The following is a 57,671-nucleotide window of genomic DNA, read 5'->3' as shown; positions in this document are numbered from 1 at the left end:
TTGCTGGGGGTGCAGGACGGCGCGCAATTGCCCATCCGCGCCGGGGCTCAAGCGCGCGCGCAGGTACTGGCGGCGCTTGTTGGGGGTAGGCCATTCAAAACCGGCCGGCACCTGGACCGGCACCGGCAACACGCGCTCGACGCCCTGGGCGCGCAACAGGAACGGGCGCACCACCACCAACGCAGTGATCAGCGCGGCAGACGGGTTGCCGGGCAGGCCGATCCACGGTTTGCCCGCCACTTCGCCAAACGCCAGGGGCTTGCCGGGCTGGATCGCCAGGCGCCAGAAATCCACGCGACCGAGTTCCTGGATGGCTTGTTTGAGATGATCCTCCTCGCCCACCGACACGCCGCCGGTGGTCAGCAGCAGGTCGCATTCGGACGACGCGAGGATCAACGCGTCGCGGCTGGCGGCCAACGCGTCGGCCATCACCCCGTAGTCGAGCACCTCCACGCCCCAACCGCGCAATAACGCGGTCACCAGGTGGCGGTTGCTGTTGTAGATCTGCCCCGGCGCCAGCGACTCGCCCGGCTCGCGCAGTTCATCGCCGCTGCTCAGCAGGCACACGCGCAGGGGGCGATAAACCTTGACCCACGGAATGCCGGCCGACGCCAGCAGGCCGACTTCCTGGGCGCGCAGGCGCTGGCCGACACGCAACAGGCGTTGCCCGCGCTGCATTTCTTCACCGCGCTTGCGCACGTGTTCGCCCAGGCGCAGCGGCGGGCACCAGATACGCTGGCCGTAGACGCGGCAACGCTCCTGGGGCACCACGCTGTCGGCGCCGGGCGGCAGCGGCGCACCGGTGAAAATCCGTACTGTCTGCCCGGCCTGTAAAAGCTCATCGCTGCTGTGCCCGGCAGCAATCCGCCCGGCCAGCACCAAGTAGCCGCCCTGCTCCGGCACATCGGCGGCGCGCAGGGCGTAGCCGTCCATGGCGCTGTTGTCCCAGCACGGCAGGTCGAGAGGTGAAAACAATTCTTCGGCGATCACCCGACCCGCGGCCTGGCCGAGGGGGATGACTTCGGTGGGCGGCGCAGGTGGCGCCTGCGCCAGCAGTTGCTCGATCGCCTCGTCCACCGGCATCAATTGCCCGCTGTCGCACACGCGGGTGTTCATGACCGCGCCTCGCAGGCGCTGAGCGCTTGTTCGAACTGAGGCTTGAGGTGCGCAACGAAGTTGCACGGGCCGGTGCGGCTGTCCAATTGACTGAGCAGAATCTGGTCCCAGGCGGTACGGCACGCGCCGGGCGAACCGGGCATGCAGCACACCAGCACGCCATTGCTCATGCCCGCCAGGGCGCGGGACTGCAAGGTGGACATGCCGATTTCCGCCAGGGACACCTGGCGGAACAGCTCGCCGAACCCGTCCACTTGTTTATCCAGCAGCGGCAACACCGCTTGCGGCGTGTTGTCGCGAGCGGTGAAGCCGGTGCCGCCGGTCATCAGGATCACTTGCACCTGAGGGTCGGCGATCCACTGCGAAACACGGGCGCGGATCTGGTAGATATCGTCCATCACCAGGCCACGGTCGATCAGCACATGGCCGGCACCTTCTAGGCGCTCTACCAGGGTCTGCCCGGAGGTATCGGTGTCAAAGGTGCGGGTGTCGCTGATGGTCAGTACGGCAATGTTCAGGGAGACAAAACTGCGTTGAGTCAAATGGGCCATGATCAAGGCTCCAGGCAGGTAAAAAGATGCGCTCAGCCTGCGCCGCAACGGGCGCAGGGCCTATTCCTCGAAGGAGGTACCTCGTCAGGGCGCCAGCCGTGTGCGCTGCCAGGCGCCGTCTCGCAGGCGGTAGTCGAGGCGGTCATGCAGGCGGTCGGGGCGGCCTTGCCAGAACTCGATACGGCGCGGTTGCAGGCAGTACCCGCCCCAGTGCTCGGGCCGTGGCGGTTGCTGGCCGGCGAACCGCTCGGTGACCTCACGCAGCAAACCTTCCAGCTCGCTGCGGTGGGTCAGCGGCTGACTCTGCGGCGAGGCCCAGGCACCGAGTTGGCTGGCGGCCGGGCGGTCGAGGAAATAGGCGTCCGACAGCGCCGGATCGAGGCGCTCGACCGCACCTTCAATACGCACCTGGCGCTCCAGGCCGGGCCAGAAAAACGTCATCGCGGCATGGGGGTTGCTCGCCAGTTCCTCGCCCTTGGCGCTCTGGTAATTGCCAAAAAACACAAAACCTTCGGCGCTGAAGCCCTTGAGCAGCAGGATGCGGCAATGGGCGTACCCTTCGCTGTCGACCGTGGCCAGGGCCATGCTGTTGGCCTCGGCGGGAGGCGCTTCGGTCTTGCGCGCCTGGCTCAGCCACTGGCCGAACAACACCAGCGGATCGTCTTGCTCGCCGTCGTCCCGCAGGCCGTAGAGGGTGTAGTTGCGGCGCAGTTGCGCGAGGGACAGGGGCATGGGACGAACCTCCAGAGAATTCGCCACAGTGTGGGAACTGCGCAGGTTTTAGCCCTTGACCGCGATCAACAATCCGCCGCGTCATGGCGCCGCAGGCGGCTCACCACAATGACTTCGCCAGCACCACGATCACCACCATGTGCGCGAGAATGCTGCGCCGTATCCACAGCGCACGCTTGGGGCTCAGGCGCTCGCGGGTCAGCCAGTAGGCCAGCAGCAGGTAGTGCCCGATGATGCTCAGGGCGAGGAAGATTTTCAGGCTCAGGAACAGTCCGAAATGACTGTTCCATGGCAGACCGCGGTAATGCCAGGCCAGGCCGATACCCGCACCATACAGCAGCACCACCACGCCATGCAGCACCCGCCGCGAACGCCGGGCGATCGCGTGTTCTGCGGTGAAACGCGCCGACCACGCCAGCTCCTCGCGGGCGCTGTGCCAGATCACCACTTCAAAGAACAGCGTGCCGATAAAGGCGATCGCCGCCAGCAGATGCACGATCAACAACCACGAATACAGCATGCAATGCTCCTAACCGGGGTGCCCGTCGACCCGCGCCCGCCACAACATCGGGCCATACCGCCACAGGTACAAGCCCAGGCCGACCGACCAGCACAGCCCCGCCAGCCACAAGGCCGCCACGGGCCAGATCAACACCAGTGCCACCCGGCACACAGCCGCCAGGTTCAACAGGGCGAACGCCAGGGTCATCCCGCCCGGCGGCTGCAACGGCCGACCGGTATGGCCCAGGCTGACCCGCGCCACCATCGCCAGGATCAGCCCGGCCATGGCGCCGATCGTCAGCGCATGCACGGCCAGGCTCGGGTTGAGCGGCGCACCGAAATGCCACAGCGCCATGCCCAGGCAGGCCACGGCCAACCATGCGTAGGCCAGGTGCAGCGACCACAGCAGCGGCACGCGCCACAGGCCACGGTCATGCCAGCGCGCCAGGCGCAGCAAGTGGCCCAGGCCGAGCACAGCGAACAGTGCGCCGCTCCACCGGCTGGGGAACACCGCCAGCCCGCTGGCGTAAAGCAACGCCACCAGGATCGAACCGCCCAGCAACACACGGTCCAGCCACGGCCACGGCTTGACCGCATCGACCCGGCCCAGGCCACGTTGGGTGAAAAATGGAATCACCCGACCGCCGATCAGCCCCATCATCGCCGCCACCAGCCATAACCCCGTGAGCACCGCCTGGCGCTCCACGCCCTCGTCATGGCGCAGCAACCCATACAACGCCAACGCGTCTGCCACGGCGAGCAAGCCCAGCACCAGTACAATCGGGTAGTTACGGGTTTGCCTGACCTTCCACAGCGTCCAGCCCATCACCCCGGCCACCGCCAGCGGAAAACTCAGTTCCAGCACCGCCAGCAGCGGCCACGGCAGGTTCAGCAACCAACCCAGGCGCGCCGCCAGCCATAACCCGGCGAGCAACGCCAGGGGCGCGCCGCTGAGGCCGGGGCGGCCGGTCCAGGTCTGCACCGCGGTCAGCAAAAAGCCGGCGATGATCGCCACGCCAAAGCCGAACAGCAGCTCATGCCGGTGCCAGGCCAGCCAGCCGCCGGCCGGTTGCCAAGTACCGGTGGCGCCGCCCAGGGCGAACAACCACAGAGGAATGACCAGCACCGCCAACAGGCAGGCACCGAGGAAAAACGGGCGGAATGCCAGGCGAAACAATGGGGGAATGGCCATGGCCTTGCGTCGATCGAGCACTTGCATAGCACGGCTCCTAAACAGATGAATGCGACAATCTTGCGCTGCAGCCTGCGCTTTGCCCTTGTCGTAGATCAAGCACGCCCGCCACGGACAGGGGAACTTTGCCAGGAAATAACCGCCCGAATCCGGTACGCTCAGCGTTTTTACTCAAGGAGTTAATTCCCATGGCCAAAGCCACCGCCCGTCACATCCTCGTTGCCACCGAAGACAAGTGCAACGAACTCAAGGCCCAGATCGAAGGCGGCGCCGATTTCGCAGAAGTCGCCAAAGCCAATTCCAGCTGCCCATCCAGCCGTCAAGGCGGCGACCTGGGCTCGTTCGGTCCAGGCCAGATGGTTAAAGAATTCGACACCGTCGTGTTCAGCGCCCCGGTCAACACCGTGCAAGGCCCGGTGAAAACCCAGTTCGGTTATCACCTGCTGGAAGTCACCAGCCGTCAGGACTGACTCAGTCCACGCTGATGCTTGAAACAACGGCCCGCCTTTTGGTGGGCCGTTGTGCATGGGATGACTGGCGATGCTCAGGCCGTTAGCGTACAAATCCCTATTCTCCTTCACCCGGCGCTCAAGGCAGATAATGCGACTGGCTTTTTCGACTCTATTCAGCTCCACCCTGGCCCTGCTGCTGGCCAGCACCGCTGTGATCGCGGCCCCGCAAACCTACCTGACCGTGTATGGCGAACCGGCCAAATATGGCGCCGGCTTCAGCCATTTCGACTATGCCAACCCCAACGCGCCCAAGGGCGGCAGCCTGCGGCGTTCGGCCATCGAGATCGGGCGCTTCGACCATGTGCTGCCCTATATCGACAAAGGCATCGGCGTGTCCCAGATCGACGGCTGGCTCTACTCGCCCCTGGCCCTGCGCTCCCTGGACGAGCCGTACACGGTCTACGGCCTGGTCGCCGAGAAGATGGAACGCGCGGACGACGGCCTGTCGCTGCGCTTCTACCTCAACCCCAAGGCCCGTTTTGCCGATGGCACACCGATCACCGCCGAAGACGTGCGCTACAGCTTCGATTTGCTGATGACCCAAGGCAGCCTGCGCTTTCGCACGCTGTTCGCCGACGTCAAACACGTCGAAGTCGAAGGCGAACGCCAGGTGCGCTTCGATTTTTCCAGCGATGAAAACCGCACCCTGGCGCTGGATATCGCCACCCTGCCGGTGTTCCCCGAGCACTGGTGGAAAACCCGCGACTTCGCCAACGGCGGCGGCTACGAAGCGCCGCTGGGCAGCGGCCCGTACAAAATCAGCAAGATCGACGCGGGCAGCACCATCACCTTTACCCGCAACCCTGATTGGTGGGGCAAGGACTTGCCGGTCAGCCGCGGTCTGTACAACTTCAATCACCTGAGCCTGGAATATTTCGGCGACACCGAAGTGGCGCGCCAGGTGCTGCGTGGCGGCGCGTATGACTTCAACCGCGAGTTCTCCGCCACCGGTTACTCCATCGGCTACAACGGCCCGGCACTGGACGACGGGCGCCTGCAACGCGCGCACCTGGCCAAAGAGATGCCGCAACCGGCCCAAGGCTATGTGTTCAACGTGCAGAAACCGATGTTCCAGGACCGCCGCGTGCGCCAGGCCCTGGCGATGCTGTGGGATTTCGAATGGGCCAACCGGCAGATGATGCGCAACCTGTACATCCGCCAGCAGAGCTACTTCTCCAATAGCCCGCTGGCCGCGAGCGAATTGCCGACCCCGGAAGAGCTGGCGATCCTCGAACCTCTGCGCGGCCAGGTGCCCGACGAGGTGTTCAGCCAGGTCTTCAAAGCCCCGGTCACCGACGGCAGCGGCATGATCCGCGACAAGCAGCTGCAAGCCTTGGCCCTGCTGGAAGAAGCCGGCTGGAACCCCAACGGCGACAAGCTGGTCAACGCCGAGGGCGAGCCGCTGGAGTTCACCTTCCTCTATGCGCAGCCCGGCCTCGAGCGTCTGTTGCTGCCGTACAAGCGCAACCTGGCGCAGATCGGCATCACCCTGATCATCCGCCGCATCGACTCCTCGCAGTACGTCAACCGGCTGATGACGCGGGACTACGACATGATCGTCACCGGCTTCCCGGTCACCACCTCGCCGGGGATGGAGTTGTACAACTACTTCGGCTCCAGCGCCGCGTTCGACCCGGGCGCCAACAACTACATGGTGCTCAAGGACCCGGCCGTCGACAGCCTGATCAAGGGCCTGGTGAAAGCCAACACCCAGGCGCAGATGCTCACCTACGCCCACGCCCTGGACCGGGTGCTGCAATGGAACTACCTGTGGATCCCCAATTACTACCCGCCCGGCACGTCCGCCGCGTGGTGGAACCGCTTCGGCCGCCCGGCGATCGAGGCGAAGAATGACGAAGCCCTGGAAACCTGGTGGGAAATCAGCCCCACGCCACTGACGAACGCACAAATGAGCGCGGAGCTTAAAAAACGCGGAGGGATGCGCTGATGTTTGCCTATATCGTGCGGCGCCTGCTGTTGATCATCCCGACGCTGGTGATCATCCTGCTGGTCAATTTCGTGATCGTGCAGGCCGCGCCCGGCGGGCCGGTGGAACAGGCGATCGCCCACCTGCAAGGGATCGGCGGCGGCAGCATCGGCGGTTCCGCCGGCGAAGGCCTCGGCAGCGGCTCGCGGGCCAGCCGTGGCCTGGACCCGAAACTGATCAAGGACATCGAAAAACAATACGGCTTCGACAAGCCGGCGCCGGAGCGCCTGTGGCTGATGCTCAAGAGCTACGCCCGGCTGGACTTCGGCAACAGCTTCTTTCGCGGCGCGACCGTCACCGACCTGATCCTGGAAAAGATGCCGGTGACCATCTCCCTCGGCCTGTGGGCCACGCTGATCACCTACCTGGTGTCGATTCCCCTGGGGATCCGCAAGGCGGTGCGCCATGGCAGCAACTTCGATGTGTGGAGCAGCACCGCCATCGTGATCGGCTATGCGATGCCGGCGTTCCTGTTTGCGATGTTCCTGATCGTGGTGTTCGCCGGCGGAACCTCGCTGAACTGGTTCCCGGTGCGCGGCCTGGTCTCGGAAAACTTCGACGAACTGAGCACGGTGGGCAAGGTCGCCGACTATTTCTGGCACCTGGTCTTGCCGGTCACGGCGCTGGTGATCGGCGGGTTCGCCACCCTGACCATCCTGACGAAAAACTCGTTCCTCAATGAGATCACGCGCCAATACGTGGTCACCGCCCGCGCCAAAGGCTTGAGCGAACGGCAGGTGCTGTACGGGCATGTGTTCCGCAATGCGATGCTGCTGGTGATCTCGGGGATTCCCCAGGCGTTTATCAGCGTGTTCTTTGCCGGCTCGCTGCTGATCGAGGTGATCTTTTCCCTCGACGGTCTCGGGCGCATGAGCTACGAAGCCGCGGTGTCCCGCGACTACCCGGTGGTGTTCGGTTCGCTGTTTATCTTCACCCTGTTCGGCCTCTTGATAAAACTGATCGGCGACCTCTGCTACACCCTGGTGGACCCGCGTATCGACTTCGCCGCGAGGAACGCCTGATGTTCAATCTATCTCCCGTGGCCCGTCGGCGTTTCGAGCGGTTCAAGAAGAACCGCCGCGGCTGGTGGTCACTGTGGCTGTTTATCGGCCTGTTCATCCTGACCCTCGGCGGCGAGTTGATCGCCAATGACAAGCCCTTGGTGTTGAGCTTCAAGAACGAGCTGTATTTTCCGGTGTTCAAGCGCTACACCGAGCAGCAGTTTGGCGGGCAATTACCGTTCCAGGCCGACTATCGCAGCGACTACGTACAGAAGCTGATCAAGCAGGACGGCGGCTGGATGCTGTTCCCGCCAGTGCCGTTCAACGACGACACGCCCAACTACGAACTGACCCGCCCTGCCCCCAGCCCGCCCTCGGCGGTGAACTGGCTGGGCACCGACGACCAGTCGCGCGACGTGGTGGCGCGGGTGATCTTCGGCGCGCGGGTGTCGATCCTGTTTGCCCTGGCGCTCACCGCGATCAGTGCGAGCATCGGCATCGCCGCGGGCGCGTTGCAGGGTTACTACGGCGGCTGGGTCGACCTGATCGGTCAGCGGGTGCTGGAAGTGTGGTCCGGGTTGCCGGTGCTGTACCTGCTGATCATCCTGTCCGGCTTTGTCGAACCGAACTTCTGGTGGCTGCTGGGGATCATGGCGCTGTTTTCCTGGCTGGCCCTGGTGGACGTGGTGCGCGCCGAGTTCCTGCGCGGGCGCAACCTGGAGTACGTCAAGGCGGCGCGGGCCCTGGGTTTGAGCGACGCCAAGATCATGCGCCGACACATCCTGCCCAATGCCATGACGGCCACCCTGAGCTACCTGCCGTTTATTTTGACCGGGGCGATTTCCACCTTGAGCGCCCTGGATTTCCTCGGCTTCGGCATGCCGGCGGGCAGCGCGTCGCTGGGTGAGTTGATCGCCCAGGGCAAGCAAAACCTGCAAGCGCCATGGCTGGGCCTGACGGCGTTTTTCACCTTGGCGCTGATTCTGTCGCTGCTGGTATTTATCGGCGAGGCGTTGCGCGATGCCTTCGACCCCCGTGCATGAGTGAGTCTGTATGAGCGACAACCTGATCGAGATCCGCGACCTCTGCGTCGCCTTCAGCGGCCAGACCGTGGTGCGCAACCTTAGCCTGGATGTGCGCCCCGGCGAGTGCCTGGCGCTGGTCGGCGAGTCGGGCTCGGGCAAGTCGGTGACGGCCCTTTCGATTCTGCAACTGCTGCCCGAAGCCGGCACGCAAACCAGCGGCTCCGTGCGCTATCGCGGCCAAGAGCTGATCGGCGCATCGGCGGCCACCCTGCAAAAGCTGCGTGGCGACCGCATCGCCATGATCTTCCAGGAGCCGATGACCTCCCTCAACCCGCTGCACAGCATCGAAAAGCAGATCGGCGAAACCCTGCTGTTGCACAAAGGTATGGGCGGCAAAGCAGCACAGGCGCGCATCATTGAACTGCTCGAACTGGTCGGCCTCCAGAACCCCCAGGAACGGCTCAAGGCCTATCCGCACCAACTCTCCGGCGGCCAGCGCCAACGCGTGATGATCGCCATGGCCCTGGCCTGCGAGCCGGAACTGCTGATCGCCGACGAGCCCACCACCGCGTTGGATGTGACCGTGCAGCGCAAGATCCTGTTGCTGCTCAAATCCTTGCAGCAACGCCTGGGCATGTCGCTGCTGCTGATCAGCCACGACCTCAACCTGGTACGCAGCATGGCGCAGCGCGTGTGTGTGATGCATACCGGCGAGATCGTCGAACAGGCCGACTGCGAAACCTTGTTCAACGCGCCACAACACCCCTACAGCCGCTTGCTGCTCGACGCTGAACCGGCGGGCGAGGTGCTGTGCGGCGAAACGCGCGAAACGGTGTTGCAGGTCGACGACCTGAGCGTGCAATTCCCCCTCGGCGGCGGCCTGTTTCAGCGCAAGACCTACCTGCGCGCGGTGGACGGCATCAGCCTCAGCGTGCAGCGCGGCAAGACGCTGGGCATCGTCGGCGAGTCGGGCTCGGGTAAATCCACCCTGGGCCAGGCGATCCTGCGCCTGCTGGACTCCACCGGCAGCATCCGCTTCCAGGGCGTCGCCCTCGACGCGCTCAACCACAAACAGATGCGCCCGTGGCGCAAGCAGATGCAGGTGGTGTTCCAGGACCCCTACGGCAGCCTCAGCCCGCGCATGTCGGTGCAGCAGATCATCAGCGAAGGCCTGGAAGTCCACGCACCGTGCAGCCTCGCCGAGTGTGACGCGCAGGTGATCCAGGTGCTCAAGGACGTCGGCCTCGACCCGGCCAGCCGGTATCGTTACCCCCACGAGTTTTCCGGTGGCCAGCGCCAGCGCATCGCCATCGCCCGCGCGCTGGTGCTCAAGCCGGCGCTGATGCTGCTCGACGAACCCACCTCGGCCCTCGACCGCACAGTGCAGAAGCAAGTGGTGGCGTTGCTGCGCGAGCTGCAGGACAAGTACGGCCTGACCTACCTGTTCATCAGCCATGACCTTGCCGTGGTGCGCGCCATGGCCCACGACATGATCGTGATCAAGGACGGCAAGGTGGTGGAGCGCGGCGCCAGCCATGATGTATTTGAATCGCCGCAACACCCGTACACCCAGGAACTGCTGGCCGCCGCACACATCCCCTTGTAGGAGCGAGCTTGCTCGCGAAAAGCGCAAGGACACCGCGTTCAACCAGCAGGCCGCGTCATCGTTAACGTTTTTCGCGAGCAAGCTCGCTCCTACAGGATTCTGCACGCATGAGTACCAGCCTCAAGGACTACCAACAGGTTCGCGGCCTGGCCATCCAGTCGCTGTTCGAGATCATCGAGCAGTCCAGCGAAGGCACGGTGATTGTCGACCGCGACGCGAACATCGTGTGGATGAACGAGCGCTACGCCAAGCGCTTCGGCCTCAAGAGCGCCGACGAAGCCATCGGCCAACCCTGCGAACAGGTCATCGCCAACAGCCTGTTGCGCCAGGTGGTGCGCAACGACCAGCCGATCCTGCTGGATATCCAGGACACGCCCAAAGGCCCGCTGGTGGTGATGCGCCTGCCGATCCACAACGACGCCGGCGCGGTGATCGGCGCCATCGGCTTTGCGCTGTTCGATGAGCTGCGCAACCTGTCGCCGCTGATCGAGCGTTACCTGAGCATGCAGCAAGAACTGGCGTCCACCCGCTCGCTGCTGCGTTCACGCCAGAGCAAGTACACCTTTGCGCACTTTATCGGCACCAGCGCCACCAGTCTCGAAGTCAAACGCCGCGCACGGCGCAGTGCGAGTGCCGAGTCGCCGGTGTTGCTGCTCGGCGAAACCGGCACCGGCAAGGAGTTGCTGGCCCAGGCGATCCACGGCGCCTCGACGCGGGCGCACAAGGCATTTGTCAGCATCAACAGCGCGGCCATTCCCCATGACCTGCTCGAAGCCGAGTTCTTCGGCACCGCGCCCGGCGCGTTTACCGGCGCCGACCGCAAAGGCCGCCCCGGCAAGTTGCAGATCGCCCAGGGCGGCACGCTGTTTCTCGATGAAATCGGCGACATGCCCCTGCCGCTGCAAAGCAAGCTGTTGCGGGTGTTGCAGGAGAAGGAATACGAACCGGTCGGCTCCAACGAGATGCGGCACAGCGACGTGCGGGTGATCGCCGCCACGTCCATGGACCTGGAAGCGGCGATCAAACGCGGCGAGTTTCGCGCCGACCTGTATTACCGGCTGAATGTGCTGCCGATCCAGGTGCCGCCGTTGCGCGAACGCCTGGAAGATATTCCGGCGCTGAGCGAAGCGATCCTCGAAGACCTGCGCAGCCACCACGAACTGGACCGCGAGGCCCTGGCGTTGTTGGCGCGGCATGCATGGCCGGGGAATATCCGCGAACTGCGCAACGTGCTGGAACGCGCGGCGTTGTTGAGCGATGACCGGGTGTTGGGCGCGGCTGAGATTCGCGCCGCGATCGGCACGTTCAGCCCGGTGGCGCGCGAGGCGATGGAAACGCTCGAAGGCGAGACGTTCGCGGCGGCGCGGGAGCGCTTCGATCGGCAGTTGATCACCGCGGCGCTCAAGGCCTGCGGCGGGAATGTGGTGGACGCGGCCCAGCGCTTGGGGCTGGGCAGGTCGACCTTGTACAAGAAAATGGTCGCGCTGGGCCTGGCAATATCTCAATAAAGAGACAAAATTCTCAAAACAAAGACAATCCTTGTGGGAGAGGGCTTGCCCCCGATGGCAGTGCCTCAGTCAGCCTATTCTTTACAGACCCACCGCTATCGGGGGCAAGCCCCCTCCCACCTTTGATGTGTTTTTGTCTCTGAATTGAGACCAGATCTGAAAAGCTTGTTCGTGGATACAATAATATCTATGTATTTCAATAGGTTATGAACATGGCACGCATCTCGCTATAGCCCTCCTCCAACGCATCACCCCACAAAAATAACAATCTGATGGAGACACACCATGAGTGTGATCATTGCCTTGGCAGCCCTCGCGCTGCTGATGCTGGCTGCCTACCGTGGCTACAGCGTCATCTTGTTTGCCCCCATCGCCGCCCTCGGCGCTGTCCTGCTCACCGACCCGTCCGCGGTCGCCCCGGCGTTTACCGGGGTGTTCATGGAGAAAATGGTCGGTTTCATCAAACTGTATTTTCCGGTGTTCCTGCTCGGTGCCGTGTTCGGCAAGCTGATCGAGCTGTCGGGTTTCTCGCGCTCGATCGTGGCGGCCGCAATCCGCTTGCTCGGCACGCGCCAGGCGATGCTGGTGATCGTGCTGGTCTGCGCCCTGCTCACCTACGGCGGCGTGTCGCTGTTCGTGGTGGTGTTTGCGGTGTACCCGTTCGCGGCGGAGATGTTCCGCCAGAGCGACATCCCCAAGCGCCTGATCCCGGCGACCATCGCCCTCGGCGCGTTCTCGTTCACCATGGACGCGCTGCCCGGCACGCCGCAGATCCAGAACATCATCCCCAGCACGTTCTTCAACACCACCGCCTGGGCTGCGCCGTGGCTGGGGCTGATCGGCACGATCTTCGTGTTCTGCAGCGGCATGCTCTACCTGGCGCGCCAGCGCAACAAGGCGCAACGGGCCGGTGAAGGCTACGGCACCGAACTGCGCAACGAGCCGGAAACCGCCGAGAACCTGAGCCTGCCCAACCCCTGGATCGCGCTGTCGCCGCTGCTCCTGGTGGGCGTGATGAACCTGCTGTTCACCCACTGGATCCCGCAGTGGTACGGCAAGACCCACAGCCTCAGCCTGCCGGGCATGAGCGCGCCGGTGACCACCGAAATCGCCAAGCTCACCGCGATCTGGGCGGTGCAGGCGGCGTTGCTGGTGGGCATCGTCATGGTGCTGGTGTTCGGCTGGTCAGCGATCAAAAGCAAGCTCGCCGAAGGCAGCAAGAGCGCGGTCAGCGGTGCGCTGCTGGCGGCGATGAACACCGCCTCGGAATACGGCTTCGGTGCGGTGATCGCCTCGCTGCCGGGCTTTCTGGTGCTGGCGGACTGGCTCAAGGGCATCCCCAACCCGCTGGTCAACGAAGCGATTACCGTGACGCTGCTGGCCGGTATCACCGGCTCGGCGTCCGGCGGCATGAGCATCGCCCTGGCGGCGATGTCCGAGAGTTTCATTGCGGCGGCCCATGCGGCGAATATTCCCCTTGAAGTGCTGCACCGGGTCGCGGCCATGGCCAGCGGCGGCATGGACACCCTGCCCCACAACGGCGCGGTGATCACCTTGCTGGCGGTCACCGGGCTGACCCACCGCGAAGCCTACAAGGACATCTTCGGCATCACGATCATCAAGACCCTCGCGGTGTTCGTGGTGATCGGTACTTTCTACGCCACCGGCATTGTGTGAGGTTTTCATGACGAATTTGAACGGCAAGACCGCCCTGGTCACCGGCTCCACCAGTGGTATCGGCCTGGGCATAGCGCTGAGCCTGGCCGAGGCCGGCGCCAACCTGATCCTCAACGGCTTCGGCGACGCCAGCGCGGTGATCGCCCAGGTACAGGCGTTCGGCGGCAAGGTCGGGCATCACCCGGCGGACGTCAGCGACCCGGCGCAGATCGCCGACATGCTCGCCTACGCCGAGCGCGAATTCGGCGGTGTGGATATTCTGGTCAACAACGCCGGCATCCAGCATGTGGCGGCGGTGGACGAGTTTCCGGTGGAGCGCTGGGATGCGATCATCGCGATCAACCTGTCGTCGGTGTTCCACAGCACGCGCCTGAGCCTGCCGGGCATGAAGGCCAAGGGCTGGGGGCGCATCGTCAATATCGCCTCGGTGCATGGCCTGGTGGGTTCGGTGGGCAAGGCCGCCTACGTCGCGGCCAAGCACGGCGTGATCGGCCTGACCAAGGTGGTCGGCCTGGAAACCGCCACCAGCAACGTGACCTGCAACGCGATCTGCCCCGGCTGGGTGCTGACACCGCTGGTGCAGAAGCAGATCGATGATCGCGCGGCCAACGGCGTCGACCCGCAGCAGGCGCAACATGATTTACTGGCAGAGAAGCAGCCGTCGCTGGAGTTCGTCACCCCGCCGCAACTGGGTGAGCTGGTATTGTTTTTGTGCAGCGAGGCCGGTGCCCAGGTGCGCGGCGCGGCATGGAACATCGATGGTGGTTGGCTGGCCCAATAGACAAAACACAGAAAATCCAATGTGGGAGGGGGCTTGCCCCCGATGGCAGTGGGTCAGTACCGCATGTGCTAGCTGATACTCCGCCATCGGGGGCAAGTCGAATCGTCGCACCGCCCCTCCCACATTCGAACTCCACTGTTTGGAAGAACTGTACAAGAATAAGAGACGTGCTTATGTCCGAGATCCTCTGGCAACCCTCCCCCGAACGCATCCGTCACACCCGGATGGACCAGTTCCGGCGCTTTATCAATCAGCGCTACAGCGTGCAGCTCGACGACTACCCGGCGTTGCACCAGTGGAGCATCGACCAGCGCCCCGACTTCTGGCAGGCGATCGTGGCGTTTTTCGACGTGCAGTTTCGCAGCCCGCCCAGCGCGGTATTGATCGAAGGCGCCGCGATGCCCAGCGCCGAGTGGTTCCCCGGCGCAACCCTGAACTTTGCCGAGCACCTGCTGCGCCGTCGCGACGCTCACCCTGCCGTGGTCGCCATCAGCGAAGACGGCCAGCGCGAGCAACTGAGCTACGCCGAACTGGCCGCCCACGTCGCCGGCCTGCAACGCAGCCTGCGGGCGGCCGGGGTCGGGCTGGGCGATCGGGTTGCCGCGTGCATGCCCAACACCTGGCAAACCCTGGTCGGCATGCTGGCCACCACCAGCCTGGGCGCGATCTGGTCGTGCTCATCGCCGGACTTCGGCACCCAAGGCGTGATCGACCGTTTCGGCCAGATCGAGCCCAAGGTGCTGATCGCCTGCGCCGGTTACCGCTACGCCGGCAAAACCATCGACCAGAGCGCCAAGCTCAACGAGATCCTCGAACGCCTGCCGTCCCTGCAGCACCTGATCGTCGTGCCGTATGCCCGGCCCCAGGCGCGGGTCGAGGACTATCGGAGCGACGCCAATGTCGCGCTGTGGAGTGACTTCTACCAACCCGGCGGCACGCCTGAGTTCGTCGCGGTGCCGTTCGACCATCCGCTGTATATCCTCTATTCCAGCGGCACCACCGGCGTGCCCAAATGCATCATCCACGGCACCGGCGGCGTGCTGCTCACCCACCTCAAGGAGCACGGCCTGCATGCGGACCTGTCCCGCGAGGATTGCCTGTTCTACTACACCACCTGCGGCTGGATGATGTGGAACTGGCTGGTTTCGGTACTCGCGCTCGGCGCCACCGCCGTGCTGTACGACGGCTCGCCGTTTCACCCAGGCCCCGAGCGCTTGATCGACCTGATCGACGCGGAACGGATCAGCGTGTTCGGCACCAGCCCCAAGTTCCTCGCCACCCTGGAAAAAGCCGGCCTGCAGCCGCGCCTGAGCCATGACCTGAGCAGCCTCAAGGGCCTGATTTCGACTGGCTCGCCGCTGTCGCCGCAGAGCTACGACTACGTGTACCGCGAGATCAAGGCCGAGGTGTGCCTGTCATCGATGTCTGGCGGCACCGATATCGTCTCCTGCTTCGTCATCGGCAACCCGGTGCTGCCGGTACGCCGCGGCGAAATGCAATGCAAGAGCCTGGCGATGGCCATCGAGGTGTGGGACGACCAGGGGCGGCCGTTGCTCGGTGAAAAAGGCGAACTGGTGTGTACCCGGCACTTCCCCGCCATGCCCATCGGCCTGTGGAACGACCCGCAGCAGAAAAAACTGCGCGCCTCCTATTTCAGCCAATTCCCCGGCGTGTGGGCCCAGGGCGACTACGCCGAACAGCGGCCCAACGGCAGCCTGCTGATTCACGGGCGTTCCGACGCGGTGCTCAACCCTGGCGGCGTGCGGATCGGCACCGCCGAGATCTATCGGCAGGTGGAAAAAGTCCCGCAGGTGCTGGAAAGCCTGGCCATTGGCCAACGCTGGCAAGACGATGTGCGAGTCGTGCTGTTCGTGCGACTCGACGATGGCGTCGAGCTGGATGACGCCCTCGAACAGCAGATCCGCCAGGTGATCCGCGCCAATACCACACCACGCCATGTACCGGCGAAGATCCTCGCTGTCAGCGATATCCCGCGCACCATCAGCGGTAAGATCGTCGAACTGGCGGTGCGCAATGTGGTACACGGCGAACCGGTGAAAAACACCGACGCGCTGGCCAACCCGGAGGCCCTGGCACAGTTTCGCGACCGACCTGAGCTGGCGCTTTAAGATGAAAGGTTTCAGCGAAAACGCACTCATTTGCAGAAAAAAGCCCAATGCATGCTATTTTTCGGGGGTAGTCACCCACCGTTATCCCACCGGATAATCGCTGTTGTCATTTTTCAAAGCGTTACGCTCAGGGCTTTTTATGAAGGAAACATCCACCGGTAGCGAAGCCGCCGCATTGATTGCGCGGCTGGACTGGGCCAAAAACCCCCTCGGTGAGGCCAATGATTGGCCGCAAAGCCTGCGTACCGCCGTGGATATCGTCGTCCACTCGCCGATGCCGATGCAGCTGTTGTGGGGCCGCGAACTCATCCAACTCTACAACGACGCCTTCGCCCTGCTGGCGGGCAACAAGCACCCCGACGCGATGGGCCAGCCGGCGCACCAGACCTGGCCGGAATTGCACAGTTTCACCGCGCCGGTCTATGACGCGGTCTTCAGCGGCCAGGTGCGCGCCTTCAGCGAGCAGCGCTTTGTGCTGCAACGCAACCAGCGCGACACCGAGATCTGGCTCGACCTGACCTACAGCCCGATCCGCGATGAACGCGGCAGCGTCGCCGGCATCCTCGTCACCGCCATCGAAACCAACGAGCGCCGCCAGTTCACCCAGGAACTGCAACAGCGCTCCGAAGCCAGCCTCAAAGCCCAGCAAAGCACCGAGCAACGCCTGCGCCACCTCAACGAAAACCTCGAAGAGCGTGTGGCCCAGCGCACCCTGGCACTGGCCGAGGCCAACCAGCGCCTGCAAAACGAGATGGTCGAACGCGAACGCGCCGAAGACGCCCTGCGCCACGCGCAGAAGATGGAAGCGGTGGGCCAACTCACCGGCGGCATCGCCCATGACTTCAACAATATGCTCACCGGCATCATCGGCAGCCTGGACCTGATGCAACGCTACATCGCCGCCGGGCGCAGCGACGACATCGGCCGCTTTGCCGACGCCGCCGTGGCCTCCGCCCATCGCGCCGCCGCCCTCACCCACCGCCTGCTGGCGTTCTCGCGGCGTCAGTCACTGGACCGTCGCCCGCTCGACCCGAACCAGTTGGTGGCCTCGCTGGAAGACTTGTTCCAGCGCACCAAGGGCGCGCACATCACGCTCAAGGTGCAACTGGGCCACGATATCTGGCCGGTGAACAGCGACGCCAGCCAGTTGGAGAACGCCCTGCTCAACCTGGTGATCAACGCGCGGGATGCCATGCCCGATGGCGGCGAACTGCTGATCGAAACCGCCAACAGCTACCTCGACGGCACCGACATCACCACCCCGGAACCGGTCAAGGCCGGTGATTACGTGATGCTCGGCGTGCGCGACAACGGCACCGGCATGGCGCCGAAAATCCTGGCCAAAGCCTTCGATCCGTTTTTCACCACCAAGCCCATCGGCCAGGGCACCGGCCTGGGGCTGTCGATGATCTATGGCTTCGCCCAGCAATCCGGCGGCCATGTGACCCTCCACAGCGAACCGGGCCAGGGCACCTGCGTGCGCTTGTATCTGCCGCGCCTGCACGGCACTTCCCTGGCAAGCAGCTTGCCGGCCAGCCTCAGTGAGGCCGCGCCCGTGGCCCTGGCCGGAGAGGCTGTGGTGGTGGTCGAGGACGACCCGGCGGTCCGCATGCTGGTGGTCAATGTCCTCGATGAACTGGGCTACACCGCGCACCAGGCCGCGGATGCACGCACGGCCTTGCCGCTGCTGGAATCGGACTTGCGCGTGGATTTGCTGGTGACCGACGTCGGTCTGCCGGGCATGAACGGCCGGCAACTGGCGGAAATCGCCCGTCAGCACCGCCCGGGCCTGCGCATCCTGTTCATGACCGGTTATGCGGAAAAAGCCGCCGAACGCCAAGGCTTTCTGGAAGACGGCATGGACATGGTGGCCAAGCCGTTTTCCATCGACGTGCTCGCCACCAAAATCCGCAGCATGATCAGCGTCGACGATCCAGTTCAGGCATAATCGCGCGCCGTCGCACACCCCGGTAGAGAACCATGAAAGCCCAAGCCCGCCATATCCTGGTGAAAACCAGTGAAGAAGCCGAACAGCTCAAGCAGCGCATCGCCAAGGGTGAAGCGTTCGATGTGCTGGCCAAGAAGTACTCCACCTGCCCGTCCGGCAAGCGCGGCGGCGATCTGGGCGAGATCCGGCCGGGGCAGATGGTCGGCGCGATTGATGCGGTGATCTTCAAGAAGCCGCTGCGGGTGGTGCATGGGCCGGTCAAGAGCAAGTTTGGGTATCACTTGGTGCAGGTGTTTTATCGGGATTGAGGGGTTGGCTTTAGGGCGCTATCGGGGGCAAGCCCCCTCCCACAGTGAGCGCAATGCGGTCAACTGTGGGAGGGGGCTTGCCCCCGATCCGCCGCAGGCGGCCATTCACCCCCTATCTAGGAATCAACGCCCCCGGCACCTGGATCACCCGGCTCGCCAACCGATGCCCGGCCAAGGCCGCCTCTTGCGGCGAGCCGCCCTTGAGCCGACTGGCCAGGTACGCCGCGCTGAACGAGTCCCCCGCCGCCGTGGTGTCCACCACCGTCTCGACCGGCAACGCCGGCACCGCAAAACGCTGGCCTGCGCAACGGAGCAAACAGTCCTCGGCGCCGCGCTTGAGCACGACTTCCGCGACTGCCGGATACGCTGCGAACACCTGCTCGCTGTCGGCATGACCAAACAACGCGCGCTCGTCATCCTCGGTCAGCAAGGCCATATCCACCTCGGCCAACACTTTGTGATAGGCCGCACGCGCCGCCTCGACACTCGCCCACAAACGCGGCCGGTAGTTGTTGTCGAACACCACCCGGCCGCCGCGCCGACGGGTTTCGATCAAGGCCTGCAACAAGCGCTCGCGCCCGACTTCACCGAGCACCGCCAGGGTGATGCCGCTGAAATACACCACGTCATAGCCCGGCAACGCTGCCAGGATCGGTGCTGCGGCGGGCGTGGTGAAGCAGTCGCGCACGGCCGCTTCGTTGCGCCAGTAGAGGAATTTGCGCTCGCCGTTGGCGTCGGTCTGGATGCAGTACAACCCCGGCAACCGCCCGGGCAGGCGCTGGACCATGCTCAGGCCCAGGCCTTCGTCGGTCCACTGTTGGCACATGGCGTCGCTGAAGCTGTCATCGCCCAGGGCGGTGACGTAGTCGACGTGGCCGAGCGCCCCCAACTCGCGGCGCAGGTACACCGCGGCGTTCAGGGTGTCGCCGCCGAAGCTCTGGTGCAGGCTGCCGTCGGCGCGGTGTTGCAGTTCGATCATGCATTCGCCGATGAGGGCGATGCGGGGTGTGGTGTTCATGCCTGTTGTCTCCGGTGCGGCTGATGGCCCCTTCGCGGGCGAGCCCGCTCCTACCTTTGAATGTGTTCACACATCCAAAGGGCGCAGCGGGTTTGCCCGCGATGGAGGCGACGCGGTCTAGAAGCAGGTATGCAGTGACTCGATCACCTGCAGTTGCTCATCCACCAGGCAACCGACCTGCCACTTGTCGAACGTCAGGCACGGGTGGGAAGTGCCGAAGGAAATAATGTCGCCGATGCGCAGCTCAACCCCCGGCGCGACGCTCATGAACGCATGCTGGTCCATCACCGCCGTGACCTTGCACGCGCTCACATCATCGCCTTGCGCCGGCACGATCCCAGCCTTGTAGCGCTTGAGCGGCACCGGCAAACCGGCGTCGTAGGCCACATCGCGCTTGCCCAGGGCGACCACCGCGAAGCCAGGCTCAGGCAACGATTGCACGTGGGCCCAGACTTCCAACGCCGGGCGCAGGCCTTCGCTGAGGTCGCTGCGCCGGTCGAGCACGCAGCATTGCGCATCTTTGTAGATGCCATGGTCATGGGCCACGTAGCTGCCGGGACGCAGCACGCTGAGGAAACGCCCGGCGGCGTTTTGCGCCTCGAAGGACTCGGCGATCAGGTCATACCAGGCCGACCCCGACGCGGTGACGATGGGCTTGGCCAGGTCGAACGAGCCGTTGTTCTGCAGGTCCACCGCCAGGCGCACCAGGCTCGCGGCGAAGTCGCGGATGCCAGTGATGGCGTGTTCGCCGTGGATCACGCCTTCGTAGCCTTCGATACCGGTCAGGGCCAGCGCCGGCTGGGCCTTGATCGCCGTGGCCAGGTCGCGCACCTCTTGCTCGCTGCGGCAACCGCAACGGCCGCCGACCACGCCGTACTCGATCATCACGTTCAAACGCAGGCCACGGGCGGCGAAGAACAGGCCCAGGTCGGCGACGTTGTCCGGGTGGTCGACCAGGCAGTGGAAGTCGAAGTCTGCGTCGGCCAGCAAGTCGGCGATCAACGCCATGTTCGGCGCGCCCACCAGTTGGTTGGCCATCAACACACGGCGCACACCGCCGGCATAGGCGGCGCGGGTCTGTACCGCGCTGGCCAGGGTGATGCCCCAGGCACCAGCGGCGATCTGGCGCTGGAACAGGGCCGGCATCATGCTGGTTTTGCCATGGGGCGCAAGCTCGGCGCCGCTGTTGCTGACAAAGGCCTGCATCCAGCGGATGTTGTGTTCGAGGGCGTCGCGGTGCAGCACCAGGGCCGGCAGGCTGACGTCACGGACCAGATGGGCGCCGACAGCGGCGGCGCCCTTTGCAACGGCGTTGATGGCAGGCATGAACTGCTCCTATTCGTTGATGCGACGGGCCAGGTTGTTGGCGCTTTCGATCAACACCCGGCGGTAGTCGTTGTAGTTTTTACTGGCATCGGCGCGGGGCGCGACGATGCACAGGGTCGCAATGCTGACGCCCTGCGCGTCCCGGACCGGGGCGGCAAAGCAATGGGTAAAGGTGTCGGCCACGCTGTCGAAGGAAAAGAAGCCATCGACGCTGGCCTGACGGATCTGTGCGAGGAAGGTCTCCAGCGGCAAGCGCTGGCCGTCCGGCAGGATGAAATCGTCGGGGTCGATCAGGTCGACGATCTGCTGGTCGCTCAAATGCCCCAGCAACAGGCGCCCGGACGCGGTCCACGGGATCGGTGCGTTTTCGCCGATGTCCGAGGAAATCCGGAAATGCCGCTCGCCTTCACGCATCAGCGCCACCGTGTATTTGCGCCCGTTGAGCAGGCACATCTGCGCGGTTTCGTGGGTCTGGCTGACGATTGCCTGCAAGGCGTGGTCGGCCTCGCGGGTCAGGTCGAAATGGCGCAGGTGCGCCTGGCCGAGGAAGTACAGCTGACGGCCGAGGTAGACGTGCCCGTCCTTGCCCACGGTTTCCAGGATGCGGCGTTCCAGTAAGGAGGCGACCAACTCGTAGACCGTGGACTTGGGGCTGCCGATGCCGCTGGCGATATCATTCGGGCGCAGGGGCTGGCCGACTTCCTTGAGGAAATCGAGGATGTCGAATGCACGGTCCAGGCCTTTGGCGCGGCGTTTGATGGTGTCTTCGGTCATGGAAGTTTCGGTCCGCTGAAAGGTATGTGCTGCACAGTGATCCCTTGTGGGAGGGGGCTTGCCCCCGATGGCGGTGTGCCAGTAGATACATCTGTTGCTGATACACCGCTATCGGGGGCAAGCCCCCTCCCACATTGGATTTGATGTGGTCTTGAGAGTGGGGCATTTAGCCCTTTTTCTTGTAGGCCACGCAATCGATCTCGACCTTGCAATCCACCATCATGTTGGCCTGCACGCAGGCACGTGCCGGGGCGTGTTCGGGGCTGAAGTATTCGCCGAAGACCTTGTTGAAGCTCCAGAAATCCCGTGGGTCTTCCAGCCACACGCCGACGCGCACCACGTCGTTCAAGGCGTAGCCAGCCTCTTCGAGAATCGCCACCACGTTGCGCATCGTCTGGCGGGTTTGCTCGACGATACCGCCGCTGATGATTTCACCGTCCACCGCTGGCACCTGGCCCGAGACGTAGAGCCAGCCGTCCGCTTCCACCGCGCGGGCGAAAGGCCGAGGCTGGCCGCCGCCGGCGGTGCTGCCGGTGCCGTAACGAGTAATGCTCATAAATAGTGCTCCTTGACTGACAGTTAAAAACGAATGTTCTTCAGGAATTCCGCCAGGCGCGGCGACTGCGGGCGTTCGAAGATGTCCTTCGCCGAGCCCTGTTCTTCAATGCGCCCCTGATTCATGAAGACGATTTTGTCCGAGACTTCGTAGGCAAAGCGCATCTCATGGGTCACCAGCAACATGGTCATGCCTTCTTCCGCCAGGCCCTTGATCACGCTGAGCACTTCGCCCACCAGTTCCGGGTCGAGGGCCGAGGTGACTTCGTCGAACAGCATCAGGCTGGGGTTCATCGCAATCGCACGGGCGATGGCCACGCGCTGTTGCTGGCCGCCGGACAACTGGCCGGGGAAGTGATTGCGGCGTTCCAGGAGCCCTACACGGTCCAACCATTTTTCCGCCAAGGCCACGGCTTCGTCCTTAGGCATTTTCTTAACTTTCAACAAGCCCAGGGTGACGTTCTGCAGCGCCGTCAGGTGCGGGAACAGGTTGAACTGCTGGAAGGCCATGCCGGTCATGGCGCGGTGCTGGGCGATCACCCGCTCCGGGTGGCGCACGCGCTTGCCGGCGATGTCGCTGTAGCCAATGGACTCGCCATCCAGGCTGATCTGACCGCCCTGGAACTCTTCGAGCAGGTTGACGCAGCGCAGCAGCGTGGTCTTGCCCGAGCCGCTGGAGCCGATCAACGTCACCACGTTGCCGCGCTGCATGGACAGGTCGACGCCCTTGAGCACTTCCACCGTGCCGTATTGTTTGCGCAGGCCGCGAATGTCCAGCAGCGGTTGGGTCGTTTGAGGTTGGTTCATGGCAAGGCCACCCGCTTTTCAATGTAGCGCCCGAATAACTCGATGGCGTAGTTGATGACAAAAAACAGAAAACCCGCGAACAGGTAGAACTCCAGGGTCATGAAAGTGCGCGCGATCACCTGCTGGGTACTGAGCAGCAACTCGGCGACACCGATCACCGACAGCAGGGTCGAGGCCTTGACGATTTCCGTGGAGGAATTGACCCAGGTCGGCAAAATCTGCCGCAGCGCCTGGGGCAACAGCACGTAGCCCAGGGACTGGTGGAACGTCAGGCCAATCGCCTTGCCCGCTTCCATTTGCCCGCGGGGAATGGCTTGCAGCGCGCCGCGCACGATCTCCGCGACGTGGGAGCCGCAGAACAGTGTGAGCCCGACCGCACCGGCCTGGAACGCGCTGATCTGCCAACCGAGCGCCGGCAGCATGTAGAAACATGCCAGCACCAGCACAAACACCGGCGTGCCACGGATCAGGTCGACATACAGGCGAAACGGCAGGCGCATCCAGAATCTGCCGTAGGTCAGGATCAACCCGGCGACGATGCCGATCAGGGTGCCGAAGATAATCGCCAGCGCCGAGACATAGACGCTGGCCTGGAACCCGGCCCAGAGGGTGTCCCGGGCGATCCACAACTCATGCAGCCAGCTGGGGGATTGGTACATGCGAGCCTCTTCTAACGACGGATCGCCAGACGCTGTTCCAAGTAACGGAGCAGCATGGCGATCAGGTAACAGGCGGCCACGTAGAGCGCGGTCGTGACCAGCCAGGTTTCAATCACCCGGTAGCTTTCGACGTTGATCTTGCGGGCGTAATAGGTCAGCTCCGGCACCGCGATCGCGGCGGCCAGCGAGGTGTCCTTGAACAGCGAAATGAAGTTGTTCGACAGCGCCGGCAGTACGTTGCGCAGCATCACCGGCACGGTGATATAGGCGCGAATCCGCCACTCGCCCAGGCCGATGGCCAACCCGGCTTCGCGCAAGCCCTTGGGAATATTCAGCAGCCCGGCGCGGAACACTTCGGTCAGGTAGGCACCGGCGTACAGCGACAGCGTGATGATGAACGACGGGATCTTGTCCAGGCGGATACCCAGGCTGGGCAAGGCGAAGTAGATCAACAGGATCAGCACCAGGATCGGCGTATTGCGCACCACCGTCACATACACCGAGGCCAACAGGCGCAGCGCGCGGTGCTTGGACAGCATGGCAAACGCCATCAGCAGGCCGATCACGCAACCGATGGCGATCGACAGCAGCGCCAGTTCGAGGCCCAGCCACAGCCCCGCCAGCAAGGTGTCGAAGTCGCGCCACACGGCGGCAAAGTTCAACTGATAGTTCATGGTCGATAGTACCTGATGGGGGCGCCGTTCGCGGCGCCCCGGTTTTCACGAATCACTTGAACTCGACGGGGAAACCAATCGCCGGCTCCGGCAGGTCGACGCCGAACCATTGCTTGAACGAGGCCTTGTAGGTGGGGAATTCCACACCGGTCATGGCTTCGTGCAGTGCGGTGTTGACGAAGTTCAGCCAGTCCTGGTCGCCACGCTTGACCGCGCACGCGTAGGTTTGCGGGCTCCAGGCATACGCCGGGCTGCGGTAGCGCCCAGGGTTCTGCACCATCAGGTACTTGACCGAAGACTGGTCAGTGGCGGCGGCATCGGCGCGGCCGGAGTTCACCGCCTGGTACATCAGGTCGACGCTGTCGTACTGGTCGACCTTGGCCTTGGGCAGCGCCTGGTGGACCAGTTCTTCGGCGTAGACGTTTTGCAGCACGGCCACGGTGACGCCGTCGCCAGCAGCCTGCAGGTCTTCGATTTCCTTGTATTTGCTGTTGTTCGGCAGCAGCAGGCCGACGCCTTCGCGGTAGTACGGCAGGGTAAACGCCACCTGCTGCGCACGGCTGGCGGTGACGGTAATGAACTGGCAACTCATATCGACTTTGTCGGTCAGCAGGTTGGGAATCCGCGCGTCGGAGGACTGCACCACAAACTCGACCTTGCTCGGGTCATTGAACAAGCCCTTGGCCACGATGCGACCGATGTCGATATCAAACCCCTGCAACTTGCCATCCGCTCCCTGGAAGTGCCACGGCGCATTGGTACTGCCTGTACCCACGATCAGATGCCCACGCTTGAGCACATCATCGAGCTTGCTACCCGCCGCCTGCACAGTGCTTGCGAGGGAAGCCGATGCGGCGAAGAGAAAAACACACGCTTTGAACACGGAAGGTCGGTGATGCATGACAAGCACTCCAGGAATTGTGTATTCCGCTATACCGGAACTTAGTATGTAACAACGGAATAGACAGCAGAAAGTGTGCCATACGCAGCAACGGAAAAATATGCAGGGAATAAACTCGTTCTAAATCAGACGGATAAGTCTTGAGAAGCGACAAGGCGCAGTGCCAGCAGTGGCAATCACGTTGCTACCCAAGGCCCCACACGGCGGTGACAGGCTCAACCGAGCGCACCACGCCAGCGTTACCCCGCACTGTTACGGGGCATGAAGCAGACCTGTGAAGGTTGACAGTAGACGACGGCGCACGCCGCGCTTAGCGTTGGCAAACAACCGTGTCTGTCCAGGAGGAAAGCCATCATGGGGTATGCCAACGCGATTATTGCCAATGCCGAGGACTATCAACGGGTGCTGAGTACATCCCGTCCAGTATTCCTGTTGTTCGTCTCAAGCCACTGCGCCGCCTGCTCGAACGCGGTGCCGCTGTTCAAGCGCATTGCCGGGGAACACCCTGACACAGTCAGCCTGGTACTCGATTGCGCAGAGACGCCGAAGCACCCGCAAGTCACAGGCACTCCGACCCTGCTGATCTACCTCAACGGCCAGATGGTGGAGAAAGCCAAGGGGTTTGGCCCCCAGACAGAACAGACACAGTTCGTCGAGCACCTCTTCAAGCGCTACGCCCCGCACTAGGGCGCAACGTCACGTGTATCCCCCGCCGTTCCTGACGATGCCCGGCCCTTCGATCTCACTGGCGTCCGGCAGCTCACCGGCGATGGATTCGAGGATATCGGTCATGCTCAACACGCCGATGAAATCACCGTATTCGTTGATCACGAACGCGATGTGGGTCGAGGCTTGGCGCATCTGCTCCAGGGCGTTGAGGATCGAGCAGCTCTCCAGCAAATTGATCGCCCGCCGCTCCAACCGCTCAAGGTCCGGTTCGTTGCCCGCCAGGTAATCCTTGAGCAATTCCTTCTTATGCACAAAACCTAATGGCTCATCGACAGCACCGTTGCGGATCAACGGCAGGCGCGAGTAGGACGAACGCATCAGTTTCAGGCGGATAGTGTCGCGATCGTCTGCCAAATCGATAAAGTCGACCCTGGCCCGCGGCGTCATCAAGCTGCGGATCGGCCGCTCGGCCAGTTGCAGCACGCCGCTGATCATTACGCGCTCACGTCGATCGAACAGCGGGCCCTGAGTCACATCCGGTTCACCCAACAGATCAGCCACCTCTTCGCCCACCTCGTCCTCCGTCAGGTTGCGCCCGCCGAGCAAGCGCATCACCGCATGGGCGGTGCGCTCCCGCACGGGCAACACGCCTTGCGCCGACTTCTTGCGCCGGGCCCGGGCAATCTGGTTGAACACCTCGATCAGGATCGAGAAACCAATCGCCGCGTACAGGTAGCCTTTCGGAATATGAAAGCCCAGGCCTTCGGCGGTCAGGGCAAAACCGATCATCATCAAGAAGCCCAGGCACAGCATGATCACCGTCGGGTGCGCGTTGACGAAGCGGGTCAGCGGTTTGCTCGCAACAATCATCAGGCCGATGGAAATGATCACCGCGATCATCATCACCGCCAGCTCATCGACCATGCCCACGGCGGTAATCACCGCGTCGAGGGAGAACACCGCGTCGAGCACCACGATCTGCGCGACGATCGGCCAGAACATCGCATAGGCCACATTGCCCGAGCGTTGCGCCACATGGCCCTCAAGGCGTTCATGCAATTCCATGGTGGCCTTGAACAACAGGAACACACCACCGAACAGCATGATCAGGTCACGCCCGGAGAAGCTCTTGTCGAACACCTCGAACAACGGCTGGGTGAGGGTCACCAACCAGGAAATACTCGCCAGCAAGCCCAGGCGCATCAGCAAGGCCAGGGACAAGCCGATCAACCGCGCACGGTCGCGCTGCTCCGGCGGCAACTTGTCCGCCAGGATCGCGATAAACACCAGGTTGTCGATGCCCAGCACCAGTTCCAACACAATCAACGTCAACAGGCCAAGCCAGGCCGTAGGGTCCGCTAACCATTCCATTTATAGAGTCTCTTTATCGGTGTTCAGAATGCCGGGCACGGCAAAGCGCGGTCAGGGGACCGGGAAAGGGTTAACCATTGGAATACGAGGTGCTTCAGCGGGAACAGCGACAGCGGTTGTCTTGGAGAAAGACGACTGGGGGGCTCCGAAAGGGCGTTCATGCAAGTCCTGAAATAACAAAAGGACCTCAATCCTACATTCGAAATACAAATTCCCTACAACACAAAACCATTACAAAACCTGTCCCCAAACCCCATGTGGGAGGGGGCTTGCCCCCGATGACGGTGTATCAGCCAGCATATGAGTAACTGAAAAACCACTATCGGAAGCAAGTCAAATCGTCGCACCGCCCTCCCACACCTTGACCTGTGGCGTGTCAGGCTTTACGGGTCGCTTCATCCAGCGCCAATATGGTATGAGCATTCGTGACCGTGGTCGCAAGGGTGTTGATCACCCCCGACCGCAACGCCCCCAACGTGGCCGCCGCCTTGGTGTTCTCGCTGGCAATCGCCACCACATCCGGAATCCGGAACAACTCCTGCACCGTCAGCCCGATCACCCGCCCCTGGATGGCGTTGACCGCCGGCTGCCCGTGGATATCGATAAAGTCATACCCCATCATGTCGCCCACCGTGCCGGACAACCGCGCCTGGGCAATCTCCTGGGGCGAGAACCAGCCCATGCGTACCATGTTGCTGTTCTCGCTCATGTCGCCGATGCCGATCAGCGCAATGTCGGCACGCCGCGCCCGATCGAGGGTCGAGCGCACCGTGTCGTTATTGATCAGCACGCCGCGCAGTTCCGGGTTGGCCACCAGGGCCGGCGCGTACAGGCTTTCACTCTCGCCGCCAAAGCGCAGGGCCAGGCGCCGGCAGATATGGTCGGGGTTCATGTATTCGCCAGCCTTGAGCGAACCGCCGATGGCGCAGACAAATGTGCAATTGCGCGTCACCGGCAGGAACACGTTATCGGCCACCGCGCCAACATTACGCCCCATGCCCACGGCGACGATCATGCCGTCGCTCAAAGTCTTGTTCAGGTAATTAGCCACCAGACTGGCGACGGCCGAGCGCTGGGTGTCGGGGTCGCTGTGGTCGACGGCGATCAGGGCACGGTCGAGCTTGAAGCGCTCCACCAAGGCGCGTTCCAGCTCATTGTTCATCGCCGGGTGCTGCAACACGCGCACTTCGACAATGCCTTCATCGCGCGCACGTTTGAGCAGGCGACTGACTTTTGCCCGCGACAGGTCAAAGCGCTTGGCGATGGCTTCCTGAGTGACGTTTTCGAGGTAATAGAGCATCGCCACTTCGGTCATCTGATCGATATCGCTGGCAATGCGCTGGCTACTGTCACTCATGGGGACGGGCTTCCGTTTCGGCGTCAAAGGCACATTCTCCCGACTCTTGCCCCGCCACGTCCACTACTGATGCCCATCGCGCTCGATCGCATTGATGCGCGCGACCTTGGCCCCGGAACGCGCCGCCTCGAACTCCGAGGCCAGGAACGCGGTGACGATGCTCTTGGCCAGCTCGGCGCCGATCACCCGTGCGCCGATGGACAGGATCTGCGCATCGTTGCTCTTGCGCGCGCGCTCCGCCGAGTAGGTGTCATGGGCCTGCGCCGCGCGAATCCCCAACACCTTGTTCGCCGAGATGGCCATGCCGATCCCGGTGCCGCACACCAGCACGCCCAGGCGCTGCTGCCCGGCATTGATGGCATTGGCCACGGCCAGCGCGATGTCCGGGTAGAGCACTGGCGCGGTGGAATGGGTGCCGAAGTCGGTCACCGGGTAGCCCAGCGTCTCGATATGGCGCTTTAACAGCTCTTTGAGCTCAAAACCCGCTTCATCGCATCCGATAGCCACCGGGAAAGGTGTGTTCATGGCGTCTGGCTCCGCTGCCGAGGTCGTACTTATGACTGATCAGATGATCACTCAGTGAAATATCGTTCAGTCATTTCGCGGGCATCACCCCCTCTCTGTCAAGCATGATTTAACTGACCCGGCAGTCAAAGCGGTCTAGAAAGGCGTTATTGGCGAAAAACATCAGAATCCCAGCTTTTACATGAAAGAGATTGACTGATCAGAATTTCATTTGATACACATATGCTCACAGCGAAACATGACTGTGCGACCTAATAAGAATTCACAGCACGAGGACACGCCGATGGCCACGCCATTACTGCTCCAGGCTGAACACGTCGCCAAGGCTTACGCCGGTATCCCTGCCCTGCGTGACGGGCGTCTCTCTCTGCGTGCCGGCAGCGTCCACGCCCTGTGCGGCGGTAATGGCGCGGGCAAGTCGACGTTCCTGAGCATCCTGATGGGCATCACCCCGCGCGACGCCGGCACCATCCTGCTCAACGGCACAGCGGTGCAGTTCAACCGCCCGAGTGAAGCCCTGGCATCGGGGATCGCAATGATCACCCAAGAGCTGGAACCCATCCCCTACATGACCGTCGCCGAAAATATCTGGCTGGGCCGCGAACCACGCCGCGCCGGCTGCATCGTCGACAACAAGGCCCTGAACCGGCGCACCCGCGAGCTGCTTGAAAGCCTGGAGTTCGACGTCGACGCCAGCAGCCCGATGCACCGCCTCAGCGTGGCGCAGATCCAACTGGTGGAAATCGCCAAGGCGTTCAGCCATGACTGCCAGGTGATGATCATGGACGAACCCACCTCGGCCATCGGCGAGCACGAAGCGCAGACCCTGTTCAAGGCGATCCGCCGCCTCACCGCCCGTGGCGCCGGCATCGTGTATGTGTCGCACCGCTTGAGCGAACTGGCGCAGATTGCCGATGACTACAGCATCTTCCGCGACGGCGCCTTCGTGGAAAGCGGGCGCATGGCAGATATCGACCGCGACCATTTGGTGCGCGGCATCGTCGGCCAGGAACTGACGCGCATCGACCACAAGGTCGGCCGCGAATGCGCCGCCGCCACCTGCCTGCAGGTCGACAATCTGAGCCGTAAAGGCGAGTTCCACGACATCAGCCTGCAACTGCGCCAGGGCGAGATCCTTGGCATCTATGGCCTGATGGGTTCGGGGCGCAGCGAGTTCCTCAATTGCATCTACGGGCTGACGGTGGCCGATTCCGGCAACGTCACCCTGCAAGGCAAACCCATGCCGATCGGGCAGCCCAAGGCAACCATCGACGCCGGCATGTCGCTGGTCACCGAAGACCGCAAAGACAGCGGCCTGGTGCTGACCGGCAGCATTCTGTCGAACATCGCCCTGTCGGCCTACAAACGCCTGTCGAGTTGGTCGCTGATCAACGCGCGCAAGGAAGCCCGCTTGGCCCAGGACATGGTCAAGCGCCTGCAGATCAAGACCGCCTCCCTGGAACTGCCGGTGGCCTCCATGAGCGGCGGCAACCAGCAGAAAGTCGTGCTCGCCAAATGCCTGTCGACCGAACCGGTGTGCCTGCTGTGCGACGAGCCCACTCGCGGCATCGACGAAGGCGCCAAGCAGGAGATCTACCACCTGCTCGACCAGTTCGTGCGTGCTGGCGGCGCCGCCATCGTGGTGTCGTCGGAAGCCCCGGAACTGCTGCACTTGAGCGATCGCATCGCCGTATTCAAAGGCGGCCGGCTGGTGACCATCAGCACCGACACCGCCCTTTCCCAGGAAGCCTTGTTGAGTCTTGCCTCATGAATGCCAAAACCCTGTCCACCCCAGCCACCTCCATCCCCGCCGCGCCGCGCAACCGCCTGCGCCTGTCCCTCGACCGCTTCGGCCTGCCGCTGGTGTTTATCCTGCTGTGCGTGGTGATGGCGTTTTCCAGCGAATACTTCATGACCTGGCGCAACTGGATGGACATCCTGCGCCAGACCTCCATCAACGGCATCCTCGCCGTGGGCATGACCTACGTGATCCTGACCAAGGGCATCGACCTGTCCGTGGGTTCGATCCTCGCGTTTGCCGGGCTGTGCAGCGCGATGGTCGCGACCCAGGGTTACGGCCTGCTGGCGGCGGTGAGCGCCGGGATGTTCGCCGGGGCGATGCTCGGCGTGGTGAATGGCTTCATGGTCGCCAACCTGTCGATCCCGCCGTTCGTGGCCACCCTCGGCATGCTCAGCATTGCGCGCGGCATGACCTTCATCCTCAACGACGGCAGCCCGATCACCGACCTGCCGGATGCCTACCTGGCACTGGGTATCGGCAAGATCGGCCCGATCGGCATCCCCATCATCATCTTTGCCGTGGTCGCGCTGATCTTCTGGATGGTGCTGCGCTACACCACTTACGGCCGCTATGTGTACGCGGTGGGCGGCAATGAAAAGAGCGCGCGCACCTCCGGCATCGGCGTGCGCAAGGTGATGTTTTCGGTGTACGTGGTCTCGGGCCTGCTCGCCGGGCTGGCCGGCGTGGTGTTGTCGGCGCGCACCACTTCCGCCCTGCCCCAGGCTGGGGTGTCCTATGAGCTGGACGCGATTGCCGCCGTGGTGATCGGCGGCACCAGCTTGTCGGGCGGCACCGGCAGCATTGTCGGCACGCTGTTCGGCGCGCTGTTGATCGGCGTGATCAACAACGGGCTGAACCTGCTCGGCGTGTCGTCCTATTACCAGCAGGTCGCCAAGGGCCTGATCATCGTGTTCGCAGTACTGATCGACGTGTGGCGCAAGAAAAAACGCTAGAGAACGACCCAACTACAACAATAACGGAGTTCCCCTCATGAAACTTGGTACCACCCTGGCCGCCGTGGCGGCCCTCTCCCTGCTCGCCAGCAGTATCGCCGTGGCCGCCGACGGCAAGACCTACAAGGTCGGCGCAGCCGTCTACGGCCTCAAGGGCCAGTTCATGCAGAACTGGGTCCGCGAGCTCAAGGAACACCCGGCGGTCAAGGACGGCACCGTGCAATTGACCGTATTCGACGGCAATTACGACGCCCTGACGCAGAACAACCAGATCGAAAACATGGTGACCCAACACTACGACGCGATCCTGTTCGTGCCCATCGACACCAAGGCCGGCGTCGGCAGCGTGAAGCAGGCCATGAGCAACGACGTGGTGGTGATCGCCTCCAACACCAAAGTGGCCGACGCCGCCGTGCCGTATGTGGGCAACGACGACGTCGAAGGCGGCCGCCTGCAGGCCCAGGCCATGGTCGACAAGCTCAACGGCAAGGGTAACGTGGTGATCATCCAGGGCCCGATTGGCCAGTCGGCGCAGATCGACCGGGAAAAAGGCGAGCTGGAAGTGCTGGGCAAACACCCCGGCATCAAGATCATCGAGAAAAAAACCGCCAACTGGGACCGCGCCCAGGCCCTGGCGCTGACTGAAGACTGGCTCAACGCCCACCCCAAAGGCATCAACGGCGTGATCGCGCAGAACGACGACATGGCCCTGGGCGCCGTGCAGGCCCTGAAGTCCCACGGACTGACCTCCAAGGACGTGCCCGTCACCTCGATCGACGGCATGCCGGATGCGATCCAGGCGGCGAAGAAAGACGAAGTCACCACCTTCCTCCAGGACGCCCAGGCCCAGTCCCAAGGCGCATTGGACGTGGCATTGCGCGCCCTCGCCGGCAAGGACTACAAACCGCAATCGGTGATCTGGGAACGTTATGGCAAGGACGTGAAATGGGCTGACGGCACCGCCAAGACCTACATCCTGCCGTGGGTGCCGGTGACCAACGCCAATGCCGACGCGCTGTACCAACAAGTCAGCGGCGGCAAGTAACTACTGGCTTGAAACACACTCAAGTGTGGGAGCAAATGTGGGAGGGGGCTTGCCCCCGATAGCGGTGCACCAGTGATAGATCAGGTGACTGACACACCGCCATCGGGGGCAAGCCCCCTCCCACATTGAATCTCCAGTGCTATTAAAAGAGGAGTCATTCATGTCTGGATTCTGGAACCAAGCCTTCGACCTCACCGGCCGTTGCGCGGTGATCACCGGCGGTGCCGCCGGCATCGGCCTGGCCTGCGCCAGCCTGCTGGTCGAACGCGGCGCGCGGGTGGCGCTGCTGGACCGCGACCCGGCGGTGGTGGCCGTGGCCGCCGGCCTCGGCGCCGAGCATCTGGGCATTGCCGTCGACCTCAGCCAGATCGACCAGGTGCAACACAGCGTCGACCGGGTTTTCGCCCACTTCCAACGCCTCGATTACCTGATCAACAGCGCCGGCGTGGCCTTGCTGGACAAGGCCATCGACGTCAGCGAAAGCGCCTGGGACACCACCCTCGACATCAACCTCAAGGCCAGCTTCTTCGTCGCCCAGGCCTGCGCCCGGCACATGCTCGCCCAGGGCGGCGGGCGCATCGTCAACCTGGCCTCCCAGGCCGCGGTGATCGGCCTGGACCGGCATGTCGCGTATTGCGCGAGCAAAGCGGCCATCGTCGGCATGACCAAGGTATTGGCCATGGAATGGGCGCCACAGATCAACGTCAACGCCATCTCCCCCACCATCGTCGAGACCGCGCTGGGCAAGCAGGCCTGGGCCGGCGAAGTCGGCGAACGGGCCAAATTGCAGATCCCGGCGGGCCGCTTTGCCCAGCCGGAAGAAATCGCCGGGCTGGCGCTGTACCTGCTCAGCGACGCGGCACAAATGATCACCGGCGCCAACATGGTGATCGACGGCGGCTACAGCATTCAATAATTCATCTATTTGTCGTGAGGTTTTGTCATGTCCACCGTTACCGAACGCACGCCCGAGCAACTCACCCCGATCATCCCGAAAACCATGCAGGCCGTGGTCTGCCATGGCCCGGAAGACTACCGCCTGGAAACCGTCGACGTGCCCACCCCCGGCCCCGATGAAATCCTCACCAAGGTCGAGCTGTGCGGCATTTGCATGGGCGACATCAAGACCTATCGCGGCGCCCCGTCGTTCTGGGGCGACGCCGAGCAACCGCGCTACGTCAAGCCGCCGATGATCCCCGGCCACGAATTCGTCTGCCGCGTGGTAGCCCTCGGCCCCGGCGCGGAAAAGCGCGGGGTGAAGGTCGGCGACCGGGTGATCTCGGAACAGATCGTGCCGTGCTGGGGTTGCCGCTTCTGCAACCACGGCCAGTACTGGATGTGCCAGAAACACGACCTGTATGGCTTCCAGAACAATGTGCAGGGCGCCATGGCGCAGTACATGATCTTCACCAAGGAAGGCATCATCCATAAAGTGCCGGACTCGATTGCGCCGGACGAGGCGATCCTGATCGAACCGCTGGCCTGCTCGCTGCACGCGGCGGAGCGCGCCAATGTAGATTTCGACGACGTGGTGGTGGTCGCCGGCGCCGGTACGCTGGGCCTGGGGATCATCGGCGCGGTACGCATGCGCAATCCGAAAAAACTGATCGTGCTCGACATGAAACCCGAACGCGCCGCCCTCGCCCTGCGCATGGGCGCCGACGAAGTGTGGAACCCGGCCGAGGTGGACGTGCTGGCGAAGATCCGCGCAATCACCGACGGCTACGGCTGCGACATCTATATCGAAGCCACCGGTCATCACAAGGCCGTCAACCAGGGCCTGGCGATGCTGCGCAAACTCGGTCGATTCGTTGAGTTCAGCGTGTTCAACGACGAGGCTACGGTGGATTGGTCGATCATCGGCGACCGCAAGGAACTGGACATCCTCGGCTCGCACCTGGGGCCGTACATGTACCCGCGCGCCATCGACTTTATCGGCAACCGCAAGATCGACATGCGTGACGTGGTGACCCACAAGTTCGCCCTGGCGGACTTCAAGGAAGCGTTTGCGGTGATGGAACGAGGCGACAAATCACTCAAGGTCGTCCTCGAACCCTAAACACACCACACTGAACAGCTGTGCCCCCTTAAAACAAGAACACAGGAACCCGCGTTATGAATCGAGTCATCAACGATCCGGACCACGTGGTCGAGGACATGCTGCGCGGCATCCTGGTCGCGCATCCGCAATTGCGCCAGTACGAAACCAATCCACGGGTCATCGTCAAAGCCAAACCGTCGGGCCAAGGCCGCGTCGGCATCGTCACCGGCGGCGGCTCGGGCCATGAGCCGGCCTTCCTCGGCTACGTCGGCCCCGGCCTGGTCGACGCCGTGGCCGTCGGCGAGATCTTTTCCTCGCCCACCGCCAAGAGCTTCTTCGATGCGTTCCGCGCCGCCGACCACGGCGCCGGCGTGGCCTGCCTGTACGGCAACTATGCCGGCGACAACATGAACGTGAAGCTGGCAATGAAAATGGCCGCCAGCAAAGACATGCGTATCCGCACCGTGGTCGCCAACGACGACGTGGCGTCCGCGCCCAAGGCCGAGATCGCCAAGCGGCGCGGCGTGGCCGGGGAAATCTTCATGTGGAAGATCGGCGGTGCCGCCGCTGCCCAGCACTACGACCTGGACGGTGTGATCCGCGTCGCCCAGAAAGCCGTCGACCACTGCCGCTCGATCGGCATCGGCCTCACCCCCTGCACCATTGCCGCCGTGGGCAAGCCGAACTTCGAGATTGCGGACGGCCAGATGGAACTGGGCATCGGCCATCACGGCGAACCGGGCATCGAAGTCATCCCGATCGAACCCGCCGCCGCCATGGCCGAGCGCATGCTCGCGCCGATCCTCGCCGACCGCGACTTCAGCCAGGACGACAGCGTGGTGGTGCTGGTCTCCGGCCTCGGCGCCACGCCGGTGATGGAGCTGTATATTTTCTACGCCGAGGTGGAACGCCAACTCACCGCCAAGGGTTTGAAAATCCACCGTTGCTACGTGGGCAACTACTTCACGTCCCTGGAAATGATGGGCGTGACCCTGACCCTGCTCGGCCTCGACACCGAGCTGAAAACCCTAATCGACCAACCCTGCCGTTCCATCGGCATGACCCAGGCGGAGTGAACCATGAGCGAGCATTTTTCCACCCGCGACGGCAGCGCCATCGTCGCCGACCTGGTCAGCGTGATCGTGGCCAACCGTGAGTACCTCAGCGAAATCGACGGCGCGATTGGCGACGGCGACCACGGCATCAACATGGCCAAGGGCTTCGCCCATTGCGGGCGCGCGATCGAAGGCCGCCAACTGAGCCTGGCCGAAGCCCTGGACGAACTGACCCTGAGCCTGATGGAAGGCATCGGCGGCTCCATGGGGCCGTTGTACGGCAGCCTGTTTATCGGCATGGCCGATGAAGTGCGCGGCTGCGAAGACATCGACGCGGCCACCTTCGCTCACCTGCTGCGCGGCGGCCTGACCTCGTTGCAGGACATCACCGAGGCCGGCGTGGGTGACAAGTGCCTGATGGACACCTTGATCCCGGCGGTCGAAGCGTTCGAGCGGGCCCATGCGCAGGGGGCGTCCTTCGGCGATGCGCTCGACGCGATGAAAACCGCCGCCTCACAGGGGCGCGACTCGACCAAGGACCTGGTGGCCAAGATCGGCCGCGCCAGCCGTCTGGGCGAGCGTTCACTGGGCGTGCTGGATGCCGGCGCGGTGTCGTGCTGCCTGATCCTCACCCGCCTGGCCGACTCCGTGCAGCCGCGGCTGGTGTAACGCTTCAGGCTGGCGCTTGCTTGACCTGCTGGATATACCGCGCCACCGCCGGCGCTTGCTCGAAGCGCCGGTGAATCAACGACAGCCACGACGCCGCCTCACTGCCCTGGATACTGCGATAGACCACGCCCGGCAGACTCACATGCCCGACCACCGACGCCGGCACCACGGCCACGCCCTGCCCCAACGACACCAATGCCACCACCGCGACCAACCCGCCCGGCTGCGGCCCCAGGCGCGGCGCATAACCGCCTTGGGCGGCGACGTGCAACGTGCCGCTGATCTGCTCCGGCAGGATAAACGTCTCGTTTTGCAGATGCTCGCAACCGATGCCCTTCAAGCCCAGTAACCAGGAATCCTGGGGCAGCGCCAGCACGAAACCTTCGCGGTGCAGGCGTACCGCCTCCACGCCGTCGGGCAACGTCATCGGCGAACGGATGTAGCCTATGTCGTAGCGCCCATCCGCCACCGCGCCGGGCAAGGTCGCCATCGCACATTCGCGCACGTTCACGCTGACGTCGGGAAACGCCTGGCTGAACCCGTGCATTTGTCGCTGCAACAGCCCGGAATACACCGCCGAAGCCACGTAGCCCAATTCGATGTGGCCGGTCTCGCCACGCCCGGCACGCTGGGCACTGCGCTGGGCAAATTCGAATTGACGCACGGTGGCTTCGGCCTCGACCAACAGCGCGGCGCCGGCTTCGGTCAGGCTGACTTCGCGCTGCTGACGGATAAACAAGCGCGTGCCCAGGCTGGTTTCCATGTCCTGGATCTGCCGGCTCAAGGTCGGCGGGGCGATGCCCAGTTGCTCGGCGGCGCGGGTGAAGTTGCGCTGTCGGGCCACGGCCAGGAAGTAGCGAAAATGGCGGATGTCCATACGAGGATTAGCTCAAAGGTAATGAAGTGCTTCGCCGTGGCTAACAAAGGCAGCAGCGTGCGGGGATAAGCTCAAGGTACTTCAACAGTAGAGAGCCCTTGCGATGTCCGTCAACTGCCTTTTCCATATTGCCTATAGGGTAATTACAGCATGAGCCGGGTCAGTCCACGCCTGACACTGCTGACCGCTTCCGGCGTCTGCTCGCTGATCGTGCTCGACACCAATATCGTCGCCGTCACCCTGCCGAGTATCGCCCGCGACCTGGGGGCCAATTTCGCGGATATCGAGTGGGTGGTCAGCGCCTATATGCTCGCCTTCGCCGCGTTGTTGTTGCCCGCCGGCAGCGTCGCCGACCGCTTCGGCCGCAAGCAGAGCCTGATCTGGGGCCTGGGTATTTTCATCCTCGCCTCCCTCGGCTGCGGCGCCGCGCCCAGCGCGCTGTGGCTGGATATCGCGCGCGCCGTCAAAGGCGTCGGCGCCGCGCTGCTGCTCACCTCGGCGCTCGCCTCCATTGGCCACACCTTCCACGACGAAGTGGAACGGGCCAAGGCCTGGGCGTTCTGGGGCGCGTGCATGGGCGTGGCAATGACCGCCGCACCGACCCTCGGCGGCTTGATCACCGAGTACCTGGGCTGGCGCTGGATTTTCTACCTCAACCTGCCGGTGGGCCTGGGGTTGATGGCGCTGGTGCTGCACGCCATCCCCGAGTCCCGCGATACCCTGGCTGCGCGGCTCGACCCGTGGGGCAGCCTGGCATTCAGCGCCAGCCTGTTGTGTTTGATCTGGGGGTTGATCGAGGCCAACCGCATCGGCTGGGACAACCCGCTGACCTACGCGCGCCTGCTCGGTGGCGGGTTGCTCCTGGGCGTGTTCGTGCTGGTCGAGCGGCTGCAGCAGCGGCCGATGGTCGACCTGCAACTGTTCCGTCACCCGCGCTTTATCGGCGCCCTGCTGGGCATGTTCGCCTACGCCGGCTGCGCCCAGGTGATGATGACGTTGCTGCCGTTTTACCTGCAGAACGGCCTGGGCTTTTCCGCGATTGCCTCGGGCCTGGGCATGCTGCCGTTCGCGCTGACAATGCTGATTGGCCCACGGATCGGCGCACGCCTGGCGCAACGCTTGGCGCCGGCGACCATGATGGCCAGCGGTTTGACCCTCGTCGGCTGCGGCAACCTGTTGAGCGCCTGGGCGCTGAATGTCGGCGGCTACCTGCCCTTTGCCCTGGCGATTGCAGTCACCGGGGCCGGTGCCGGTTTGCTCAACGGCGATACGCAGAAAAACATCATGGCCTGCGTGCCACGGGAGCGTGCGGGGATGGCCTCGGGCATGAGCACCACCATGCGCTTCAGCGCGATCATGTTGGCCATCGGCGTATATGGGGCACTGCTGAGCAGCCACAGCGAACAGTTGTTGCGCGCAAGTATCGACCCGCAATGGCAGGCGCAGGTGGCGGGAATCGCTTCGCGGGTGGTGGCGGGTGATATGCCGGCGGCGCTGAACCTGGTGCCCGAGGCGGCGCGGGTGAGGCTGCAACCGCTGGCGCGGCAGGCGTTTGTGGACGGGTTCAGCGGGGTGTTGTGGGTGGCAGGGTTATTGGGATTGCTCGGAGCGCTGGTGGTGGGGAGGCTGATGCGCAAGCCGATACCCACACAGAACTAAATGTGGGAGGGAGCAAGCTCCCTCCCACAGGTATTAGCTATACCCCAAAAAGGCTTACCAGAACCGCTGCTGGGTCAACCGGCTCCACCAGGTCAGCAGCACGCGGTCCACCGAACCGCTGGCCGCCAGGCCCACGCGCTCTTGCAGGCTCTTGCGCTCAGAGTAATGCAGGTGGAATACCTCGGCGGTCTTGGCCTTGGTGGCCAGGTATTCGTCGCTGGTTTGCAGCTCGTCGACCAGTTGCTTGTCGAGGGCTGCAACACCCAGCCACACTTCCCCGGTCGCCACTTCGTCGATCGCCAGCTGCGGGCGATAGCGCGACACGAAGTTCTTGAACAACTGGTGGGTGATGTCCAGGTCTTCCTGGAACTTCTCCCGGCCCTTCTCGGTGTTTTCGCCAAACACGGTGAGGGTGCGTTTGTATTCGCCGGCGGTCAGCACTTCAAAGTCGATATCGTGCTTTTTCAACAGGCGGTTGACGTTGGGCAACTGCGCCACCACCCCGATGGAACCGAGGATCGCGAACGGTGCGCTGATGATCTTCTCGCCAATGCACGCCATCATGTAGCCGCCGCTGGCCGCGACCTTGTCGATGCACACGGTCAACGGCACGCCCGCCTGGCGAATCCGCGCCAGTTGCGACGACGCCAACCCGTAGCTGTGAACCATGCCGCCGCCGCTTTCCAGGCGCAGCACCACTTCGTCCTTGGGCGTGGCCAGGCTCAGCAAGCCAGTGATTTCATGACGCAGGCTCTCGGTGGCCGAGGCCTTGATGTCGCCGTCGAAGTCGAGCACGAACACCCGTGGCTTGGCCTCGGGTTTCTTTTTGCTGTTCTTCTTTTCGGCTTTGCTTTCAGACTTGCGCAGGGCCTTGAGCTGATCCTTGTCGAGCACGGTCGATTCAAGGCGCTCGCGCAGGCCTTTGTAGAAATCATTCAGCTTGCTGACCTGCAACTGGCCAGCCGATTTGCGACGACCTTTGCTGCGCAGTGCCGCGAAGCTGATCAGTACCACCAGAATCGCGACCACCAGGGTGACGGTCTTCGCCAGAAAGCTCGCGTATTCAGCCAAAAAATCCATGTGTCTCCTTAACAATGCACGGCGCCAGGCGCGGATCGCCCAAGCATACCGACGGGACCGCCGGGGAGCCAGTGCTCAAACCGCCAGCAGGCAGGCGCTCTAACACGCTTTTAAAACAAGCGTATGTTTTTTCATTGACAGCTCGCAGGCATCCTCATAACCTCGCCAGACTTTCAACGTACCGGGAAAACGGACGTGGGCAGCATCTATCTGATTCGACATGGCCAGGCCTCCTTCGGTGCAGACGACTATGACGTCCTGTCGCCCGTCGGCGTGGAACAAGCGCAAATCCTCGGTCGCCACCTGGCAGACATGGGCGTGACGTTCGACCGCTGCGTCGCCGGCGACCTGCGCCGCCAGCAGCACACCGCCACGGCCGCGTTCGATCAATACAGCGCCCTCGGCCTGGCGGTTCCAGCCCTGGAAGTCGACAGCGCCTTCAACGAATTCGACGCCGACGCGATCATCCGCGCCCTGCTCCCCGACCTGCTCACCCGCGAACCCGACGCCCTGGACATCCTGCGCAACGCCGCGCAGAACCGCAGTGAGTTCCAGCGCATCTTCGCCCTGATCATCGAGCGCTGGGTGGCCGGCACTTACGATACGCCGGGGCTGGAAAGCTGGCTGGGGTTTGTCGAGCGCGTCCAGGGTGGCCTGCAGCGTCTGCTGGAAGCGGCCGACAACACGCACAAGATCGCCGTGTTTACCTCCGGCGGCACTATTACTGCCCTGCTCCACCTGATTACCCGGATGCCGGCCGCCCAGGCCTTCGAACTGAACTGGCAAATTGTTAACACCTCGCTCAACCAGCTGAAATTCCGCGGTCGCGAGGTGGCACTGGCTTCCTTCAACAGTCATACCCACTTGCAACTGTTGAAGGCGCCGCAGCTCATCACTTTCCGATGAAGTGCGGCCAACCGTGACCCCAAGGTCGCTGGACTCTACCCTAAAGGATCGAAACCATGACTGACGTAGCTAAAGCCGTAGAAGCAATGAAAGCCAAATTCAACCCAGCCGCTGCTGCCGGCCTGGACCTGGTATTCGGTTTCTGTATCGATGACAGCGAACACTTCTCGCTGATCGTCAAAGACGGCACCTGTGAACTGCAGAAAGGCGAAAACCCAGACGCCCTGGTGACCCTGGTCATGAACGGCGAAACACTGAAAGGCATCGTCAGCGGCGAAACCGACGGCATGCAGGCCTTCATGAGCGGCAACCTGCGCACCGAAGGCGACATGATGCTGGCGATGAAGCTGAGCGATCTGTTCCCTTCCTGAGAACGCTGGCTGTAACGCACGCATTGAAACGACAAATCCCGCCAATGGCGGGATTTGTCGTTTCTCGGCCGGCGATCAGCGGCGTCGACTTTCTTGAACTGCTCCAAATCTGGTGGGGGATGGCAGCGTTCGCCATGATCTACATCCTTGTAAAACTCGGGGCGGCGAATTTACCCGATTCAAGGCGTGGAGGGTACATGCAACAGCAACGCCACCAACGCACTCCACCCCGTCTGGTGTGACGCCCCCAACCCGCGCCCGGTCTCCCCATGGAAATACTCATGGAACAACACCAGATCACGGCTGGCCGGGTCCGCCTCCAACTGCGCATACCCGGCCATCGACGGACGCAGGCCATTGTCATCCCTGAGGACCAATCGGCTCAGGCGCTGGCTGAGGCTGTCGGCGACTTCCTCCAGGGACGACAGATAACCACTGCCCGTCGGGTACTCCACCGAGAAGTTATCCGCGTAGTACCGATGAAACTCGCGCAACGATTCGATCAGCATGTAATTCACCGGCATCCACAACGGCCCGCGCCAGTTGGAATTGCCGCCGTACAAACGCGAATCGGATTCACCGGGTTGGTAGCGCGCGCACAACGTGTCGCCGTTCATCTTCAGCGCCAGGGGCTGCTCGGCAAAGGCCTTGGACATTGAGCGCACGCCAAACGCCGAAAGAAACTCATCGTCATCCAGCATGCGCCGCAGCAAGTCCTTGGTGCGCTCGCCGCGCAATAACGCCAGCAACAGGCGATTGCCCTGCCCCGGTTCGTTCCAGCGCGAGACCAGCTTGGCCAGGTCCGGCCGGTGGTGCATGAAGCCCAACAACCGCTCACGCAAGCCTTCGAGGCCCTCATGCTCGCGCTGTTCCAGCACCAGCACGGCGAACAGCGGCATCAGGCCGACGATGGAACGCAGGCGCACCGGTTCGTTCTGACCGTCGGGACGGTGCAGTACGTCGTAGAAGAACAGGTCCTGTTCGTCCCACAGGCCCTCGGCGCTGTCGTCGACACGGTTGATCGCGCCAGCGATATACAGGAAGTGCTCGAAAAACTTCACCGCGATATCGACGTACACGACATTGCGCTTGGCCAGTTCCAGCGCGATACGCATCAGGTCCAGCGCATACGCCGCCACCCACGCCGTGCCGTCGGCCTGATCCAGTTGGTAGCCCGGCGGCAGTGCGGCCGAGCGGTCGAACAAGGCGATATTGTCCAGGCCGAGGAACCCACCCTGAAACAGGTTGCGCCCTTCGGCATCCTTGCGGTTGACCCACCAGGAGAAATTCAACAGCAACTTGTGGAAGATCCGCTCTAGGAAATCCATGTCGCCGACGCCGGTCAACGTCTTGTCCTGCTGATACACCCGCCAACAGGCCCAGGCATGCACCGGCGGGTTGGCGTCGTCGAAGCGCCATTCATAGGCCGGCAACTGGCCGTTGGGGTGCATGAAGCGGTCCTTCACCAGCAGCAACAGTTGTTGCTTGGCATACCCCGGATCGATCAGCGCCATGGCCACCGCCTGAAAGCCCTGGTCCCAGGAGGCGTACCACGGGTATTCCCAGGTGTCGGGCATGGAGAGGATGTCGAAGTTGGACAGGTGCCGCCAATGGCTATTGCGCCGTTGCAGGCGTTCGGGCGGCGGCGCGGGTTGGGTCGGGTCGCCGTCGAGCCATTGGTTCACGTCGAAGTAATAGAGCTGCTTGGACCACAGCAAACCGGCCAGGGCCTGGCGCTGCACATTGCGCGCGTCGGCGTCGGCGATACCCTGTTGCAACGCGGCGTAGAAGTCATCGGCTTCCTGGCGGCGCTGTTCAAACAGCTTGCGCGCATTGACCTCGGGCGCGTCCTTGGGCGCAAAGCGCAGATACACGACTTTGCGCTCCAGACCCGCCAACTCCAGGACGAAACGCGCGGCCGCCTTGGTGCCGCTGTCGCGGCGAATCGCGGTTTCCTGCCCCGCCACCACGTAATCGTTGATCCCATCCTTGAACGGCCCCGGCGCCGGTTGCCCGTCCAGCTTGGGGGCGTTGCTTTCGTTTTCGCAGAACAGCCATTCGACGCCGTCCTGGCCCCAGGCGCTGAGGTGGCGGTCCGGCAATTCATGATGCCGCGCCAGCACGCGCTCGCCGTCCAGCCGCAACTGCGGTTTCGGCGCGCCGACGGTCCAGCTCCAATCATTGCGCGCCCACACCTGCGGCAGCACTTGCAGGCGTGTCGGCTGGTCGGAGCGGTTGTGGACGCTGACGCGCATGAAGATATCGTCGGGCTGGTGCTTGGCGTATTCGACGCTGACGTCGCAATACCGGTTGTCTTCGAACACGCCGGTATCGAGGATTTCGTACTCGGCGTCCGCCAGCCCGCGCTGGGCGTTTTCGGCGATCAGGTCGGCGTAGGGAAACGCCGCGTGGGGATATTTGTAGAGCATACGCATGTAGGCATGACTCGGCACACCGTCGACGAAAAAGTACAGTTCCTTGACGTCCTCACCGTGGTTGCCCTCGGCGTTGTTCAGGCCGAACAGGCGCTCCTTGATGATCGCGTCACGCTCGTTCCACAGCGCCAGGCCCAGGCACCAGCGTTGCGCCTTGTCACTGAACCCGGCCAGGCCATCCTCGCCCCAGCGGTAAGCGCGGCTGCGCGCATGTTCGTGCGGGAAGTAACGCCAGGCATCGCCGTCGGCGCTGTAGTCCTCGCGCACCGTGCCCCATTGGCGTTCGCTCAGGTACGGGCCCCACTCGCGCCAGCACTCGGCGGAATCGGCGGCCAGGCGCTGGCCTTCAGTGGTTTGCACAATAGTGGCGCTCATCCAATCCTCCCTCAGCCATCGCGTAAGGCCAGTGTAGAACCCATTCCCGGCGGGATGCACATGAAGACGGTTTTACCCCACTCATTCGTTTGCAGAATGAAGTCCAGAGGAATCTTCGTTTGCGCGGGCCTGCGGCGCCCAACAGAATCGGGGGTAACGGCATTCATTACTCTTACCGCAGCCAGGAATTTTTCTATGCCCAGCACCGCGTTTATCAGCCCCGACGACATCCGCAAAGGCTTTTCCAAGGCCATGTCCGACATGTACCGCGATGAAGTGCCCCTGTACGGCGCGCTGATGGGGCTGGTGGCCGACATCAACCGCCGCGTGCTCGACGCCGACCCGAGCCTGGCGCAACAGCTGCAACGGACCGGCGAAATCCAGCGCCTGGACATGGAACGCCACGGCGCCATTCGCCTGGGTACCGCCGCCGAACTGGCGACCATCCGCCGCCTGTTCGCGGTGATGGGCATGCAACCGGTGGGCTACTACGACCTGACCCCGGCCGGCGTGCCGGTGCATTCCACCGCATTTCGCGCCGTGCATGAATGCGCGCTGCAAACCAGCCCGTTTCGCGTATTCACCTCGTTGCTGCGCCTGGAACTGATCGAGAACCCCGAACTGCGCGCCTTCGCCGAAGCCGCCCTGGCCAAGCGTTCGATCTTCACCTCCGGCGCCCTCGCCCTGATCGAACAAGCGGAACGCGATGGCGGCCTCAACGCTGACGACGCCGAGGCATTCATCCGCCAGGCCCTGGAAACCTTCCGCTGGCACCACACCGCCACCGTCACCGCCGCGCAGTACCGGCAACTGAGCGACCAGCATCGCCTGATCGCCGACGTGGTGGCCTTCAAGGGCCCGCACATCAACCACCTGACCCCGCGCACCCTGGATATCGACCAGGTCCAGGCCGCCATGCCCGGCAAAGGCATCACCCCCAAAGCCGTGATCGAAGGCCCGCCGCGCCGCCACTGCCCGATCCTGCTGCGCCAGACCAGCTTCAAGGCCCTCGACGAAACCATCGCCTTCACCGACACCCAAGGCAGCCACAGCGCACGCTTCGGCGAAATCGAACAACGCGGCGTCGCCCTCACACCCAAAGGCCGCGCGCTGTACGACCAACTGCTGAATGCCGCCCGCGACGCACTCGGCGCCTTCCCCAACGAAGCCAACGCCGCGCATTACATGCACTTGATGGAACAGCACTTCCAGGCCTTCCCGGACGACCACACACAAATGCGCGAACAAGGCCTGGCCTACTTCCGCTACTTCGCCACCGACAAAGGCCTCGCGGCACGCGGCCAAGCCGACCAACCGCGCACGCTGGACGCACTGATCGCCGCCGGTCACGTCGATGTAGAACCGCTGGTGTATGAGGATTTTCTGCCGGTGAGTGCCGCGGGGATTTTCCAGTCGAACCTGGGGGATGCAGCGCAAAGTCACTACGCAGCCAATTCGAACCAGGCCGAATTCGAACAGGCACTGGGGCGCAAGACTCTTGATGAGTTGGCGCTGTATGCCGAGACGCAACAACGCTCGATGGATGAATGCACTCACACGCTACTGGCCTGAAACAAACTGCCCGCCCGGCTCAGCAGCGCAATCCTCGCGCCCTATAACCCCCCAGAGCCGGGTGGACGGCGGGCATCATAAGTATCGGAGGGAAGGATGTCGTTCAGCCAAATCTGAAAAAATGTGCAAGGGAGCGACTGACGCGCTCCCTGCGGGGTGAATGGATCGCGCGCTTTACTCCAGCAAACCCTTGATCTCATCTTTAACCAACAAGCGTTTTTCCTTTAACTTCTTCAGTTCCTCATCGCTGCCGGCCGCCTTTTCAGCGCTCACCACCAGTTCGTCGACGGCGTTGTATTTATCAAACAGCGCGTTCAGACGCGGATTTTTCGCCCGGTGTCCATCGACTTCGTCCTTGCTCAAACCCAAGTCCTGATACAGGTCGTGTTTCACTGGCATGGCCTACCTCCGCAAGTTGATCAATGATTACGCCCTTGAAGCTAGCCCATTCCAAGGGGTCTTGTCATGTTTGCGGGCAAACCAGTTCCGTTCGTCGCTACACCGGCGATGGAATCAAACCTTTGCCGCGCCCTGCCCTCCACTGTAGATCGCCACCCGAGGGAGACCGGTTTCATGAATCACGCCGCCACCGCTGTCGACACCCAATGCATCAACACCCTGCGCACCCTGGCCATGGATGCCGTGCAGAAGGCCAATTCCGGCCACCCCGGCACGCCCATGGGCCTGGCGCCGGTGGGGTATACGTTGTGGAGTCGCTTCCTGCGTTATCACCCGGAGCATCCCGACTGGCCCAACCGCGACCGTTTTGTGTTGTCGGTGGGGCATGCATCGATGCTGCTGTATTCGTTGCTGCACCTGGCCGGCGTGGTCGAGATCGATGCCCAGGGCCAGCGCTCGGGGCTGCCGGCGATCAGCCTGGACGATATCCAGCAGTTCCGGCAGATGGGTTCCAAGACCCCAGGCCACCCCGAGTACCGCATGACCACCGGCGTAGAAACCACCACCGGCCCCCTCGGCCAGGGGTGCGCCAACAGCGTCGGCATGGCCATGGCCGGGCGCTGGCTGGGCGAGCGCTTCAACCGCGACGGCCAGGTGCTGTTCGACTACAACGTCTACACCCTGTGCGGCGACGGCGACATGATGGAAGGCATCAGCAGCGAAGCCGCCTCCCTGGCCGGGCATTTGCGGTTGGACAACCTGTGCTGGATCTATGACAACAACACCATCAGCATCGAAGGCCACACCGAACTGGCCTTCAGCGAGGACGTGATCCAGCGCTTCCAGGCCTATGGCTGGCACACCTTGCATGTGACCGATGCCAACGATCTGAGTGCTCTGAGCACGGCGCTGGAAACCTTCCAGCGCAATACCGGTGCGCCGACCCTGATCGTGGTCGACAGCGTGATCGGCTACGGCTCGCCGCACAAACACAACACCGCCGCCGCCCATGGCGAGCCGCTGGGCGAGGCGGAGATCCGCCTGACCAAGGCCGCGTATGGCTGGCCGGAAGACGCCAGCTTCCTGGTGCCCGAGGAGGCGCGCACGGTGTTGCGTGATGCATTGCACGCGCGGGCCGAGCCGTTGTACCGACAGTGGCAGCAAACCCTGGCGTCCCTCGACCCGCAACTGGCCGACGAACTGCAACGCATGCGCGCCGGGAACATGCCCGAGCAATGGCAAGCTGAACTGCCCAGCTTCGACTCCGACGCCAAGGGCGTGGCCAGCCGTGCCGCCGGCGGCGCGGTGCTGAATGCCTTCGCCCGGCAGATTCCCTGGCTGCTGGGCGGCTCGGCGGATTTGTCGCCGTCGACCAAAACCAACCTGACCTTCGACGGCGCCGGACGTTTCAGTGCCGACGACTACAGCGGACGCAACCTGCACTTCGGCATCCGTGAACATGCCATGGGGGCGATCGCCAATGGCATGGCGCTGTCCTACCTGCGCCCGTACACCTCGACGTTCCTGGTGTTCAGCGACTACATGAAGCCGCCGATCCGCCTCGCGGCAATCATGGAATTGCCGGTGGTGTTCGTGTTTACCCATGACTCGATCGGCGTCGGCGAAGACGGCCCGACGCACCAGCCGATCGAACACCTGAGCCAACTGCGCGCCACGCCGGGGTTGCTGACCCTGCGTCCCGGCGACGCGAATGAAACCCTGGAACTGTGGAAGGTTGCCCTGGCCCAGACTCACCGGCCGAGCTGCATGGTGTTGTCGCGCCAACCGCTGCCGACTCTGGACCGCACGCAGTACGCAGCCGCGTCCGGTGCCGCCAAGGGCGCCTATGTGCTGGCCGGCGCCGCACACCCCGAGGTCATCCTGCTGGCAACCGGCAGCGAAGTCAGCCTGGCGGTGGCGGCGTATGAACAGCTCAAAGGCGAAGGCATTGCCGCGCAGGTGGTCTCGATGCCCAGCTGGGAGCTGTTCGAAGAGCAGCCCACCGCCTACCGCGACAGCGTACTGCCGCCAGCGGTGACCGCGCGGGTGGTGGTGGAACAGGCCGGTCCGTTGGGCTGGGACCGCTATGTCGGACAGACCGGCGCCAAAGTGGTGATGAGCAGCTTTGGCGCATCGGCGCCCCTGGCCAAGTTGCAGGAGAAGTTCGGGTTTACCGTGGAGAATGTGGTGAAGCTGGCCAAGCAACAGATCCAACGGCAGGAACATTGATCACAACGGTGACTGACACTCCGCTATCGGGGGCAAGCCCCCTCCCACATTGACCGCATTCCCTTGGTTGATCGGCAGGGTTAGTGGCATTTGCTCATGCTCGGGTGCCGGCGGTGAGCCCCACTCTCCCATGTGGGAGGGGGCTTGCCCCCGATAGCGGTGCATCAGTCACTGCATGAGTACCTGAACCACTGAAGTGCGCCCCATTGATGGTCAGACCAGCTCCCGGGCGAGAAACGGCGCGGTGCGGCTTTTCTTGCTCTTCGCCACCTGTCGCGGCGTGCCGCTGGCAACCACCTTGCCGCCCAGGTCCCCAGCGCCCGGCCCGATATCAATCACCCAGTCACTCTGGGCCACCACGCGCATTTCATGCTCCACCACAACCACCGTATGCCCGGCGTCGACCAGATGGTTCAGTTGGCTGAGCAAGCGGTCCACATCCCGTGGGTGCAGGCCGGTCGTCGGCTCGTCCAGCACATACAAGGTGGCGCCCCGGGCATTGCGTTGCAGCTCGGTGGCCAGCTTGATGCGCTGCGCTTCGCCCCCGGACAGTTCCGTCGCCGGTTGGCCGAGGCGCAGATAGCCCAGGCCGATGTCGCGCAGCACCAGCAACGACCGCAGCACCCCCGGCTGCTCGGCAAACACCTCCACCGCCTGCTCGACGGTCAAGCCGAGCACTTGGGCAATGTTCAAACCTTGCCATTGGATCGCCAGGGTCTCGGGGTTGTAGCGCGCCCCGTGGCAGGTCGGGCACGGCGCATACACGCTGGGCATGAACAGCAACTCAACGCTGACGAACCCTTCGCCCTCGCAATTCGCGCAGCGGCCCTTGGCGACATTGAAAGAAAACTGCCCCGCATCGTAATCACGCTGCTTCGCGGCCGCTGTGGCAGCGAACAGTTTGCGCACGTTGTCGAACAGCCCGGTATAGGTCGCCAGGTTGGAGCGCGGGGTGCGGCCGATGGGTTTCTGGTCCACCTGCACCAGCCGGTGAATCCGTTCCAGCCCGGCGCTGATGCACCCGCCGCTGGTGGGCGGGGCATCGTCTTCCAGGCTCGGTTCGTCGTCGCTTTCCGGCACGCGGCCGAGGCCGCTGCCCACCAACTCCAGCAGCGCCTGGCTGACCAGGCTGGATTTGCCCGAGCCGGAAATACCGGTCACCGCAGTGAAGCAACCCAGCGGGAAATCGACACTCAAATCCTTGAGATTATTACGTGTGACGCCCTCCAGGCTCAGCCAGCCGGTCGGTTCGCGGCGCCGGGGATTGGCCGGGCGCCGTTCGGCAAACAGATACTCACGGGTCTGCGACGCTTCAACCTGCGCCAAACCCGCCGGCGGTCCGCTGTACAACACTTGCCCGCCGTGTTCACCGGCCGCCGGTCCGACGTCGATCAGCCAGTCGGCGCGGCGCATGGTTTCCAGGTCGTGCTCCACCACAAACAACGAATTGCCGGCGGCTTTCAAACGCGCCAGCGCAGTGAACAGCGCTTCGCCATCCGCCGGGTGCAGCCCCGCCGACGGCTCATCCAACACATAGATCACGCCAAACAACTGCGAGCCCAGTTGCGTAGCCAGGCGCAAGCGCTGCAACTCGCCGGACGACAAGGTCGGCGTGCTGCGCTCCAGGGACAGATAGCCCAGCCCCAGCTCGGTCAGGGTGCTGACCCGTTCGAGCAGATCCTCGGCGATGCGCTGGGCGGCCAGGCGCTTTTCCAGCGACAGTTTCATCGTGTCCTGCCCCGCCGCCACCGGCCGCAGCAGCTCGGCCAATTGAGTCAGCGACAGTTGCGAGAGTTCGCCGATGTCCACCCCAGCAAACTTCACCGACAACGCCGCCTGGGTCAGCCGCTTGCCGTCGCACAACGGGCAGGCGCTGCCCTGCATGAACTGCGCGACACGCTTTTTCATCAGCGCACTTTGGGTGTGGCTGAAGGTGTGCAGGATATAGCGCCGCGCGCCGCTGAACGTGCCCTGGTAGCTCGGCTCCAGCTTGCGTTTCAGCGCCTCGCGGGTCTGCTCCGGGGTGAAACCGGCGTACACCGGCACGGTCGGGGTTTCTTCGGTGAACAGGATCCAGTCGCGCTGCTTTTTCGGCAAATCACGCCACGGGATGTCGACGTCATAGCCCAGGGTCACCAGGATGTCGCGCAGGTTCTGGCCTTGCCACGCCAAGGGCCAGGACGCGACCGCACGCTGGCGGATGGTCAGCGAGGGATCGGGCACCATCAGCGCCTCGGTCACCTCATACACGCGGCCCAGGCCGTGGCATTGCGGGCAGGCGCCCTGGGGCAGGTTCGGCGAAAAATCCTCGGCATACAGCATCGCCTGCCCCGGCGGATAACTGCCGGCGCGCGAATAGAGCATGCGGATCAGGCTGGACAACGTCGTGACACTGCCCACCGACGAACGCGCACTCGGCGTGCCACGCTGTTGTTGCAGGGCCACGGCAGGCGGCAGGCCTTCGATGGAGTCCACATCGGGCACGCCGACCTGATCGATCAGGCGTCGCGCATAGGGCGCCACCGATTCGAAATAGCGCCGCTGGGCCTCGGCATACACCGTGGAAAAAGCCAGGGACGACTTGCCGGAACCCGACACGCCGGTAAACACCACCAGGGCATCCCGCGGGATATCCACATCGACGTTACGCAGGTTATGTTCGCGAGCGCCGCGAACCCGGACGAACCCAAGGTGTTGGGTGGTGATCTGAGCGATGTTGCGCGATGAAGTCATGGTCAACCTTGTGGCGCGGCAAGCACGCGGCGCACCCGATGCGTCTGGGTTTCGGGGTTATAGGGCTTGCTCAGCAGATGAATGTCGGGCTCAGCAGGTGCGGGATTTCGTTTCATTGCATGCTCAGTGAAAATCCCGGCTGCGCACGGCGATGCCTTGCAGCAACGGCGACAGGTCGGTGAGGCGCCCAGCGATCAGGTGCCGCACCTCGCCCACCGCCTCCCAGCGCCCGTCCACCTTGAGCAGGCGCGAGCCGACCAGGGCCTGGCGCTGACGTTCTGCCAGGTCGCGCCAGACCACCACATTCAGGTTGCCGAATTCATCCTCCAAGGTGACAAAGGTCACACCGCTGGCGGTGCCGGGGCGCTGGCGACCGGTCACCAGGCCGGCGACGCTGACAGTGCGGCCATGCTCCACCGCCATCAGCTCGCGGGAACTGCGGCAGCGCCGTTTGCGCAATTCATCGCGCAACAACGCCAATGGATGCGGGCCCAGGGTGGTGCCGAGTGTGGCGTAATCGGCCTGCAGGTCTTCGCCCACCGTGGGTGTCGGCAACTCCACCCGCGCTTCGTCGGGGCTGGGCAGGCCGGCGAACAGCCCGAGTTGTTTGTGTACCCCCGCCACTTCCCAGCGCGCCGTGTGCCGGTTGCCGGCCAACGCCCGCAAGGCTCCGGCATCCGCCAGCAAGGCTTGGGCGCGGGGATCCAGCCCGGCGCGTCGGTCGAGGTCGGCAATGTCGCTGAATGCACGGTGCTCGCGCGCCGCTTCGATCCGTCGCCCATCCTCTTCGCGAAACCCCGCGATCATGCGCAACCCCAGGCGAATCGCCGGTTGCGCGCCAGCGATGGGTTCCAGACTGCAATCCCAGTCACTGGCCTGCACGTCCACCGGGCGGATCTGCAAACGATGGCGCCGCGCGTCCTGCAGGATCTGGTCCGGGCTGTAGAACCCCATGGGCCAACTGTTGATCAACGCACAGGCGAAGGCCGCCGGTTCATGGCATTTGAGCCAGCAACTGGCGTAGGTCAACAAGGCAAAACTGGCGGCGTGGGATTCCGGGAAGCCATAGCTGCCAAAACCCTTGATCTGCTCGAAGATCTGCGCGGCGAAGGCTTCGCTGTAGCCGTTTTTGAGCATGCCGGTGCGCAAGCGTTGCTGGTGCGGTTCAAGGCCGCCGTGACGCTTCCAGGCCGCCATGGAACGGCGCAACTGATCAGCTTCGCCAGGGCTGTAATCGGCAGCAACCATGGCGATCTGCATCACCTGTTCCTGGAACAACGGCACGCCGAGGGTGCGTTCGAGCACCGCTTCAAGCTGCGGCGACGGATAGGTGGTGGGCTCCTCTTTGTTCCGCCGCCGCAGGTACGGATGCACCATGCCGCCCTGGATCGGCCCCGGGCGCACGATGGCGACTTCAATCACCAGGTCGTAAAAGGTCTGCGGCTTGAGCCTGGGCAACATCGACATCTGCGCCCGCGACTCGATCTGGAACACGCCGAGGGTGTCGGCCTTGCTGATCATTGCGTAGGTGGCCGGGTCTTCCTTGGGGATCGTCGCCAGGCACAGGTCGTGGCCACGGTGGCGACGCAGCAGGTCGAAACAGCGGCGGATCGCGCTGAGCATGCCCAGGGCGAGGATATCCACCTTGAGCAGGCCGACGGCGTCGAGGTCGTCCTTGTCCCACTGGATGATGGTGCGCTCGGCCATCGCCGCATTTTCCACCGGCACCAGGGTGTCCAGCGGGTGTTCGGAAATCACGAAGCCGCCGGGGTGCTGGGACAGGTGCCGGGGGAAGCCGATCAGTTGCTGGGTCAGCGCGAGTATGCGGCGCAGCACCGGGCTGTCGGGGTCGAAACCGCCCTCGCGCAGGCGTTCCAGGGGCGGCGCCTGGTCACTCCAGCGCCCGCAGCACTCGGCCAGGGCATTGACCTGGTCCGGCGGCAAACCCAGGGCCTTGGCCACATCGCGCACCGCGCCGGCACCGTGGTAGCTGCTGACCACCGCCGTCAGTGCTGCGCGGGTGCGGCCGTAGCGCTGGAATACGTATTGCAGCACCTCTTCGCGGCGTTCGTGCTCGAAGTCGACGTCGATGTCCGGCGGCTCGTTACGCTCCCGGGACAGGAAGCGCTCGAACAGCATGTTCATCAGGCTCGGGTTGATCTCGGTGATGCCCAAGGCAAAACACACCGCCGAGTTGGCCGCCGAACCCCGGCCCTGGCACAGGATCGAACGGCTGCGGGCAAAGCGCACGATGTCATGCACCGTGAGGAAATAGCTTTCATAGCCCAGCTCGCTGATCAGTTCCAACTCGCGGTCGATCTGCTGCCGGGTCTTGGCGTCGACCCCTTGCGGCCAGCGCCGGGCGATGCCTTCTTCGGTGACGGCGCGCAGCCAGGATCGGGCGTCATGGCCGGCGGGCACCAGCTCACGCGGATAGTGGTAGCGCAGTTGGCTGAGGTCGAAGGTGCAACGGCGCGCGATGGCCAGTGTTTCGTCGAGCAACGACGGCGGATACAACGCCTGTAACGCCGACAGGCTGCGCAGATGCCGCTCGCCATTGGGATGCAGGCGCGTGCCGGCTTCGGCCACCGGTACGTGATGGCGGATGGCGGTCATGGTGTCTTGCAGGGCGCGGCGGCCGCGGGCATGCATATGCACATCGCCGCAGGCCACCGCCGGGAGCTGCAGGCTGGCGGCCAGTGCCAGGCGTTGCTCCAGGTGACGCGCATCGTCCTGCCCGCAATGCAGATGCACCGCCAGCCACAGGCGCTCGGCGAAGGTACGGCGCAGCCATTGGATCGAGGCCTGGGTGTCGCTGTCTTCGGCAATCCAGAGCGCCAACAGGCCGGGCAGCGGTTGGTCGAAGTCTTCTGGCAGCAGGCGATAACGGCCCTTCTCCGCCCGTCGTCGGGCCAGGGTGATCAAGCGGCACAGGTGCTGGTAGCCGCTGAGGTCTTCCACCAGCAGTAGCAGTTTCGGGCCGTTTTCGACGCGCATCTCACTGCCGATGATCAGCGGCAAACCCACCGCTTTCGCCGCCTGCCAGGCGCGCACGATGCCGGCCAGGGTGCATTCGTCAGTGATCGCCAGGGCGCTGTAGCCCTCGCGCTTGGCCCGCTCGAACAACTCCAGCGCCGTGGAGGCGCCGCGCTGGAAGCTGAAGTTGGACAGGCAATGCAGCTCGGCGTAACTCATGCGAACCAGCCTTGCAGCCACAACCCGTCGCATTGCCCCACGGTGCGGTAGGCCCAGCCTTGCTGGCCGGCGCGGGTCTGGATCAGGTAATAGTCGCGGCGGATATCGGCGCCATCCCACCAGCCCGATTCGATGCGCTCCGGGCCCTTCAGGATCTGCACGCCCGCCTCGGCCAGCAAGGTCGGCTCGGCGAGCAGCCAGCCGGGGCGTTGCACGTTGTTCAAAGTGGGGCACGGGTTTTTATCGGTCGCCGCTTGCCAGGCACATTCGGGGCGGTGGTCGGCGTGAAAGCGCAGGCCGTGTACCGCCTCATCGCCAAGCCGGGCGCGCAGGCGTTCGCGCAGTTGCGCCCAGGGCAGGGTCTGTTGCGGGCGGTCGTCGAACAGGTCCTGGCGTTGCGGCACGAACACCGGCAGGTCCTGGGCCACCAGGCGAACACCGCGCACGGGGGACGTCACTTGCACCTGCTCCAGACGCCCGCGGGCCAGTTCGAACAGCATCGGCGCTTCACGCTCGGCGCTGAGCAGGCCGACCGGGATCACGCTGTCGGGGGCCTGGGCGTGTTCCAGGTGCAGGGCGAAACGCTGGACGCCACTGTCGCGGCCACAGAGGAAGGCGGACAGGTCGCCGGTCAGGCGGCGCAGCGGGAATAACAGGGCCTGGTGGGATTGCACGTCGTAGTTCAGCTCGATGCGTACATCGAAGCGGTCCGGCGGCTGATAGAAGCCCAGCGCCAACGGCCGCTGCCCGCTCAGGGCATCCAGATGCTTGAGCAACGCCGCATCGAAGCGCCGCGCCAGGGTGTGCCGGGGCAACGCCTGCACCTGGGCCAGGCTGCGCAAGCCCATGCGCGACAAGGCGATAGCGGCCTGCGGGTCCAGGCCGGCGCGGTCGATGGGCAGTGGCGCCAAGGCCTGCATCAACGCGTGATCATCGGCCACGGCCAGGCCATCGTAACGGTTCGCCAGCACCCGCGCCGCCGCCGGGTTGGGCGCAGCGACGATGCGATGACGAAAGCCCAGCTCGCTCAGCTCTTTGCGCAGACGGGCCTCGAAGCGCGGCCAGGGCCCGAACAGGCCCAGGCTCGACTCGATCTCAAACAGCAAGGCGCGCGGGTAAAACACGCTGACCTGGGAACTGAACTGGTAGGCCCAGGCCGCCAGAAACTGCTGCCAGCGTTCGATCTCCACGGGGTCGTATTCGGCGCAGGCAAAGGTTTTGACCAGCGCATGCGCCGCCGTCAGCGATTGACCGGAGCGCAGGCCCAAGGCATGCGCGGCCGCGTTGACGGTTTGCAGGACGCGCCGCTGCGGCGTGCCGGCCAGCAGCGCCAGCGGCTCGTGCGGCGTCGGATGCATACGCTGCACCGCGTCCAGCGCCAATTGCGGGAAGACAATACACACCCAGCGCATGCCAACCTCAGTGCCCGGCCAGCGCAATCGGCGCCGGGTGGGCCAGCCCGCCCCGGCACTTGAGCACCCGCACTTGCGCGGGCCGGGCGTCGACCGCCAGGCGCAGAGCGGCCGGCGAGGCGTTGAGCGCGTCACTCAGGGCGCGCCAGGCAAACGCCAGGGTCTGCCCGGTTTCCGCCGCCACCTGCAAGCGCCGCAAGGCACGATCATCGGCCTTGCGCGGCCAGCACAACACCGCACCGCAACTGCCCGAACGCAGGCACTGCTCGACCGCCCACAACGCATCCCGCTCCTCGGCCCGGACCACCGCGAGCTGACGCAAATCCACCCCGGCGTTCTGCCAGGCGTGGGGGTACGGCGTGTAGGGCGGCGCCACCAGCACTATGCGCTCCCCCGCCGCCGACAAACGCGCCAGGGTCGGCAACACCAGTTGCAGTTCGCCCACGCCGTCCTTGGCCATGAGGATTTCGCTGAGGGCCGATTCCGGCCAGCCGCCCGTGGGCAGCACCGCATCCAGCGCCGCCAGCCCCGTGGGGTGGACACTGGCCGGTGGCGCGGCGGGCCGGCCCTTCCACACGCGCCCGCCGTTGAACAGCGCGTCCAGGGCAACGACGGCGCCCATCAGCCTTGCCTCACCAGGCCGCAGAACACGCCTTCGATGGCCAGGTCCTGATCGGGCCCGACCACGATGGGTTGATACGCGGGGTTGCGCGGCAGCAGCCGCACGCTGTCGCCATTGCGTTCGAAACGCTTGATGGTGACTTCACCGTCCAGGCGCGCCACCACAATCTGCCCGTTCACGGCTTCGGCACTGCGGCGCACGCCCACCAAATCGCCGTCGAGGATGCCGTCTTCGATCATTGAGTCGCCCTGCACCCGCAACAGATAGTCCGGGGTTTTCGCGAAAGTGGCCGGGTCGAGTTGCAGGCGGCTGTGGACTTCGGCATCGGCGCCGATGGGCAAACCGGCGGCGACACGGCCCAGGACCGGGACGTCCAGCCATTCGGGCCGCGCTGGCGGGTTGAGCAGGCGAATGCCACGGGCCTGGTTGGGGTTGACTTCGATGAAGCCGGCTTCGGTCAGGGCCACAACGTGTTTACGGGCGACGCTGCGGGAGGCGAAGCCGAATGCCTCGGCGATCTCGGCGAGGCTGGGGGATTGGCCTTGTTGCGCGATACGGTCGCGGATGAAGGTCAGGATGGCGGTGCGGCGGGGGGTTAGGGTTGTCATGGAGTACATTTGTACTCTTGTGGGAAATTTCTGACAAGTGCCGGTAGTCGGGGGTTGGGGTTGTGTGTATATCCGTTATTTAGGTAACGGCAGCTATTGGTTCCGCTCTTACAGCGGGTCACTTTGGAAAAGCCCCAAAGTAACCAAAGGGCTCTTGCCCCACCACTCGGTGCCTCGCCTAGGCTCGGCATGCCCTCACTCCGGCTTGAATCCGTGGGCCGCCGTCATGGGCCATCCCTGGCCCAGGACGGCTAACCCGGCGTCCTGCCGGGTTGCCCACGGATTCAAGCCTGCGTTCGGCCAGCGTGGTTTTACGGGGCGCCTAAGATCAAAAGCCAGAGCCAGAGCCAGAGCCAGAGCAAAGTGAGGTCTATCTGATCCATGGAGATCAAAATGTGGGAGGGGGCTTGCCCCCGATGGCGGT

Annotated in this window: 48 protein-coding genes and 1 pseudogene (1 of these 49 running past the window's edge); 24 read left to right on the top strand and 25 right to left on the bottom strand. The window is 63.8% G+C overall.

The annotated features are described in order from the left end of the window. From glp to NR164_RS23425, 5 genes are all read right to left on the bottom strand, one after another. Window positions 1–1,116, bottom strand: the 5' portion of a protein-coding gene (glp, locus tag NR164_RS23445) for a gephyrin-like molybdotransferase Glp (protein ID WP_046383124.1). 117 nt of this gene lie to the left of the window's left edge; only the first 1,116 of its 1,233 coding nucleotides appear in the window; it begins with the start codon at window positions 1,114–1,116; its stop codon lies beyond the left edge, outside the window. Then, a complete protein-coding gene (gene moaB / locus NR164_RS23440; RefSeq protein WP_046383123.1) occupies window positions 1,113–1,667 on the bottom strand; it encodes a molybdenum cofactor biosynthesis protein B in 555 nt (184 codons plus the stop codon). Before moaB ends, glp begins: the two co-directional genes overlap by 4 nt. 84 nt (window positions 1,668–1,751) lie before the next feature. Then, the gene (gene pdxH, locus NR164_RS23435) at window positions 1,752–2,399 is read right to left on the bottom strand and encodes a pyridoxamine 5'-phosphate oxidase (RefSeq protein WP_017846633.1); all 648 of its coding nucleotides are present in this window, start codon (window positions 2,397–2,399) and stop codon (window positions 1,752–1,754) included. A gap of 100 nt (window positions 2,400–2,499) precedes the next feature. Then, a complete protein-coding gene (locus NR164_RS23430; protein WP_057005429.1) occupies window positions 2,500–2,919 on the bottom strand; it encodes a hypothetical protein in 420 nt (139 codons plus the stop codon). Between the two features lie 9 nt (window positions 2,920–2,928). Continuing rightward, the gene (locus NR164_RS23425; protein ID WP_057005430.1) at window positions 2,929–4,119 is read right to left on the bottom strand and encodes an NnrS family protein; all 1,191 of its coding nucleotides are present in this window, start codon (window positions 4,117–4,119) and stop codon (window positions 2,929–2,931) included. Between the two features lie 161 nt (window positions 4,120–4,280). Between NR164_RS23425 and NR164_RS23420 the strand changes: the two genes are divergently transcribed. The 11 genes from NR164_RS23420 to NR164_RS23370 all read left to right on the top strand — a co-directional run bounded on the left by NR164_RS23420 (window position 4,281) and on the right by NR164_RS23370 (window position 18,574). After that, complete coding sequence (locus tag NR164_RS23420; protein WP_003208024.1) at window positions 4,281–4,562, top strand: peptidylprolyl isomerase; 282 nt, start codon at window positions 4,281–4,283, stop codon at window positions 4,560–4,562. A gap of 130 nt (window positions 4,563–4,692) precedes the next feature. Next, a complete protein-coding gene (locus tag NR164_RS23415) occupies window positions 4,693–6,552 on the top strand; it encodes an extracellular solute-binding protein (RefSeq protein WP_046383120.1) in 1,860 nt (619 codons plus the stop codon). Continuing rightward, the gene (locus NR164_RS23410; protein WP_046383119.1) at window positions 6,552–7,613 is read left to right on the top strand and encodes a microcin C ABC transporter permease YejB; all 1,062 of its coding nucleotides are present in this window, start codon (window positions 6,552–6,554) and stop codon (window positions 7,611–7,613) included. The genes NR164_RS23415 and NR164_RS23410 overlap by 1 nt, the downstream gene beginning before the upstream one ends. After that, on the top strand, window positions 7,613–8,635 hold the full coding sequence (locus NR164_RS23405) for an ABC transporter permease (RefSeq protein ID WP_057005433.1): 1,023 nt from the start codon (window positions 7,613–7,615) through the stop codon (window positions 8,633–8,635). The genes NR164_RS23410 and NR164_RS23405 overlap by 1 nt, the downstream gene beginning before the upstream one ends. A 10-nt stretch (window positions 8,636–8,645) precedes the next feature. Further along, window positions 8,646–10,223: an ABC transporter ATP-binding protein gene (locus NR164_RS23400; RefSeq protein WP_046383118.1), complete on the top strand. Its 1,578-nt coding sequence runs from the start codon at window positions 8,646–8,648 to the stop codon at window positions 10,221–10,223. Window positions 10,224–10,330: 107 nt separating this feature from the next. After that, entirely contained in the window at window positions 10,331–11,731 is a 1,401-nt protein-coding gene (locus tag NR164_RS23395) for a sigma-54-dependent Fis family transcriptional regulator (RefSeq protein ID WP_256823324.1), read from the top strand. A gap of 285 nt (window positions 11,732–12,016) precedes the next feature. After that, entirely contained in the window at window positions 12,017–13,408 is a 1,392-nt protein-coding gene (locus NR164_RS23390) for a GntP family permease (protein WP_046383116.1), read from the top strand. A 7-nt stretch (window positions 13,409–13,415) separates the two neighbouring features. After that, window positions 13,416–14,189 carry a 3-hydroxybutyrate dehydrogenase gene (locus NR164_RS23385; protein WP_017846642.1) on the top strand — a complete coding sequence of 258 codons (774 nt, stop codon included), beginning with the start codon at window positions 13,416–13,418 and terminating at the stop codon, window positions 14,187–14,189. Window positions 14,190–14,362: 173 nt separating this feature from the next. Continuing rightward, window positions 14,363–16,318 (top strand): acetoacetate--CoA ligase, encoded by a 1,956-nt coding sequence (locus NR164_RS23380; RefSeq protein ID WP_256823323.1) that lies wholly within the window; start codon window positions 14,363–14,365, stop codon window positions 16,316–16,318. A 139-nt stretch (window positions 16,319–16,457) separates the two neighbouring features. Further along, window positions 16,458–18,266: an ATP-binding protein gene (locus tag NR164_RS23375; protein ID WP_256823322.1), complete on the top strand. Its 1,809-nt coding sequence runs from the start codon at window positions 16,458–16,460 to the stop codon at window positions 18,264–18,266. Between the two features lie 32 nt (window positions 18,267–18,298). Next, window positions 18,299–18,574, top strand: a complete 276-nt coding sequence (locus NR164_RS23370) for a peptidylprolyl isomerase (RefSeq protein WP_046383114.1) — start codon at window positions 18,299–18,301, stop codon at window positions 18,572–18,574. A 112-nt stretch (window positions 18,575–18,686) separates the two neighbouring features. Here the strand turns inward: NR164_RS23370 and NR164_RS23365 are convergent, their stop codons facing one another. The 8 genes from NR164_RS23365 to NR164_RS23330 form a co-directional block, all read right to left on the bottom strand. Next, complete coding sequence (locus NR164_RS23365) at window positions 18,687–19,592, bottom strand: sugar kinase (RefSeq protein WP_057005438.1); 906 nt, start codon at window positions 19,590–19,592, stop codon at window positions 18,687–18,689. A 117-nt stretch (window positions 19,593–19,709) separates the two neighbouring features. Next, window positions 19,710–20,918 carry an amino acid deaminase gene (locus tag NR164_RS23360; protein WP_017846647.1) on the bottom strand — a complete coding sequence of 403 codons (1,209 nt, stop codon included), beginning with the start codon at window positions 20,916–20,918 and terminating at the stop codon, window positions 19,710–19,712. A gap of 9 nt (window positions 20,919–20,927) precedes the next feature. Continuing rightward, window positions 20,928–21,692 (bottom strand): IclR family transcriptional regulator, encoded by a 765-nt coding sequence (locus NR164_RS23355; RefSeq protein ID WP_046385252.1) that lies wholly within the window; start codon window positions 21,690–21,692, stop codon window positions 20,928–20,930. Between the two features lie 166 nt (window positions 21,693–21,858). Further along, the gene (locus NR164_RS23350; protein ID WP_017846649.1) at window positions 21,859–22,248 is read right to left on the bottom strand and encodes a RidA family protein; all 390 of its coding nucleotides are present in this window, start codon (window positions 22,246–22,248) and stop codon (window positions 21,859–21,861) included. Window positions 22,249–22,271: 23 nt separating this feature from the next. Continuing rightward, window positions 22,272–23,054 (bottom strand): amino acid ABC transporter ATP-binding protein, encoded by a 783-nt coding sequence (locus NR164_RS23345; protein WP_017846650.1) that lies wholly within the window; start codon window positions 23,052–23,054, stop codon window positions 22,272–22,274. Further along, complete coding sequence (locus NR164_RS23340; RefSeq protein ID WP_177033423.1) at window positions 23,051–23,713, bottom strand: amino acid ABC transporter permease; 663 nt, start codon at window positions 23,711–23,713, stop codon at window positions 23,051–23,053. The genes NR164_RS23345 and NR164_RS23340 overlap by 4 nt, the downstream gene beginning before the upstream one ends. Before the next feature lie 11 nt (window positions 23,714–23,724). Beyond that, the gene (locus NR164_RS23335; RefSeq protein ID WP_046383111.1) at window positions 23,725–24,387 is read right to left on the bottom strand and encodes an amino acid ABC transporter permease; all 663 of its coding nucleotides are present in this window, start codon (window positions 24,385–24,387) and stop codon (window positions 23,725–23,727) included. Between the two features lie 52 nt (window positions 24,388–24,439). Next, a complete protein-coding gene (locus NR164_RS23330; protein WP_017846653.1) occupies window positions 24,440–25,288 on the bottom strand; it encodes a transporter substrate-binding domain-containing protein in 849 nt (282 codons plus the stop codon). 354 nt (window positions 25,289–25,642) lie between these two features. Between NR164_RS23330 and NR164_RS23325 the strand changes: the two genes are divergently transcribed. Then, window positions 25,643–25,975, top strand: a complete 333-nt coding sequence (locus NR164_RS23325; protein WP_079444098.1) for a co-chaperone YbbN — start codon at window positions 25,643–25,645, stop codon at window positions 25,973–25,975. Window positions 25,976–25,990: 15 nt separating this feature from the next. Here the strand turns inward: NR164_RS23325 and NR164_RS23320 are convergent. The 3 genes and pseudogenes from NR164_RS23320 to rpiB all read right to left on the bottom strand — a co-directional run. Continuing rightward, window positions 25,991–27,328: pseudogene (locus tag NR164_RS23320) on the bottom strand (CBS domain-containing protein); the annotation flags it as partial. Window positions 27,329–27,704: 376 nt separating this feature from the next. Further along, a complete protein-coding gene (locus tag NR164_RS23315) occupies window positions 27,705–28,685 on the bottom strand; it encodes a sugar-binding transcriptional regulator (protein ID WP_017846656.1) in 981 nt (326 codons plus the stop codon). Window positions 28,686–28,748: 63 nt separating this feature from the next. Next, the gene (gene rpiB / locus NR164_RS23310) at window positions 28,749–29,210 is read right to left on the bottom strand and encodes a ribose 5-phosphate isomerase B (RefSeq protein ID WP_017846657.1); all 462 of its coding nucleotides are present in this window, start codon (window positions 29,208–29,210) and stop codon (window positions 28,749–28,751) included. A 283-nt stretch (window positions 29,211–29,493) separates the two neighbouring features. Between rpiB and NR164_RS23305 the strand changes: the two genes are divergently transcribed. The 7 genes from NR164_RS23305 (at window position 29,494) to dhaL (ending at window position 36,774) form a co-directional block, all read left to right on the top strand. Beyond that, window positions 29,494–30,981: a sugar ABC transporter ATP-binding protein gene (locus NR164_RS23305; protein ID WP_256823321.1), complete on the top strand. Its 1,488-nt coding sequence runs from the start codon at window positions 29,494–29,496 to the stop codon at window positions 30,979–30,981. Further along, on the top strand, window positions 30,978–31,964 hold the full coding sequence (locus tag NR164_RS23300) for an ABC transporter permease (protein ID WP_256823320.1): 987 nt from the start codon (window positions 30,978–30,980) through the stop codon (window positions 31,962–31,964). Before NR164_RS23305 ends, NR164_RS23300 begins: the two co-directional genes overlap by 4 nt. Window positions 31,965–32,001: 37 nt before the next feature. Next, on the top strand, window positions 32,002–33,009 hold the full coding sequence (locus tag NR164_RS23295; protein ID WP_256823319.1) for a substrate-binding domain-containing protein: 1,008 nt from the start codon (window positions 32,002–32,004) through the stop codon (window positions 33,007–33,009). Between the two features lie 160 nt (window positions 33,010–33,169). Then, window positions 33,170–33,925, top strand: coding sequence for an SDR family oxidoreductase (locus tag NR164_RS23290; RefSeq protein WP_046383107.1), 756 nt, complete (start codon window positions 33,170–33,172; stop codon window positions 33,923–33,925). Between the two features lie 27 nt (window positions 33,926–33,952). Beyond that, complete coding sequence (locus tag NR164_RS23285; RefSeq protein ID WP_046383106.1) at window positions 33,953–35,068, top strand: alcohol dehydrogenase catalytic domain-containing protein; 1,116 nt, start codon at window positions 33,953–33,955, stop codon at window positions 35,066–35,068. A gap of 56 nt (window positions 35,069–35,124) precedes the next feature. Further along, window positions 35,125–36,126 (top strand): dihydroxyacetone kinase subunit DhaK, encoded by a 1,002-nt coding sequence (locus NR164_RS23280; protein ID WP_046383105.1) that lies wholly within the window; start codon window positions 35,125–35,127, stop codon window positions 36,124–36,126. A gap of 3 nt (window positions 36,127–36,129) precedes the next feature. Beyond that, window positions 36,130–36,774, top strand: coding sequence for a dihydroxyacetone kinase subunit DhaL (gene dhaL, locus NR164_RS23275; protein WP_017846664.1), 645 nt, complete (start codon window positions 36,130–36,132; stop codon window positions 36,772–36,774). Between the two features lie 4 nt (window positions 36,775–36,778). Here dhaL and NR164_RS23270 read toward each other — a convergent pair whose 3' ends face one another. Then, window positions 36,779–37,651, bottom strand: a complete 873-nt coding sequence (locus NR164_RS23270) for a LysR family transcriptional regulator (protein ID WP_046383104.1) — start codon at window positions 37,649–37,651, stop codon at window positions 36,779–36,781. A gap of 150 nt (window positions 37,652–37,801) precedes the next feature. Between NR164_RS23270 and NR164_RS23265 the strand changes: the two genes are divergently transcribed. After that, window positions 37,802–39,310 (top strand): MFS transporter, encoded by a 1,509-nt coding sequence (locus tag NR164_RS23265; RefSeq protein WP_079444103.1) that lies wholly within the window; start codon window positions 37,802–37,804, stop codon window positions 39,308–39,310. A gap of 54 nt (window positions 39,311–39,364) precedes the next feature. On the opposite strand, the gene sohB is transcribed toward NR164_RS23265, so the two are convergent. Then, a complete protein-coding gene (gene sohB / locus NR164_RS23260) occupies window positions 39,365–40,390 on the bottom strand; it encodes a protease SohB (protein WP_046383102.1) in 1,026 nt (341 codons plus the stop codon). 195 nt (window positions 40,391–40,585) lie between these two features. Here sohB and NR164_RS23255 point away from each other — a divergent pair, with 195 nt between their 5' ends. Together NR164_RS23255 and NR164_RS23250 are read left to right on the top strand one after the other, a co-directional pair. Beyond that, window positions 40,586–41,296 (top strand): histidine phosphatase family protein, encoded by a 711-nt coding sequence (locus tag NR164_RS23255; protein WP_017846668.1) that lies wholly within the window; start codon window positions 40,586–40,588, stop codon window positions 41,294–41,296. Between the two features lie 56 nt (window positions 41,297–41,352). Continuing rightward, a complete protein-coding gene (locus tag NR164_RS23250) occupies window positions 41,353–41,667 on the top strand; it encodes an SCP2 sterol-binding domain-containing protein (protein ID WP_046383100.1) in 315 nt (104 codons plus the stop codon). Between the two features lie 179 nt (window positions 41,668–41,846). On the opposite strand, the gene NR164_RS23245 is transcribed toward NR164_RS23250, so the two are convergent. Further along, window positions 41,847–44,477: a glucosidase gene (locus NR164_RS23245; RefSeq protein WP_256823318.1), complete on the bottom strand. Its 2,631-nt coding sequence runs from the start codon at window positions 44,475–44,477 to the stop codon at window positions 41,847–41,849. A 195-nt stretch (window positions 44,478–44,672) separates the two neighbouring features. On the opposite strand from NR164_RS23245, the gene NR164_RS23240 reads away from it, so the two are divergent. Then, window positions 44,673–46,049, top strand: a complete 1,377-nt coding sequence (locus tag NR164_RS23240; RefSeq protein WP_256823317.1) for a VOC family protein — start codon at window positions 44,673–44,675, stop codon at window positions 46,047–46,049. A gap of 174 nt (window positions 46,050–46,223) precedes the next feature. Here NR164_RS23240 and NR164_RS23235 read toward each other — a convergent pair whose 3' ends face one another. After that, on the bottom strand, window positions 46,224–46,448 hold the full coding sequence (locus NR164_RS23235) for a DUF465 domain-containing protein (protein WP_046383097.1): 225 nt from the start codon (window positions 46,446–46,448) through the stop codon (window positions 46,224–46,226). A 174-nt stretch (window positions 46,449–46,622) separates the two neighbouring features. On the opposite strand from NR164_RS23235, the gene tkt reads away from it, so the two are divergent. After that, the gene (gene tkt, locus NR164_RS23230; protein ID WP_256823316.1) at window positions 46,623–48,677 is read left to right on the top strand and encodes a transketolase; all 2,055 of its coding nucleotides are present in this window, start codon (window positions 46,623–46,625) and stop codon (window positions 48,675–48,677) included. 213 nt (window positions 48,678–48,890) lie between these two features. On the opposite strand, the gene uvrA is transcribed toward tkt, so the two are convergent. The 5 genes from uvrA to lexA all read right to left on the bottom strand — a co-directional run bounded on the left by uvrA (window position 48,891) and on the right by lexA (window position 57,256). Next, entirely contained in the window at window positions 48,891–51,410 is a 2,520-nt protein-coding gene (gene uvrA, locus NR164_RS23225) for an excinuclease ABC subunit UvrA (protein ID WP_256823315.1), read from the bottom strand. Between the two features lie 123 nt (window positions 51,411–51,533). Continuing rightward, window positions 51,534–54,626, bottom strand: coding sequence for an error-prone DNA polymerase (locus tag NR164_RS23220; RefSeq protein WP_256823314.1), 3,093 nt, complete (start codon window positions 54,624–54,626; stop codon window positions 51,534–51,536). Further along, window positions 54,602–56,017, bottom strand: a complete 1,416-nt coding sequence (locus NR164_RS23215) for a DNA polymerase Y family protein (RefSeq protein ID WP_057006075.1) — start codon at window positions 56,015–56,017, stop codon at window positions 54,602–54,604. The genes NR164_RS23220 and NR164_RS23215 overlap by 25 nt, the downstream gene beginning before the upstream one ends. Window positions 56,018–56,024: 7 nt before the next feature. Next, window positions 56,025–56,639, bottom strand: a complete 615-nt coding sequence (imuA, locus tag NR164_RS23210; protein WP_017846677.1) for a translesion DNA synthesis-associated protein ImuA — start codon at window positions 56,637–56,639, stop codon at window positions 56,025–56,027. Continuing rightward, a complete protein-coding gene (gene lexA, locus NR164_RS23205) occupies window positions 56,639–57,256 on the bottom strand; it encodes a transcriptional repressor LexA (RefSeq protein ID WP_017846678.1) in 618 nt (205 codons plus the stop codon). The genes imuA and lexA overlap by 1 nt, the downstream gene beginning before the upstream one ends. Between the last annotated feature and the right edge of the window lie 415 nt (window positions 57,257–57,671).

Origin of the sequence: Pseudomonas sp. Pse79 (assembly GCF_024519615.1) — a bacterium.
Classification (GTDB): domain Bacteria; phylum Pseudomonadota; class Gammaproteobacteria; order Pseudomonadales; family Pseudomonadaceae; genus Aquipseudomonas; species Aquipseudomonas veronii.
The sequence above is the reverse complement of the archived record's forward strand: the minus strand, read 5'-3'. Positions and strand labels throughout refer to the sequence as shown.

Coding starts and splice junctions, on each gene's coding strand:
- moaB (WP_046383123.1), bottom strand. CDS start 1,667: ATGGCCCATTTGACTCAACGCAGTTTTGTCTCCCTGAACATTGCCGTA.
- pdxH (WP_017846633.1), bottom strand. CDS start 2,399: ATGCCCCTGTCCCTCGCGCAACTGCGCCGCAACTACACCCTCTACGGC.
- NR164_RS23430 (WP_057005429.1), bottom strand. CDS start 2,919: ATGCTGTATTCGTGGTTGTTGATCGTGCATCTGCTGGCGGCGATCGCC.
- NR164_RS23425 (WP_057005430.1), bottom strand. CDS start 4,119: ATGCAAGTGCTCGATCGACGCAAGGCCATGGCCATTCCCCCATTGTTT.
- NR164_RS23420 (WP_003208024.1), top strand. CDS start 4,281: ATGGCCAAAGCCACCGCCCGTCACATCCTCGTTGCCACCGAAGACAAG.
- NR164_RS23415 (WP_046383120.1), top strand. CDS start 4,693: ATGCGACTGGCTTTTTCGACTCTATTCAGCTCCACCCTGGCCCTGCTG.
- NR164_RS23410 (WP_046383119.1), top strand. CDS start 6,552: ATGTTTGCCTATATCGTGCGGCGCCTGCTGTTGATCATCCCGACGCTG.
- NR164_RS23405 (WP_057005433.1), top strand. CDS start 7,613: ATGTTCAATCTATCTCCCGTGGCCCGTCGGCGTTTCGAGCGGTTCAAG.
- NR164_RS23400 (WP_046383118.1), top strand. CDS start 8,646: ATGAGCGACAACCTGATCGAGATCCGCGACCTCTGCGTCGCCTTCAGC.
- NR164_RS23395 (WP_256823324.1), top strand. CDS start 10,331: ATGAGTACCAGCCTCAAGGACTACCAACAGGTTCGCGGCCTGGCCATC.
- NR164_RS23390 (WP_046383116.1), top strand. CDS start 12,017: ATGAGTGTGATCATTGCCTTGGCAGCCCTCGCGCTGCTGATGCTGGCT.
- NR164_RS23385 (WP_017846642.1), top strand. CDS start 13,416: ATGACGAATTTGAACGGCAAGACCGCCCTGGTCACCGGCTCCACCAGT.
- NR164_RS23380 (WP_256823323.1), top strand. CDS start 14,363: ATGTCCGAGATCCTCTGGCAACCCTCCCCCGAACGCATCCGTCACACC.
- NR164_RS23375 (WP_256823322.1), top strand. CDS start 16,458: ATGAAGGAAACATCCACCGGTAGCGAAGCCGCCGCATTGATTGCGCGG.
- NR164_RS23370 (WP_046383114.1), top strand. CDS start 18,299: ATGAAAGCCCAAGCCCGCCATATCCTGGTGAAAACCAGTGAAGAAGCC.
- NR164_RS23365 (WP_057005438.1), bottom strand. CDS start 19,592: ATGAACACCACACCCCGCATCGCCCTCATCGGCGAATGCATGATCGAA.
- NR164_RS23360 (WP_017846647.1), bottom strand. CDS start 20,918: ATGCCTGCCATCAACGCCGTTGCAAAGGGCGCCGCCGCTGTCGGCGCC.
- NR164_RS23355 (WP_046385252.1), bottom strand. CDS start 21,692: ATGACCGAAGACACCATCAAACGCCGCGCCAAAGGCCTGGACCGTGCA.
- NR164_RS23350 (WP_017846649.1), bottom strand. CDS start 22,248: ATGAGCATTACTCGTTACGGCACCGGCAGCACCGCCGGCGGCGGCCAG.
- NR164_RS23345 (WP_017846650.1), bottom strand. CDS start 23,054: ATGAACCAACCTCAAACGACCCAACCGCTGCTGGACATTCGCGGCCTG.
- NR164_RS23340 (WP_177033423.1), bottom strand. CDS start 23,713: ATGTACCAATCCCCCAGCTGGCTGCATGAGTTGTGGATCGCCCGGGAC.
- NR164_RS23335 (WP_046383111.1), bottom strand. CDS start 24,387: ATGAACTATCAGTTGAACTTTGCCGCCGTGTGGCGCGACTTCGACACC.
- NR164_RS23330 (WP_017846653.1), bottom strand. CDS start 25,288: ATGCATCACCGACCTTCCGTGTTCAAAGCGTGTGTTTTTCTCTTCGCC.
- NR164_RS23325 (WP_079444098.1), top strand. CDS start 25,643: ATGGGGTATGCCAACGCGATTATTGCCAATGCCGAGGACTATCAACGG.
- NR164_RS23315 (WP_017846656.1), bottom strand. CDS start 28,685: ATGAGTGACAGTAGCCAGCGCATTGCCAGCGATATCGATCAGATGACC.
- rpiB (WP_017846657.1), bottom strand. CDS start 29,210: ATGAACACACCTTTCCCGGTGGCTATCGGATGCGATGAAGCGGGTTTT.
- NR164_RS23305 (WP_256823321.1), top strand. CDS start 29,494: ATGGCCACGCCATTACTGCTCCAGGCTGAACACGTCGCCAAGGCTTAC.
- NR164_RS23300 (WP_256823320.1), top strand. CDS start 30,978: ATGAATGCCAAAACCCTGTCCACCCCAGCCACCTCCATCCCCGCCGCG.
- NR164_RS23295 (WP_256823319.1), top strand. CDS start 32,002: ATGAAACTTGGTACCACCCTGGCCGCCGTGGCGGCCCTCTCCCTGCTC.
- NR164_RS23290 (WP_046383107.1), top strand. CDS start 33,170: ATGTCTGGATTCTGGAACCAAGCCTTCGACCTCACCGGCCGTTGCGCG.
- NR164_RS23285 (WP_046383106.1), top strand. CDS start 33,953: ATGTCCACCGTTACCGAACGCACGCCCGAGCAACTCACCCCGATCATC.
- NR164_RS23280 (WP_046383105.1), top strand. CDS start 35,125: ATGAATCGAGTCATCAACGATCCGGACCACGTGGTCGAGGACATGCTG.
- dhaL (WP_017846664.1), top strand. CDS start 36,130: ATGAGCGAGCATTTTTCCACCCGCGACGGCAGCGCCATCGTCGCCGAC.
- NR164_RS23270 (WP_046383104.1), bottom strand. CDS start 37,651: ATGGACATCCGCCATTTTCGCTACTTCCTGGCCGTGGCCCGACAGCGC.
- NR164_RS23265 (WP_079444103.1), top strand. CDS start 37,802: ATGAGCCGGGTCAGTCCACGCCTGACACTGCTGACCGCTTCCGGCGTC.
- sohB (WP_046383102.1), bottom strand. CDS start 40,390: ATGGATTTTTTGGCTGAATACGCGAGCTTTCTGGCGAAGACCGTCACC.
- NR164_RS23250 (WP_046383100.1), top strand. CDS start 41,353: ATGACTGACGTAGCTAAAGCCGTAGAAGCAATGAAAGCCAAATTCAAC.
- NR164_RS23245 (WP_256823318.1), bottom strand. CDS start 44,477: ATGAGCGCCACTATTGTGCAAACCACTGAAGGCCAGCGCCTGGCCGCC.
- NR164_RS23240 (WP_256823317.1), top strand. CDS start 44,673: ATGCCCAGCACCGCGTTTATCAGCCCCGACGACATCCGCAAAGGCTTT.
- NR164_RS23235 (WP_046383097.1), bottom strand. CDS start 46,448: ATGCCAGTGAAACACGACCTGTATCAGGACTTGGGTTTGAGCAAGGAC.
- tkt (WP_256823316.1), top strand. CDS start 46,623: ATGAATCACGCCGCCACCGCTGTCGACACCCAATGCATCAACACCCTG.
- uvrA (WP_256823315.1), bottom strand. CDS start 51,410: ATGACTTCATCGCGCAACATCGCTCAGATCACCACCCAACACCTTGGG.
- NR164_RS23215 (WP_057006075.1), bottom strand. CDS start 56,017: ATGCGCTGGGTGTGTATTGTCTTCCCGCAATTGGCGCTGGACGCGGTG.
- imuA (WP_017846677.1), bottom strand. CDS start 56,639: ATGGGCGCCGTCGTTGCCCTGGACGCGCTGTTCAACGGCGGGCGCGTG.
- lexA (WP_017846678.1), bottom strand. CDS start 57,256: ATGTACTCCATGACAACCCTAACCCCCCGCCGCACCGCCATCCTGACC.